The 53,823-nt window shown below is 50.2% G+C and carries 72 protein-coding genes (2 of these 72 only partly in view); 33 read left to right on the forward strand and 39 right to left on the reverse strand.

Features of this window, described 5'->3' with window-relative positions; genetic code table 11:
• Positions 1–168 carry the end of an NUDIX hydrolase gene (locus tag P397_RS0109730; RefSeq protein ID WP_028106382.1) on the forward strand. Its footprint begins 234 nt before the window's first position, so 168 of the gene's 402 nt are visible here — the last part of the coding sequence; the start codon falls outside the window, past its left edge; it ends in the stop codon at positions 166–168.
• 129 nt (positions 169–297) lie between these two features.
• Here P397_RS0109730 and P397_RS0109735 read toward each other — a convergent pair whose 3' ends face one another.
• Genes P397_RS0109735 through P397_RS0109745 form a run of 3 tightly spaced genes read right to left on the reverse strand, consistent with a single transcriptional unit; the run spans position 298 to position 2,008 of the window.
• Positions 298–747: an NUDIX hydrolase gene (locus tag P397_RS0109735; RefSeq protein WP_028106383.1), complete on the reverse strand. Its 450-nt coding sequence runs from the start codon at positions 745–747 to the stop codon at positions 298–300.
• Between the two features lie 12 nt (positions 748–759).
• Positions 760–1,332 (reverse strand): YdeI/OmpD-associated family protein, encoded by a 573-nt coding sequence (locus tag P397_RS0109740; RefSeq protein WP_028106384.1) that lies wholly within the window; start codon positions 1,330–1,332, stop codon positions 760–762.
• 13 nt (positions 1,333–1,345) lie between these two features.
• Entirely contained in the window at positions 1,346–2,008 is a 663-nt protein-coding gene (locus P397_RS0109745; RefSeq protein ID WP_028106385.1) for a Type 1 glutamine amidotransferase-like domain-containing protein, read from the reverse strand.
• A 276-nt stretch (positions 2,009–2,284) separates the two neighbouring features.
• Between P397_RS0109745 and P397_RS0109750 the strand changes: the two genes are divergently transcribed.
• The 3 genes from P397_RS0109750 to P397_RS0109760 are packed head-to-tail and all read left to right on the forward strand — an operon-like array spanning position 2,285 to position 4,882.
• On the forward strand, positions 2,285–3,301 hold the full coding sequence (locus P397_RS0109750) for an ROK family transcriptional regulator (RefSeq protein ID WP_028106386.1): 1,017 nt from the start codon (positions 2,285–2,287) through the stop codon (positions 3,299–3,301).
• Positions 3,298–4,476 (forward strand): MFS transporter, encoded by a 1,179-nt coding sequence (locus tag P397_RS0109755; RefSeq protein WP_028106387.1) that lies wholly within the window; start codon positions 3,298–3,300, stop codon positions 4,474–4,476. Before P397_RS0109750 ends, P397_RS0109755 begins: the two co-directional genes overlap by 4 nt.
• Positions 4,477–4,501: 25 nt before the next feature.
• The gene (locus P397_RS0109760; protein WP_028106388.1) at positions 4,502–4,882 is read left to right on the forward strand and encodes a VOC family protein; all 381 of its coding nucleotides are present in this window, start codon (positions 4,502–4,504) and stop codon (positions 4,880–4,882) included.
• A 126-nt stretch (positions 4,883–5,008) separates the two neighbouring features.
• On the opposite strand, the gene P397_RS0109765 is transcribed toward P397_RS0109760, so the two are convergent.
• From P397_RS0109765 to P397_RS0109775, 3 genes are read right to left on the reverse strand one after another with little or no spacing between them, the layout of a single operon-like run.
• Positions 5,009–5,992, reverse strand: coding sequence for a FecCD family ABC transporter permease (locus P397_RS0109765; protein WP_028106389.1), 984 nt, complete (start codon positions 5,990–5,992; stop codon positions 5,009–5,011).
• Positions 5,993–6,985, reverse strand: a complete 993-nt coding sequence (locus P397_RS0109770) for a FecCD family ABC transporter permease (protein ID WP_028106390.1) — start codon at positions 6,983–6,985, stop codon at positions 5,993–5,995.
• Between the two features lie 55 nt (positions 6,986–7,040).
• Positions 7,041–7,967 (reverse strand): ABC transporter substrate-binding protein, encoded by a 927-nt coding sequence (locus P397_RS0109775; RefSeq protein ID WP_028106391.1) that lies wholly within the window; start codon positions 7,965–7,967, stop codon positions 7,041–7,043.
• 170 nt (positions 7,968–8,137) lie between these two features.
• On the opposite strand from P397_RS0109775, the gene P397_RS0109780 reads away from it, so the two are divergent.
• Positions 8,138–8,899, forward strand: coding sequence for an arylamine N-acetyltransferase family protein (locus P397_RS0109780; RefSeq protein WP_028106392.1), 762 nt, complete (start codon positions 8,138–8,140; stop codon positions 8,897–8,899).
• Between the two features lie 13 nt (positions 8,900–8,912).
• Positions 8,913–9,392, forward strand: coding sequence for an NUDIX hydrolase (locus tag P397_RS0109785; RefSeq protein WP_028106393.1), 480 nt, complete (start codon positions 8,913–8,915; stop codon positions 9,390–9,392).
• Between the two features lie 59 nt (positions 9,393–9,451).
• Here the strand turns inward: P397_RS0109785 and P397_RS0109790 are convergent, their stop codons facing one another.
• The 4 genes from P397_RS0109790 to P397_RS0109805 form a co-directional block, all read right to left on the reverse strand.
• Complete coding sequence (locus P397_RS0109790; RefSeq protein ID WP_026828470.1) at positions 9,452–10,162, reverse strand: DUF554 domain-containing protein; 711 nt, start codon at positions 10,160–10,162, stop codon at positions 9,452–9,454.
• Between the two features lie 53 nt (positions 10,163–10,215).
• The gene (locus P397_RS0109795) at positions 10,216–11,133 is read right to left on the reverse strand and encodes a DMT family transporter (protein WP_028106394.1); all 918 of its coding nucleotides are present in this window, start codon (positions 11,131–11,133) and stop codon (positions 10,216–10,218) included.
• The gene (locus P397_RS0109800) at positions 11,118–11,792 is read right to left on the reverse strand and encodes a GntR family transcriptional regulator (RefSeq protein ID WP_028106395.1); all 675 of its coding nucleotides are present in this window, start codon (positions 11,790–11,792) and stop codon (positions 11,118–11,120) included. Before P397_RS0109800 ends, P397_RS0109795 begins: the two co-directional genes overlap by 16 nt.
• Before the next feature lie 99 nt (positions 11,793–11,891).
• Positions 11,892–12,659 (reverse strand): CPBP family intramembrane glutamic endopeptidase, encoded by a 768-nt coding sequence (locus P397_RS0109805; protein WP_026833113.1) that lies wholly within the window; start codon positions 12,657–12,659, stop codon positions 11,892–11,894.
• Between the two features lie 163 nt (positions 12,660–12,822).
• Here P397_RS0109805 and P397_RS0109810 point away from each other — a divergent pair, with 163 nt between their 5' ends.
• The 5 genes from P397_RS0109810 to P397_RS0109830 are packed head-to-tail and all read left to right on the forward strand — an operon-like array spanning position 12,823 to position 15,242.
• Positions 12,823–13,146 carry a PadR family transcriptional regulator gene (locus P397_RS0109810; protein ID WP_028106396.1) on the forward strand — a complete coding sequence of 108 codons (324 nt, stop codon included), beginning with the start codon at positions 12,823–12,825 and terminating at the stop codon, positions 13,144–13,146.
• Positions 13,147–13,902 (forward strand): HAAS domain-containing protein, encoded by a 756-nt coding sequence (locus P397_RS0109815; RefSeq protein WP_028106397.1) that lies wholly within the window; start codon positions 13,147–13,149, stop codon positions 13,900–13,902.
• A 31-nt stretch (positions 13,903–13,933) separates the two neighbouring features.
• Positions 13,934–14,743, forward strand: a complete 810-nt coding sequence (locus tag P397_RS0109820; protein WP_028106398.1) for an SMI1/KNR4 family protein — start codon at positions 13,934–13,936, stop codon at positions 14,741–14,743.
• A gap of 24 nt (positions 14,744–14,767) precedes the next feature.
• Positions 14,768–14,941 (forward strand): hypothetical protein, encoded by a 174-nt coding sequence (locus tag P397_RS17990; RefSeq protein ID WP_167331059.1) that lies wholly within the window; start codon positions 14,768–14,770, stop codon positions 14,939–14,941.
• Between the two features lie 58 nt (positions 14,942–14,999).
• Positions 15,000–15,242 carry a hypothetical protein gene (locus P397_RS0109830; RefSeq protein ID WP_028106399.1) on the forward strand — a complete coding sequence of 81 codons (243 nt, stop codon included), beginning with the start codon at positions 15,000–15,002 and terminating at the stop codon, positions 15,240–15,242.
• 77 nt (positions 15,243–15,319) lie between these two features.
• Here P397_RS0109830 and P397_RS0109835 read toward each other — a convergent pair whose 3' ends face one another.
• Positions 15,320–15,877, reverse strand: a complete 558-nt coding sequence (locus P397_RS0109835) for a GNAT family N-acetyltransferase (protein WP_028106400.1) — start codon at positions 15,875–15,877, stop codon at positions 15,320–15,322.
• Positions 15,878–15,897: 20 nt separating this feature from the next.
• Complete coding sequence (locus tag P397_RS0109840; RefSeq protein WP_028106401.1) at positions 15,898–17,133, reverse strand: MDR family MFS transporter; 1,236 nt, start codon at positions 17,131–17,133, stop codon at positions 15,898–15,900.
• Positions 17,134–17,235: 102 nt separating this feature from the next.
• Between P397_RS0109840 and P397_RS0109845 the strand changes: the two genes are divergently transcribed.
• Positions 17,236–18,861 (forward strand): ABC transporter substrate-binding protein, encoded by a 1,626-nt coding sequence (locus P397_RS0109845; RefSeq protein ID WP_028106402.1) that lies wholly within the window; start codon positions 17,236–17,238, stop codon positions 18,859–18,861.
• Positions 18,862–19,037: 176 nt separating this feature from the next.
• Complete coding sequence (locus P397_RS0109850; RefSeq protein WP_028106403.1) at positions 19,038–20,192, forward strand: globin domain-containing protein; 1,155 nt, start codon at positions 19,038–19,040, stop codon at positions 20,190–20,192.
• Between the two features lie 302 nt (positions 20,193–20,494).
• On the opposite strand, the gene P397_RS0109860 is transcribed toward P397_RS0109850, so the two are convergent.
• Positions 20,495–21,703, reverse strand: coding sequence for an MFS transporter (locus P397_RS0109860; protein ID WP_028106404.1), 1,209 nt, complete (start codon positions 21,701–21,703; stop codon positions 20,495–20,497).
• A gap of 234 nt (positions 21,704–21,937) precedes the next feature.
• On the opposite strand from P397_RS0109860, the gene P397_RS0109865 reads away from it, so the two are divergent.
• Positions 21,938–22,234, forward strand: a complete 297-nt coding sequence (locus P397_RS0109865; protein WP_235183973.1) for a hypothetical protein — start codon at positions 21,938–21,940, stop codon at positions 22,232–22,234.
• 86 nt (positions 22,235–22,320) lie between these two features.
• On the opposite strand, the gene P397_RS0109870 is transcribed toward P397_RS0109865, so the two are convergent.
• On the reverse strand, positions 22,321–23,076 hold the full coding sequence (locus P397_RS0109870; protein ID WP_028106406.1) for an SDR family NAD(P)-dependent oxidoreductase: 756 nt from the start codon (positions 23,074–23,076) through the stop codon (positions 22,321–22,323).
• An 83-nt stretch (positions 23,077–23,159) separates the two neighbouring features.
• On the opposite strand from P397_RS0109870, the gene P397_RS0109875 reads away from it, so the two are divergent.
• Positions 23,160–23,552 (forward strand): MerR family transcriptional regulator, encoded by a 393-nt coding sequence (locus P397_RS0109875; RefSeq protein WP_028106407.1) that lies wholly within the window; start codon positions 23,160–23,162, stop codon positions 23,550–23,552.
• Here P397_RS0109875 and P397_RS0109880 read toward each other — a convergent pair.
• The gene (locus P397_RS0109880; protein ID WP_028106408.1) at positions 23,549–24,619 is read right to left on the reverse strand and encodes a threonine aldolase family protein; all 1,071 of its coding nucleotides are present in this window, start codon (positions 24,617–24,619) and stop codon (positions 23,549–23,551) included. The genes P397_RS0109875 and P397_RS0109880 overlap by 4 nt on opposite strands.
• A gap of 133 nt (positions 24,620–24,752) precedes the next feature.
• Here P397_RS0109880 and P397_RS0109885 point away from each other — a divergent pair, with 133 nt between their 5' ends.
• The 3 genes from P397_RS0109885 to P397_RS0109895 all read left to right on the forward strand — a co-directional run bounded on the left by P397_RS0109885 (position 24,753) and on the right by P397_RS0109895 (position 26,263).
• Complete coding sequence (locus tag P397_RS0109885; protein ID WP_028106409.1) at positions 24,753–25,436, forward strand: hypothetical protein; 684 nt, start codon at positions 24,753–24,755, stop codon at positions 25,434–25,436.
• A gap of 198 nt (positions 25,437–25,634) precedes the next feature.
• The gene (locus P397_RS0109890) at positions 25,635–25,931 is read left to right on the forward strand and encodes a hypothetical protein (protein WP_028106410.1); all 297 of its coding nucleotides are present in this window, start codon (positions 25,635–25,637) and stop codon (positions 25,929–25,931) included.
• A 134-nt stretch (positions 25,932–26,065) separates the two neighbouring features.
• Entirely contained in the window at positions 26,066–26,263 is a 198-nt protein-coding gene (locus tag P397_RS0109895; protein ID WP_028106411.1) for a hypothetical protein, read from the forward strand.
• 75 nt (positions 26,264–26,338) lie between these two features.
• On the opposite strand, the gene P397_RS0109900 is transcribed toward P397_RS0109895, so the two are convergent.
• The 5 genes from P397_RS0109900 to P397_RS0109925 form a co-directional block, all read right to left on the reverse strand.
• On the reverse strand, positions 26,339–27,481 hold the full coding sequence (locus P397_RS0109900) for a GGDEF domain-containing protein (protein ID WP_028106412.1): 1,143 nt from the start codon (positions 27,479–27,481) through the stop codon (positions 26,339–26,341).
• 164 nt (positions 27,482–27,645) lie between these two features.
• Positions 27,646–27,912, reverse strand: coding sequence for a phage holin (locus P397_RS0109905; RefSeq protein WP_028106413.1), 267 nt, complete (start codon positions 27,910–27,912; stop codon positions 27,646–27,648).
• The gene (locus P397_RS0109910; protein ID WP_028106414.1) at positions 27,909–28,571 is read right to left on the reverse strand and encodes a M15 family metallopeptidase; all 663 of its coding nucleotides are present in this window, start codon (positions 28,569–28,571) and stop codon (positions 27,909–27,911) included. The genes P397_RS0109905 and P397_RS0109910 overlap by 4 nt, the downstream gene beginning before the upstream one ends.
• A 13-nt stretch (positions 28,572–28,584) precedes the next feature.
• Positions 28,585–29,400: a helix-turn-helix domain-containing protein gene (locus P397_RS17620; RefSeq protein WP_028106415.1), complete on the reverse strand. Its 816-nt coding sequence runs from the start codon at positions 29,398–29,400 to the stop codon at positions 28,585–28,587.
• Between the two features lie 136 nt (positions 29,401–29,536).
• A complete protein-coding gene (locus P397_RS0109925; RefSeq protein ID WP_028106416.1) occupies positions 29,537–29,737 on the reverse strand; it encodes a hypothetical protein in 201 nt (66 codons plus the stop codon).
• A 134-nt stretch (positions 29,738–29,871) separates the two neighbouring features.
• Between P397_RS0109925 and P397_RS0109930 the strand changes: the two genes are divergently transcribed.
• Positions 29,872–30,651: a hypothetical protein gene (locus P397_RS0109930; RefSeq protein ID WP_028106417.1), complete on the forward strand. Its 780-nt coding sequence runs from the start codon at positions 29,872–29,874 to the stop codon at positions 30,649–30,651.
• 87 nt (positions 30,652–30,738) lie between these two features.
• Here P397_RS0109930 and P397_RS0109935 read toward each other — a convergent pair whose 3' ends face one another.
• From P397_RS0109935 to arr, 5 genes are all read right to left on the reverse strand, one after another.
• Entirely contained in the window at positions 30,739–31,284 is a 546-nt protein-coding gene (locus P397_RS0109935) for a DUF402 domain-containing protein (RefSeq protein WP_028106418.1), read from the reverse strand.
• Between the two features lie 18 nt (positions 31,285–31,302).
• Complete coding sequence (locus P397_RS0109940) at positions 31,303–32,085, reverse strand: D-Ala-D-Ala carboxypeptidase VanY (protein WP_028106419.1); 783 nt, start codon at positions 32,083–32,085, stop codon at positions 31,303–31,305.
• A gap of 67 nt (positions 32,086–32,152) precedes the next feature.
• Positions 32,153–33,253, reverse strand: a complete 1,101-nt coding sequence (locus tag P397_RS0109945) for a sensor histidine kinase (protein ID WP_028106420.1) — start codon at positions 33,251–33,253, stop codon at positions 32,153–32,155.
• Entirely contained in the window at positions 33,246–33,944 is a 699-nt protein-coding gene (locus P397_RS0109950; RefSeq protein WP_028106421.1) for a response regulator transcription factor, read from the reverse strand. The genes P397_RS0109945 and P397_RS0109950 overlap by 8 nt, the downstream gene beginning before the upstream one ends.
• Positions 33,945–34,073: 129 nt before the next feature.
• Complete coding sequence (arr, locus tag P397_RS0109955) at positions 34,074–34,490, reverse strand: NAD(+)--rifampin ADP-ribosyltransferase (RefSeq protein WP_028106422.1); 417 nt, start codon at positions 34,488–34,490, stop codon at positions 34,074–34,076.
• Between the two features lie 324 nt (positions 34,491–34,814).
• Here arr and P397_RS0109960 point away from each other — a divergent pair, with 324 nt between their 5' ends.
• Both P397_RS0109960 and P397_RS0109965 read left to right on the forward strand, forming a co-directional pair.
• On the forward strand, positions 34,815–35,930 hold the full coding sequence (locus tag P397_RS0109960) for a GGDEF domain-containing protein (RefSeq protein WP_235183974.1): 1,116 nt from the start codon (positions 34,815–34,817) through the stop codon (positions 35,928–35,930).
• A 23-nt stretch (positions 35,931–35,953) separates the two neighbouring features.
• Positions 35,954–36,211, forward strand: a complete 258-nt coding sequence (locus P397_RS0109965; RefSeq protein ID WP_028106424.1) for a hypothetical protein — start codon at positions 35,954–35,956, stop codon at positions 36,209–36,211.
• 88 nt (positions 36,212–36,299) lie between these two features.
• Here P397_RS0109965 and P397_RS17280 read toward each other — a convergent pair whose 3' ends face one another.
• Positions 36,300–36,848 (reverse strand): GNAT family N-acetyltransferase, encoded by a 549-nt coding sequence (locus P397_RS17280; RefSeq protein WP_035414154.1) that lies wholly within the window; start codon positions 36,846–36,848, stop codon positions 36,300–36,302.
• Between the two features lie 106 nt (positions 36,849–36,954).
• On the opposite strand from P397_RS17280, the gene P397_RS0109975 reads away from it, so the two are divergent.
• From P397_RS0109975 to P397_RS0109990, 4 genes are all read left to right on the forward strand, one after another.
• Positions 36,955–37,149 carry a DUF4177 domain-containing protein gene (locus P397_RS0109975; RefSeq protein ID WP_026833144.1) on the forward strand — a complete coding sequence of 65 codons (195 nt, stop codon included), beginning with the start codon at positions 36,955–36,957 and terminating at the stop codon, positions 37,147–37,149.
• A gap of 149 nt (positions 37,150–37,298) precedes the next feature.
• Positions 37,299–37,586, forward strand: a complete 288-nt coding sequence (locus P397_RS0109980) for a hypothetical protein (RefSeq protein WP_026833145.1) — start codon at positions 37,299–37,301, stop codon at positions 37,584–37,586.
• Between the two features lie 146 nt (positions 37,587–37,732).
• Positions 37,733–38,971 carry an MFS transporter gene (locus P397_RS0109985; protein WP_028106425.1) on the forward strand — a complete coding sequence of 413 codons (1,239 nt, stop codon included), beginning with the start codon at positions 37,733–37,735 and terminating at the stop codon, positions 38,969–38,971.
• Between the two features lie 124 nt (positions 38,972–39,095).
• Entirely contained in the window at positions 39,096–39,593 is a 498-nt protein-coding gene (locus P397_RS0109990) for a DinB family protein (RefSeq protein ID WP_028106426.1), read from the forward strand.
• A gap of 15 nt (positions 39,594–39,608) precedes the next feature.
• On the opposite strand, the gene P397_RS17285 is transcribed toward P397_RS0109990, so the two are convergent.
• Positions 39,609–40,709 (reverse strand): peptidyl-alpha-hydroxyglycine alpha-amidating lyase family protein, encoded by a 1,101-nt coding sequence (locus tag P397_RS17285; RefSeq protein WP_035414156.1) that lies wholly within the window; start codon positions 40,707–40,709, stop codon positions 39,609–39,611.
• A gap of 219 nt (positions 40,710–40,928) precedes the next feature.
• On the opposite strand from P397_RS17285, the gene P397_RS0110000 reads away from it, so the two are divergent.
• The 3 genes from P397_RS0110000 to P397_RS0110010 all read left to right on the forward strand — a co-directional run bounded on the left by P397_RS0110000 (position 40,929) and on the right by P397_RS0110010 (position 42,320).
• On the forward strand, positions 40,929–41,471 hold the full coding sequence (locus tag P397_RS0110000; protein ID WP_028106427.1) for a hypothetical protein: 543 nt from the start codon (positions 40,929–40,931) through the stop codon (positions 41,469–41,471).
• Positions 41,472–41,494: 23 nt separating this feature from the next.
• Positions 41,495–41,716 carry a PLD nuclease N-terminal domain-containing protein gene (locus P397_RS17290; protein WP_035414158.1) on the forward strand — a complete coding sequence of 74 codons (222 nt, stop codon included), beginning with the start codon at positions 41,495–41,497 and terminating at the stop codon, positions 41,714–41,716.
• 178 nt (positions 41,717–41,894) lie between these two features.
• Positions 41,895–42,320: a MarR family winged helix-turn-helix transcriptional regulator gene (locus P397_RS0110010; RefSeq protein WP_026833149.1), complete on the forward strand. Its 426-nt coding sequence runs from the start codon at positions 41,895–41,897 to the stop codon at positions 42,318–42,320.
• A gap of 19 nt (positions 42,321–42,339) precedes the next feature.
• On the opposite strand, the gene P397_RS0110015 is transcribed toward P397_RS0110010, so the two are convergent.
• Positions 42,340–42,669, reverse strand: a complete 330-nt coding sequence (locus tag P397_RS0110015) for a hypothetical protein (RefSeq protein ID WP_028106428.1) — start codon at positions 42,667–42,669, stop codon at positions 42,340–42,342.
• A 52-nt stretch (positions 42,670–42,721) separates the two neighbouring features.
• Here P397_RS0110015 and P397_RS0110020 point away from each other — a divergent pair, with 52 nt between their 5' ends.
• A complete protein-coding gene (locus P397_RS0110020) occupies positions 42,722–43,093 on the forward strand; it encodes a hypothetical protein (RefSeq protein ID WP_028106429.1) in 372 nt (123 codons plus the stop codon).
• Between the two features lie 42 nt (positions 43,094–43,135).
• On the opposite strand, the gene P397_RS0110025 is transcribed toward P397_RS0110020, so the two are convergent.
• The 9 genes from P397_RS0110025 to P397_RS0110065 form a co-directional block, all read right to left on the reverse strand.
• Positions 43,136–43,495: a hypothetical protein gene (locus tag P397_RS0110025; RefSeq protein WP_235183975.1), complete on the reverse strand. Its 360-nt coding sequence runs from the start codon at positions 43,493–43,495 to the stop codon at positions 43,136–43,138.
• Positions 43,492–43,710, reverse strand: coding sequence for a helix-turn-helix transcriptional regulator (locus tag P397_RS0110030; RefSeq protein WP_028106431.1), 219 nt, complete (start codon positions 43,708–43,710; stop codon positions 43,492–43,494). Before P397_RS0110030 ends, P397_RS0110025 begins: the two co-directional genes overlap by 4 nt.
• Before the next feature lie 129 nt (positions 43,711–43,839).
• Positions 43,840–44,634: an ATP-binding cassette domain-containing protein gene (locus P397_RS0110035; protein ID WP_028106432.1), complete on the reverse strand. Its 795-nt coding sequence runs from the start codon at positions 44,632–44,634 to the stop codon at positions 43,840–43,842.
• A complete protein-coding gene (locus P397_RS0110040; RefSeq protein ID WP_407636693.1) occupies positions 44,631–45,428 on the reverse strand; it encodes an ABC transporter ATP-binding protein in 798 nt (265 codons plus the stop codon). Before P397_RS0110040 ends, P397_RS0110035 begins: the two co-directional genes overlap by 4 nt.
• Before the next feature lie 14 nt (positions 45,429–45,442).
• Complete coding sequence (gene nikC / locus P397_RS0110045; RefSeq protein WP_051523971.1) at positions 45,443–46,297, reverse strand: nickel ABC transporter permease subunit NikC; 855 nt, start codon at positions 46,295–46,297, stop codon at positions 45,443–45,445.
• Positions 46,294–47,238: an ABC transporter permease gene (locus P397_RS0110050; protein WP_028106434.1), complete on the reverse strand. Its 945-nt coding sequence runs from the start codon at positions 47,236–47,238 to the stop codon at positions 46,294–46,296. Before P397_RS0110050 ends, nikC begins: the two co-directional genes overlap by 4 nt.
• A 14-nt stretch (positions 47,239–47,252) precedes the next feature.
• Positions 47,253–48,866, reverse strand: coding sequence for a nickel ABC transporter substrate-binding protein (gene nikA / locus P397_RS0110055; RefSeq protein WP_028106435.1), 1,614 nt, complete (start codon positions 48,864–48,866; stop codon positions 47,253–47,255).
• Between the two features lie 178 nt (positions 48,867–49,044).
• Positions 49,045–49,608, reverse strand: a complete 564-nt coding sequence (locus P397_RS0110060; RefSeq protein ID WP_028106436.1) for a DUF1349 domain-containing protein — start codon at positions 49,606–49,608, stop codon at positions 49,045–49,047.
• Positions 49,609–49,640: 32 nt separating this feature from the next.
• Entirely contained in the window at positions 49,641–50,012 is a 372-nt protein-coding gene (locus tag P397_RS0110065) for a hypothetical protein (protein ID WP_028106437.1), read from the reverse strand.
• A gap of 87 nt (positions 50,013–50,099) precedes the next feature.
• Between P397_RS0110065 and P397_RS0110070 the strand changes: the two genes are divergently transcribed.
• On the forward strand, positions 50,100–50,582 hold the full coding sequence (locus P397_RS0110070; protein WP_028106438.1) for a hypothetical protein: 483 nt from the start codon (positions 50,100–50,102) through the stop codon (positions 50,580–50,582).
• A gap of 25 nt (positions 50,583–50,607) precedes the next feature.
• Here the strand turns inward: P397_RS0110070 and P397_RS0110075 are convergent, their stop codons facing one another.
• Entirely contained in the window at positions 50,608–51,288 is a 681-nt protein-coding gene (locus tag P397_RS0110075; protein ID WP_028106439.1) for a glyoxalase, read from the reverse strand.
• 112 nt (positions 51,289–51,400) lie between these two features.
• Here P397_RS0110075 and P397_RS0110080 point away from each other — a divergent pair, with 112 nt between their 5' ends.
• From P397_RS0110080 to P397_RS0110090, 3 genes are all read left to right on the forward strand, one after another.
• Positions 51,401–52,258: an alpha/beta hydrolase gene (locus P397_RS0110080; protein ID WP_028106440.1), complete on the forward strand. Its 858-nt coding sequence runs from the start codon at positions 51,401–51,403 to the stop codon at positions 52,256–52,258.
• A gap of 18 nt (positions 52,259–52,276) precedes the next feature.
• Positions 52,277–53,059, forward strand: a complete 783-nt coding sequence (locus P397_RS0110085) for an HAD-IIB family hydrolase (RefSeq protein WP_028106441.1) — start codon at positions 52,277–52,279, stop codon at positions 53,057–53,059.
• A 61-nt stretch (positions 53,060–53,120) separates the two neighbouring features.
• Positions 53,121–53,393, forward strand: coding sequence for a hypothetical protein (locus P397_RS0110090; RefSeq protein ID WP_028106442.1), 273 nt, complete (start codon positions 53,121–53,123; stop codon positions 53,391–53,393).
• 150 nt (positions 53,394–53,543) lie between these two features.
• On the opposite strand, the gene P397_RS0110095 is transcribed toward P397_RS0110090, so the two are convergent.
• Positions 53,544–53,823: the 3' portion of a DNA topology modulation protein gene (locus P397_RS0110095; protein ID WP_026833164.1), read on the reverse strand. It continues 227 nt past the right edge of the window; the window shows 280 of its 507 coding nt (coding positions 228–507); the start codon falls outside the window, past its right edge; the stop codon is at positions 53,544–53,546.

Here is a 53,823-nt window from a genome sequence, read left to right on the forward strand (position 1 = left end):
TGGCTAGCAAAAGCGGTTGGCGGGACACCACAAACTAGCAGCGAAAGTCTGGAAGTTGGATTTTTTAGCTTAGAAGAAGTTCTAGACATGGTGACCTGGTCAAATTTCAGTGAACGGATTCTCAAAATATTAAACGAAGAGGAGCAACCCTTTTATGTTGCTTTCTGAGAACCGCAATTACCACAAGGACAGCAGTCCTTCGAATAACGGATTCCGAAATAAGCGTCCATCGTTTCGGAAAACCTCCGTTCGATTGATGCTTATTATTTGGGAAACCGCCTTCTTTGATTCGTGTCATTAGCGGATGATGGCTTCCCTGACCGCCCAGGCTTGATGGGCATGAAACAGATCGTCGACTTCATGAATGCTACACCAGACCAAACGGTGGTTCTCTTCGACTGCTGTTTGTATCCGTTCATGTAACGTCATTTTAAAAAAGAACGCGTCGTTGAGTATCGTTTCCCCGTCCGGTGTCACCACGTACTGCTCGGCACGGCCGATTGACGCATCGATTTGAATCGTAAACCCGGTCTCTTCGAGCAACTCCCTGTGAAGTGCTTGCTCCGGTGTTTCTCCCCGCTCGATTCCCCCACCCGGCAACAGAAGATTATTCCATTTGGTCTCGACGGTTAAGAATGTCTGCTGTCGTTGATCGTATGCGACGCCATAAACACTCTGTTTGTACTGGTAGTGCCGCCCTTTCAATTTCACACCAAAAGTCGGTCTCTTCTTTTCATCAGATATCATCGGTCGTCTCTCCTAATAGTTCCCCGTTAATTTCCCGCCGTCGTCCCACCGTCCGAGCATTTTTCCTTGTGCCGTGTATTTCAAAAAGTTGGCCAAGCGTTTTTCATATTCCGGACTACCGGGTTTGTATTCCTGAATGTAACTGATTCGGACCCGAACATACAGATCGGGCAACGTCTTAAAAAACTGATAGGTTGCTGCGTCTTTTTTTAGTTCCTCGAGAATCGCTTCATTGATTTCGAACGGTGTCTCTAAATTCGGCAACACCTTTATTCCCTGTTCGTGCATCTTTCCGAGTGCCGTCAAACGACGGACGCGTTCCTTGTTCAGTTCCGTCCAGTGACTGTTTTTACGGCGTGGCGTAAAGCGTTGGGCTTTTGTTGAGTCATCCATCTTTTTGCTGATTCCGTCAATCCAGCCAAAACAGAGCGCTTCCTCAACCGTCTCGATGTAATCCAACTGGTAGTCACCCGCATCCCTTTTATGGAAGACGAGCCAAATCTCGTTCTCTGTTAAATGGTTACTTTCCAACCAATTGCGCCATTCTTCGATTCGTTCGACATGTAATCGTGTTGTGATGTCCATGAATTCCTCCGTTTTAATCAAATCGTTTCCAGTGACCTTCTGAAATCACTTCCACTACGCCATCAACAACCTGAATCGCCGTTTGATCATCAATCGCATAGGATGGCCCCGTGAGATCAGCCGCCCATTTGACGGCTTCGTCCAATGTATTTTCCGGTAACAGTTCGTGATCCAGATGCGGGAAAATCGAAAAATCAACCAATCCAAGGGTTTCATCCGACGTTGTATGAGGGGGTGTCCACTCCACGAACGCCTGACCAATCCGAGGCGTAAGAACCATACTGCCGGCACTTAACCCGACGTAGACTGCTTTTAGTGAAGGCAATCGCTCTGCAAGTCCAGACTTTTTCATCCAGTAGTTTAAAAATAGGGGATCTCCGCCATTCACCAACAGCACATCGGCCTGTTCGACAAGCGGTACCCAGAGTGATTCATCCAGACTCGGTAGTGCCGTCAATTCGAGAACACCCACCGACTGAAATCCTAATTCACACATCGGTGTTGAACCGGTTCCTGTGATGAATGAGTACGCATGGTACGGTCCCTCCTTCATTCCGTAAACGGCTGTCGGAATACACAAGGCATGTGCCTCCGCAATCGGCTTTCCGAGTAAATCGACGAGCGCACGACGTTGACTGTCATTTTGAATGCCGCCGGAAGTCAGCAATACTTTCATAAGAACCCTTCTTTCTGCATGGAATATCAAACCATCCTGCGATTGTATCTATTTCTTCATTTTTATTGGTTTTCCTGCCGGTCAACAAGCTGCTTTCAGCCGTGCGGGTCATATGTACAGAAACAGGAACAGCTGTTTACCGCATCACGCTGTTCCTGTTTCGTATACAGTAAAACAACCTGATTTTTTAAAACCATTTGCCATTTGCGTCTTTGCTTGCTACACTCAATTCGACTACTTATTAAAATATTTTAAAAAGTAAAAAGGAGACTACCTATGGCTGGAACCAATACCGATTTAGTAATACAACTCCGGCAAGCGATCCTGTTTCAAAGGATCCGGACGATTCCTGAACTGAGTCGTGTGTTGTCGGCCAGTTTCCCGACAGTCAAAAAGCATTTGGATCTCTTGATTGCACATGGTGAAATCGATGAACAGGTATCGGAGCTCTCGAATGGCGGACGTCCGGCGAAACAATACCAGTACCGGGCGGAATACGCCCAGGGACTTGCGCTCTACCTTGAACTCGATGCGATCGGTTTTCAGATCTTCGATGCCGTCGGGACAAACCTATCGTTTGGCACGGAGCCGGTCGAAAAAAATCAACCGCACGTTCCGGCTTTAATCCGCTTGATTCACCGATTGCTTGAACAGAATCCACACATCAGCTTTTTGAGTGTCGGCGTCGCGGCATCCGTCGAAAACGGACAGGTCTTTTTTGCACCGGATTATCCGTCCCTGCAACAGGTCGATTTGAAAGGTGTGCTCGCATCACAATTTGATGTACCGGTCGTCGTCGAAAATGACATGAATGCGGCTGTGATTGGATTTCACGAAGGACATCAGCGCAGTCAACAGTCGTTGATTTATTTGTACCTAGGAAAAAATGGTCCCGGTTCCGGGATTTTGATCAACGGACAGCTCGTCCGTGGCAGCAGTCATTTTGCCGGTGAAATTTCCGTTGTTCCGCAATACGACAAGAAAACGTTCGGACAGGCGATCGCCAGGCGGCAAACCGCTCTAGACCCCCAGACGATTGATGCCATCAGCCGCTTGACGACGACGTTCGCCGCGACGCTGAATCCGCATCTGTTGATCTTTAACGGGTCGGAAGTGACGGAACACGATCTGGAACAGATCCGAAGCAAAACAGCCGAATACATTCCGGAAGCGCATATCCCGCTTTTGATCCGCAGTCACTGGGAAACTGATTACCTGAACGGCTTGACCCGACTCGGCTTGCAGCTTCTGACCGAACAACCTTTATCAGCGAACAGGAGGACATCTTCATGAGTGGTATCTTGTTACTCAGCATCATCTATCTTGCCTTCATCAGTTTAGGGTTACCGGACTCTTTGCTCGGTGTCGCCTGGCCCGTCATGCGGACGGAATTCGGTGCCGATCTCGAAGTCGCCGGTTGGTTGTTCATGACGATTGCCGGCGGAACGATCATCTCGAGCCTGTTCAGCGGCAAGATTCTCAACCGGTTCGAGACGAGTCATGTCACAGCGTTTTGTGCCGCGATCACGGCGAGTAGCCTGCTCGGTTTTTATTTCGCTCCGTCGTTGATCTGGCTGTTCCTGCTCTCGATTCCGCTTGGACTCGGAGCCGGCGTCGTCGATGCTGCCCTCAATCATTTTGTCGCAACCCGCTACAAAGCCCATCATATGAACTGGTTGCATTGTTTTTGGGGCGTTGGCGCAACGACCGGCCCGTTGATCATGGCGGCGATGATGAGCGAATCCGGCAACTGGCGCAGCGGATATTTGACCGTCGCCCTGACCCAGTTCGGACTTGCCCTCGTGCTCCTTCTCAGTCTACCGCTCTGGAAACAGGCACCGGTCGCCGTCTCGGACGTACCGGACGATTTGTCGTTAACTGATACTGCGTCCAAACGATTGGTTGGTCTGCCGTTTGCACTCGCTTCATTTGTCCTTTATTGCGGCGCGGAAGCCTTGATCGGTTTATGGGGCAGCAGTTATCTCGTCCAAGTGAAGTCGTTTTCGGTTCAGACGGCTGCGACCTGGATTTCCGTCTATTACGGCAGCATTACGGTCGGCCGGTTTTTGAGTGGTTTCTTATCACTCCGTTTAACGAACCGTCAGTTGATCCGGGCCGGACAAGGAACCGCCTTAGTCGGCAGTCTGTTGTTTTTCCTGCCGCTGGATGGTTTGATGTTGACCGGTTTCATCTTGATTGGACTTGGACTTGCTCCGATTTACCCGGCGATGTTACATGAGACACCGGTCCGGTTCGGACGAGATGCGGCGAAACGCTTGATGGGGATTCAGATGGCGTTTGCTTACAGCGGCAGTACGTTTTTACCGCCCTTGTTCGGTGTCCTTGCCTCGCTCTTGACGTTGCAGCTGTTCCCGGTCACAGGATTCCTGATGATTTTGTTCCTGTTGCTCTGTTCCGAACGTCTCAATCGTGTGCTTGCCAAACGGGCGTTGTCCCGCGCTTCCTAATTCTTCAGAAAAGGAGTTTACTCTCATGAAAATTGAACATATCGCCATCTGGGTAAAGGATCTCGAACAAATGAGAACCTTTTACGAAACCTATTTTGAGGCTCAAGCCAATGACTTGTACCATAATCCGATAAAAGGGTTTTCGTCTTATTTCCTGCACTTTAACTCAGGAGCCCGCCTTGAATTGATGCACCGGACGGATATCGACCATGAGGCGCCGCGCGACCGATTTGGTTATGCGCATATTGCCTTTTCACTCGGCAGTCGGTTCGCCGTCGATCAGTTGACGAACCGACTCGAACAAGACGGCTACACCCGCCTCGACGGTCCCCGTCTGACGGGAGACAGCTATTATGAAAGTGTCTTTCTCGATCCGGAAGGGCTGACGATTGAGCTGACCGTCTGATTTTCGATGCGTTTGCAAACGAAAAGCAGTTCCATACTCAAAAAACAGTGAGGCGGAAAATCCGCCTCACTGTTTTTTGAGTTCTTTTCAACTACTGTGTTTACACAATCAGACATGCCGTGCACATTAAGCCCGCTCTTTCCGCAACAGATACAGGAAGTACGGCACACCGATGATTGCCGTGATTAATCCGGCCGGAATCTCAAGCGGCGGATGGATGCCGCGTCCGAGCGCATCCGCGACGACGAGCAGTCCACCACCAACGAGCACAGCCATCGGAATCAACAGATGATGCCGGTGTCCGATCAAGCGTCGTGCCATATGCGGGGCGACAAGACCAAGAAAGCCGATCGATCCGACCATCGCGACCGCGACACCCGCTAAGGCGACGGCAAAGGCGAGGAACACATACCGTGTTCCCTTCATCCGTAATCCGAGTCCAATCGCCGCGTCTTCACTGAGCGATAAGATGTCGAGTTGCCGGTGACCGGACCAGATGACGAGTCCAAGCAACAGGAAGACCGGTGCCAGGACGTATACTTCCGTCCACCCTTTGCCGAACAAGCTGCCGGCGAGCCAGACGAGCGAATCATTGGTCTGGAGCGGAAACTTGATCAACAGGTATTCCGTTCCCGATGCACAGATCGCGCTGACGGCGATGCCGAGCAAGGCAAAGGAACTGTTTTGCAGTTTCCCGTGATCCGCAAGCAGCATCAACGCGACCATCACAAGCGTTGCTCCCGTTAAGGCGGCAAGTGGCGTCAAGACAAGCGGACCATCAGGGATCAAGGCAATCGTCAAGACGGCGAACAACGCGGCCCCATTCGTCACCCCGATGACATCGGGCGAGACGAGCGGATTGCGGATGATCGCCTGTAACAAGACACCGGACAAGGCAAAACATCCGCCGGCGAGTAACGCGAGGAGCGTCCGCGGCAACCGGTAGTTCCAGACGATGAAGGAACCGGCACCGTCTCCTTGAAGAGCCGCGACGATTTCACCCGGCTTCAAAAACACGGAACCGATACCAAGCAACAGGAAACTGAGCACGGTGACAAGAAGTGACATGAGGACTAGACCGAGCCATGGTTTTTGACGGAGTCTGTTCATTTAGGCAATCCCCCTTGTCTGCCGTTTCGCTAGATACAAAAAGAACGGCGCTCCGAGTAATGCGGTCACGATCCCGACCGGTGATTCATACGGATAGGCGATGAACCGGGCGAGGACATCAGCGTATGTCAGCAACAGACCGCCGCACAACGCCGAAATGGGTAAGACATAACGGTAATCCTCACCGACCAACCGCCGGACGATATGCGGGACCATCAGACCGATGAAGCCGATTGCTCCGGCGACCGCGACCGTCACCCCGGCCAGCAGCACAACAGCGACGGCTGCCAGCATCCGGATCCGGGTGATGTTCTGCCCCAGTCCGACGGCGACATCTTGACCGAGTTGGAAAATCGCCAACGACTTGGCCAAGCTGAAGGCTAAGAGCAAGCCGATGATCGACCAGGGTAGAATCAATCGGACTTCGATCCATCCACTGTCACTGATTGAACCGGATAACCAGTACAGGACATTGGTGATCCGGTCGTTGAATAGAATCAACCCTTTCGTCAAGGATGTCAGCAACAAGTGGATCGCCATTCCGACGAGGGCCAGCTTCAGACTCGTCATGCCGCGGACAGACGCAAACGAGAAAACCAGTAATCCGCCAATCATTGCACCGAAAAAGGCGAAATAGACCAGATTCGCTGTCCCGAGTGCTGGGAACAGCAACAAAGCGAGGACGACAAACAGCGACGCCCCGGCGTTGACGCCGAACACTTGCGGCGAAGCCAGCGGATTACGTGTGACCGCCTGCATCAAGGCACCGGCGACGGCTAAGTTTGCCCCGAGTAATAAACCGAGTAACAACCGCGGCAAGCGGAGTGTCGTCAAGACCAATGTTTCTTTCGACAAGTTGCCGGATGACCATTCCCGAATGGCTTCGAGCGGTTGAATCGTCGTGACACCGAGAAACAGACTGAAGTAAGATCCGAGTCCGATCAGGATCAGAAGTATGACGAGCAAGCGGATCAATCGTGTGTGTCGGATCATCCACTGATCCTCCTTTCATCAACAAAAGCCAGATTGCTCTGGCTTTGGCTGTCGTTTACTTGTTTTTTTGATTCAGCAGTTGAATCGCTTCATCGACGATTTGTTCCGCGGCGTCGAGTCCACGGTAACGGGTCCATAAGTCCCGATTGACTTCGTAGACTTCCCCTGTTTTAACGGCTGTGATCTGATTCCACAGCGGATTCTTTTTCCACTCATCGAGCAGCTTCGGATCGGCTTCTGCCATGAAGATGACATCCGGATCCCATTTGACGATCTGTTCCAGTGTGATCGTCACGGTTGGTTCCGCTGTTTTCGTGATGGCATTGTCGATCCCCATTTTTTCGAGCAATTCGCCGTCAAACGATGTTTCACCGTGTGCCGTCAACGAATCCGACCGGAAGACACCAACCATGATCTGGCGTTGATCGTTCGGATCGACTTTTTGTTTGGCTGTTGCGAGACGCTCCTCGTGTAACTGGAGACGTTGGTCCATCTTGTCCGTCTGACCGACCGCTTCCGCGATGCTCTTAAACGACGCGATGTTTTCCTGATAGGTCGCGTTCCGGCTCTTTAAAATGATCGTCGGTGCGATTTGCTGCAACTGTTTGTAGATTCCTTTATGCCGGTTGAAGTCACCGATGATCAAGTCCGGTTTCAGAGAACTGATGACTTCGAGATTCGGTTGCTGGCGTGTTCCGACTTCCGTAAAGGAAATCTTCTTGCCGAGCAGCCCTGACACATCGTCTTTGTTTTCTTGCGCAATGCCAACTGGTTCGATGCCCAGTTCGTCAAGCGCGTCGACGAATGAGAATTCCAGGGCGACGACGCGTTTCAGATTGTCCGGAACGTTTGTTGTCCCCGCTTCGTGCGTGACTTTATGCGTCTGTTTCGTCTCTTCTTTCGCTTGTCCGGCGCATGCCGCAAGCATCAGACAACTGACCATCAAGACGGCTAATGCCCATGATGTGCGTGTACGTGACATGGTAATGCCTCCCTTTGAGTTCGGAATGAGAATCATTCTTAATTAATCCTGTTTCAGCATAACAAAGATTTATTCGAAACAAAAGACCAAATCTTATTTCCGGATAACATATGTCATTTTTTGGACGGACTGTGCGATAATGAAAAGACGAAACAAAGGAGGAATTTCCGTTGTCATCACTCATAAAAGAGATTGCCGCCCGGATCAAGTATCCGCTCGGACATATCATCTCGTTTGACGATTTACCCGCGTTACTTGAAGCATTTGCTTATCATCTTCCGTTTGATAACCAAGCAGTGTTGACGAAACGGACTGCTCCGTTTAATCCGGATCGTCTCGAGCAGACATTCGTGACGGATCGGACTGGAGGCGTCTGTTACGATTTAAATCATCTGCTTTATGAAATCTTGCGGATTAAAGGATTTGATGTCGCGCTCGTCAAAGCAACCGTCTTCGATCAGGAAAATGACAGCTGGTCTGCGACCGGTCCGACACACGTCGCTGTCCTGCTCCGACATCAAGGGGACACGTACGTTGTCGACACCGGCTTTGGCGTTAATCTCGCATTACGTCCGATTCCGTTGACTGGCGAAACGGTCACCTCACCAAGCGGCAGCTTCCGGATTGCGCCGAATGGTGCCGGCTATCAACTCGAGATGTTGCGGACCGGTCAGGACGACGAATTTGTCATCGGCTACCACTTCTACACGCAACAGACCGTTTTGCCGGAACAACTGTCGTCTATCGAACAAGTCATCCAGGACCATCCGGCGTCCCCGTTCAACAAACGCAGTCTGCTCGCAATCCGGACACCCTCCGGACACCGCATCCTGACGCAACAAGCATTGACGATCTGGACCGATGGCCAAAAGACCATCCAACCGGTCACCTCGGACGACCAGTACGTTGCCTGGAAACACGAATTTTTTTGAAGGAGTGATGACCTTGTACCGATATACGCTTTGTTTGATTCGCAAGGCTGATCACGTCTTGTTGCTGAACCGTCAAAAACAGCCGGCGATGGGCATGTGGAACGGAGTCGGCGGAAAAATCGAATCCGGTGAATCGCCGGCGGAGTCGGTCATCCGGGAAACCTTTGAAGAGACCGGTATCCGCTTGACTGATGTCCGGTTCGCCGGAACGATCCTCTTACAGGCGGATGAGACGGTCGGGATCTACCTGTTTCTGGCTGACATGCCGGATGAACAGATGCTCACAACGCCGCTTGCGACCCGTGAAGGCATTCTTGACTGGAAACAGCTCGACTGGATTCTTGCTCCGGAAAATACCGGCGTCATCAGCAATCTCAAAGCGTATTTGCCGTACGTTTTGACAGAACCGTCACCGATGCTGCATACGTTTGATTACGCCGGTCATCAGCTGCTGGATCATCAGATTTCGCCACTCGAACAGGTTATCAATTAAAAAAAACGTCCAATTGTTTACTGACAACAGCTGTCAATAAAGCAATTGGACGTCTTTTTTTAGTTCAAACCAAACCATTCCAAGCCAGTTACGATCAAAGCGACCATCACGATACCAGGCAGGAGATTTGCGACCCGGATTTTCGTGATGCCGGCGAGATTTAAGCCGATTGCTAAAATCATCACCCCACCCGTCGCTGTCATCTCGACGATGAACTGTTGCAGGATGGCATCCGGAACGAATTGGGTGATGGCGACGGCGCCGAGGGCAATCGCCCCTTGATACACAAGTACCGGAATGGCGGAGAATATGACGCCGATCCCGAGCGTCGAACTGAGGACCAGTGCCGTGAAGCCGTCAATCAGTCCTTTGGTATAGAGAACATCATGATCTTGGCGCAAACCGCCGTCCAGTGCTCCGAGCACGCCCATCGCCCCGATGACGAAGATCAGTGTCGCCGTGACAAATCCTTCGGCGATGTTCGACGGTCGCCCCCGTCCGATTTTGAGTTCAAGCCATTCACCGACCCGATTGAGTTTTTCGTCAATCCGCAACCATTCGCCGATTGCTCCGCCTAAGACGAGACTGCCGATGACGATTAAAAAGTTTTCGCTTTTCAGCCCCATTTGGACACCCAGCACGACGACGGCGAGACCAATCGCTTGAACGACGGTTTCTTTCATCCGTTCGGGAATTTTATGGAACAACAAGCCAAGTAATGTTCCGACAATGATTAATCCTGTATTGACGAGTGTTCCGGTTAAGACCATACTGTGCCCTCTCTTTCTGATAAAATTCTAAAATAATATGGTAATTGAAATAATTAATGGTTTGGAACTGGCTTTTGCTCTGCCTGCTTCAGACTATGGATGGTCATCCCGAGCATGACGAGGAGCATCCCGATCAATGCCAGTCCGGTCGGAAAGACGGCATGTAAAAAGACCATCTCACCGAGAATCGTGAATAAGATCTCAAACGACTGCGTCGCTTCGACTGCCGCCAACCGGATCGGTTCGGTCCGGACAAGCGTCGTCGCATAAAAAAACAGTGATGTCGCAATCACGCCGGAAAACAGCGCGACCAGTCCCGACTGTCCGACTTGTGACGCCGATGGCAGACCCACCTGCAGGTAAGCCAAACCCGACAGGACCAACCAGAACGGCAGACTGGCAAGTGTCATCCCGAGAATCCGGTCAAATACACCAAGTTCATCGCCGTACCGTTCCATCATCTTCCGGTTGCCGAGCGGATAGGCAACCGCAGCCAGAATCACCGGCACGATCCCAAGAACCAGCGTCGTCACCGACACCTCACCCGCAACCGACAGTTGCATCAGCAGGACACCGGCAACGATCAACAGCGAATAGCGGAGCGACGCCCAAGGAATCGTTTGCTTGAACAGTGGCGCAAGCAACGGTCCGGCCAGAATCGTCACTTGCCAGGTGCCGGCAATCAACCAGCCCGGTGCGTAGTCCGCCGCGAGACAAATCCCGCTGTAAAAAATGCCAAAGCCGATCGTACTGTACGTCAGCCAAAACCGGGGTGCTGCCCGGAGCGCCGACCAGACACGACCAAGGCGGTGCCGGTAGCCGACAATTACAAATAATAATGGCACCATCAAGTAAAACCGTAAGGCGGCGCTGTAAATCCAGTGCCCCCCGCTCCCTTGCATCGATTGATTCAAGATGAAGGTGACGGCGAAAAACAGGGCTGACAGGATGCCAATCACGATTGGTCGCATGACGTCTCCTCCTCCTCTAAGGCCGCGACCAGATGTCGTCCGAGACCGTTCCAATTTTGTTCCGTCGTCCGGACGAGTGCTTCTGCGTCCCGCTTCTCGCAAGCCGCCAGAATCGCCTCGTGATCGGCCATCGAGTCGTGCCCGTGCCTAGAAAACTGGGCATACTCCAACCGGCGGATCAGCGGTGTCAGCCGGTTCAACGTCTCGCTCAGTTGACCGTTTTGACTCCGCGTCAGAAACAGCCCATGAAAGGCATCGTCCAGCCGCAGTGCGGCTTCGGCATCGTCTTGCATGATCGCTTCCTGAAACGCCTGATGGATGTCTCTTAACTGTTCGATATCTGCTGCTTTTAGTAACGGCAATGCAAGACGTGCCGCTAATGCATGCAGTGTCGCGACGATCGGAAACGTCTGCCGGGCTTGCGTTGCGTCCAACCGGGTGACGTTTGTCCGTGACCCGCGTTTCGCGACGACGAGTCCCTCCTCCTCTAATTTCTTTAACGCTTCGCGGACCGGTGTCCGGCTGACCCCGAATGCTTCGGCCAGCTCCTGATCGTTCAGCTTTTGCCCCGGTGCGAGTGTTAAGGTGATGATTTGCTGTTGCAGTCGTTGGTACACTTCTTCACTTAACGAAAGTCGTGGAATCGGTTGATTTTTCATATAACTAATATATTACATATCAATTCTAACTGTACAGTCTTTTTTCCAAAAAAATGAAGCAACCAAAATCGGTTGCTTTCTAAAGGCGTGCTCTGTTTCTTATGTCGCAAGCGGTCGTTTCAAATGACTGAGATCATGTCGCTTGAGCAGCAACAGCTGAATCAGAATCGCCAAGGCAACAAACACTTGCGTCACGAGATTCGGGATTGCGAGATTCACGTTCAGAACATCCGCGGCGATACTTGAAAAATCCCATAAGGCGTGGAAAAAGATCAACGGCCACAGATTGTTGAGTTTCAGTGCAATCAAGGCAAAAAATAATCCGAACAAAAACGTATTGCCGAGTTGAAAAATCATCGCACTTACCGGAATGAAAGCAATCAAATTCAAGAGATGAAACGACGAGAACAAGGCGGCACTGATGACAATCGCCCGGTACGGGTGTTGCTCCGGATGGAGATGGCGTAAGATGATGCCGCGGAATAACACTTCTTCGTTAAAGCCGACGAACAAGGTCGTCACGAAGATGATGGCGACGAGCTGAATCGTTGCTGCGGACAGGTCATCATAGGAAGCAACCAACGCATTGACGACGAGCACGACTTGATACAGCACGATTAACAAAATCGGAATGTACCAGACGAGTCCCCGGATTTTTAACGGGGAGAAACCAACGGCTGCAAACGAACTGTTGCGACGGATGAACCAGACTAAAAAGACGGCGGTCAAGATTTCACCAAAAATCGCAATCCGCAACAATTCCGGATCCCCGTAGTAGATGCCGAACCCAAATGCCGAGACGGCCATGACAAGCGCCATGATCAAAAAGACGACGGCTGCCGAGATGATGATCGTCCGTTTTTCCACCTTTGTCTCCTCCTTACATGAGTGACTGGTTTTCCGCTCCTTTTATTCTTAATTTACCTCGTTCCCGTCAAACATAATCCTGACTTTCCCCATTACCTTGCAATGCATGATAGCATGACGTACAATTACCTTGTATTACATGATAGTGAAACGGGGAATCGCGATGTCATCCACCCAAATGTTAAAAGGCATTCTTGACGGTTGTCTCCTCGCCTTGATTGCCGAGGAAGAAGTATACGGTTATGAACTGGCAACAAAACTCGCCGCCCACGGTTTTGCCGACGTCAGTGAAGGGACGATCTATCCGTTGTTGATGCGGATGCAAAAACTGGGTTGGATCGAAGCGACGCAACGGGTCTCACCGAGCGGACCAAAACGAAAGTATTATACCGTCACTCCGGACGGTCGCGAGGAACTGGCAGCGTTCACGACGCGCTGGCAACAACTGGCGGCGAGCGTCCAGCATATTTTAAAGGAGGACTCCTGAATGCAGACGTTATCCGACGAATCAAGACGGTTTCTAGAAGATTTAACACTCTACTTGCTCGCCTCCGGAAAAAACGAACAGGCGACGCAAGACATCGTTACCGAACTCGAGGATCATTTACAGGAAGCCGAGGCGGACGGTAAGTCGGTTGCGGCCATCACCGGTGACAGTCCGGCCGCCTATATTCAATCGATCGCCTCAGAGATGACGACCGATTACCGCGAATCGGTTTGGCTGCTGCTTCAAATTCTCGCAGGCGTCTTCAGTTTTCTGTTGTTTCAAGACTTGCTCGACGGTCCGCTGTCCTACAGTCTGTACTTTTTAGTCGGCTTCACCGTCTTGATCAGTTCTTTGCTGATCGTTTTGAGTAGATGTTTACGCTACAGCGCGACGCACACCTCTTCGAAACGCCCAATCCTGTTGTTTGGTCTGTCCACGGGCGTGATTTTCTTGTTGCTGATGGGACTGTTTTTAACTGATCCGCAGATCACGTCACCGACGATCCACTTTTCCTGGTTGACCAGTTCGATCGTTGGTCTCAGCGCCTTCCTCCTCATCGGATACAGTGCATACCGGGCGAAGACCTGGGTCTTGCCGCTTGGGCTGTTGGCTTATCTGTTGCCGCAATTTTTCCTACGTTATCAGCTTAATTGGTCCGCTTTATCCGCTGTCGGCGTCGGCTATGTTTGTGCTACTGTTTTAATGACCGCGCTGTTTTTTTACGAAACAACATCCAAAAAAACGAATCAAACTTGAATCGTTTACTACACAGATCGGAGATGGCACATTGAATATTTGGGATCAAGAAGACGATTATGGCATTCTCGCGCCTTTGTCAGAACGGGACATCCAACAAATCGAACACGAACTGCAGATCACATTTCCTGAAAGTTTTCTCAGCGTATTAAGAAAGCAAAACGGGGGTTGTCTCTTGTATAACGCTGTTTCGGTAGATTTTGAAAATACATGGTCGGAACCTAGAGAACCCAGTTACTTACCCATTCGGTACCTCGAAGGTCTCAGCTACGACTCGTTCACCGAGTCAACTAAACTTGTTTTGCCGGAATGGGGCATCACAGGTAAACATGTCACGATCGGTGATGGTGAAGGAACCTATATTTACTACTTAAACTTTGATCAACAGGATAACAATCCGTCCGTGTGGTACCTTGACACTTCCGATGAATCCACCCGCGAAGTGGCTCCAACCTTTCAAGATTTTCTGTCCCGATGGATGATTCAAGAACCAGACTTAGAACCACTTGATTTAGAGGCGTTTTATGCCAGTTATCCGTCGATGGAAGAAATTAATCTTTCTATTCAAAGTGAGGATATTGATACTGTCTTGTATGCATTCAACAATTGGATGACGATTGGTTTGGAACAAGAACGGTTAGTCCACGAAATGATGAAATGGATTAACACGACGACGGATCCAGACCTCCTTGACTTCTTCGCCCAAAATATGACGAATTTAGTGTTAAACACAGGGGCGGGCGTTTACGTTTCCAATGAACAGTTGGCAAGACTCCTGGAATCAAAAGGAGTTGATTCCGATTTAAATGTTTACATCAACTGGTTACGCGCTGAAGATTAATATTCATTCCGGGAGGTCTACATCATGTCTGAAACCTTTTTGTTTTTAATCATTATCGCTTCTCTGACCATTTGGATCAGCCTGTCAAAAGAAGTATCTAAATCATCTCAAGATTTTAACCGTCCCAAAATGCTGACCTTATTGACCGCCGGATCAATCTCTACGATTCTTTTAATCATTGCGCTTGTCCAGTCATGACAGCCGTCTGTTGTGAAGAACTGTCTTCACAACACGACAGGAATTGAGGTGCTTCAGTATGAAGATTAAAACGTTTCTCCTCGGCTTCATCAGCGTCTATCTTTTGCTGAGCGTTCCTGCATTCTTAGGCATCGGGTCTGTCATCGACTGGGTTCCGGAAGCAACTTTCGCTCAAAAATTTAATGGAATCGTGATGGACGGTCTGACGCGTCACGCTCTGATTAAAAGTGTCCTTGCTACAATCATCAGTCTGTCCGTAAGCCTGTTGTTCTTTAGAGACAGGGTCCGTAAAAGACGGTGACGGGACGCCTGCTTCCTTTCCAACGATTTTTCCAAAAACAAGACGTCCCTCTTTCGAGAAGGACGTCTTGTACTGTTTTACCGGATGCCGTTCGACTGCGCTTCATGCCGTTCCCGTGTCCAGCGGTACAGCCGGCTCGTCACGGTCCGCCCGTCAATCCGTTCCATGACGAACGGTCGGTCCAACACATGTTCAAATCCCAGTTTTTCGATGACCCGGCGTGACGGGGCATTAAAGTCAAAATGCGCACACCAGACAAGATCGACCTCCATCGTCTCAAATGCCACTGCGAGGGCGGTCCGGACGATTTCCGGCATCCGTCCCTGCCCCCAGTAGTCCGGGTGAAGAACAAATCCGAACTCGACCTGCTTCAAGTCGGCCAGCGCCTCGACCGGACGACGGTCATGAAAACCGAAGCTGCCGATGATTTGTCCCGTCGCCTTGTCGACGATCGCATAGCCGTCGTTCGCCTCTTGAAAAATCGTAATGACGTCCTGACTTTCAGCAAGCGACGCATGCTGTGCCCAGCCGGCGTTTGGTCCGACACGCGGATCTTTCGCATAAGCATACAGACTGGCAGCGTCACTTTCCTGCCAGCGCCGTAACCGGTGCCGCTCCGTTTCAATGATGTCCATGTTTCTATCCCCTTCCCTTTTTATGAAGCCTGCTGTTTTTCAGCGATTTTTTCGTTCCGGAACAAGCCGAGGTAGACCAGACCGAGTCCGAGACACACGATCAGTCCGATGTAGACACTCATCATGAACGGAGCGAGCACCGCTCCGAGGATGAGCGTCGAGCGGGACAATAAATCGGCACCGGCGTGTGACGTGCCGGCAAAGGCCGAATAGGCGCCGCGTTGATCGGCCGGCATCATGTTGGCTTTTTCCGCGTTCAGTGTCGGTGAATAAAGCAACTCCCCGATCGTCGCAATGAAGATGAATGTCAAGAGCAGCGTCAGGGAATTGGCACTCGTCACCGTGGCGTAACCGATGATGTACAAGACAAGTCCGCCGACAAGCGCCTGTTTGTTCGAGAAACGGTTCGAAAACCGCTGGATGAAAAACGTCAGACAAACGACGAGAATCGTATTTTCGATATTGATCAAACTGAGCATCCGGACACCATTGACGGTCAAATCGCCGATCGTGACGGTATCAAATTCGTCCGCTAAACGGACGGCGACGTAACTGCCCATCGAAAACTCAGCGGCGAGAATACACATCGAACCAAAGACGACTTTAACGAACGGTCGGTCACGCCAGGCAATCTGATAACTTTTCCCGAGATCGCGGAATACGTGTCGAAGCGGTTGTTTCTGCCAGACGTGTTTCGATTCGTCGAGCAAAAAATGATAGGCAACCGGTAACAGCAGGGAGGTACACGTCAACAGGCTGAATAAAAACAGCCGGTTGCTGACATAGAGCCAACCGCCTAGCGCCGTCCCGAGGGCAATCGACAGGTTGATCAACCAGTAATCGATCGCATAGACGGCCCGCCGGTTTTCCGGTGTCGTCGCGTCAATGATGATCGCACTCATCGCCGGTCGACCGATGTTGCTCGTCACGGTGAAAATGGCGTAGGCGATCGTAAAGAGCAGCATCTGATCGCTGGCGAGACTGATCGTCATCACCAAAAACATCAATCCGGTCGCCGTCGTCGACAAGACGAGCAGGCGTTTGCGGGGAAACCGATCGGCGAGGTAGCCGCCAATCAAACCGATCAGGAAGCTGATAATCACTGTCCCGATCAAAAAGACGCCGGCAAATACTTTGTTGTACGCTTGAACAAATAACAGGGCCATGAACGGCATGATGGCGAACGAAATCGTCCGGTTAAAAAACGACGTTACAAGTCTTACTTTAATTGGTTGAGGCATTTCTTTCCATTTCATATTGTCACCTTCCATTCTCTACCTGTATGATAAACAAGACACAGCGACTAAAAAATGGACATCGTCAAGAAAAGATGTCCCCTTTTAGAATGGAGGAATGAGATGGACGCTTATCTGTTCACCTTATGGAAATCCTGCCGGGAAGGATCGTACTCGATTGCCGAATTGGCCGACACGGTCCATTTAAGTCCCAAACAAACGAAACGGTATTTGAACCGTTGGCAGGAAGAAGGATGGTTGCACTATACGAGCGGTCGGGGCCGCGGACATCTGACGGCACTCGTCTGGCTGCGTCACGTCGAACGGGAATACGCGAAACAGATGCTGGAGCGAATCGAACGGGAGTCGGTCGACGCCGTGACGGACGAACTCAGCTGGGACTGGTCACCCGCTCAAACCGGTCGCTTCATGCGGCAACTTGAGCGCAAGTTCGGCTATACGCAGGAATCGTCGGATGCCCTGCTGATTCCGCGGAATCGACCGTTTTTGACGACGGATCCGCTCGAAGCCGCCGACATTCACAGTGCCCACCTCGTCCAAAATGTCTTCAGCCGGTTGTTTGCCATCGACGCGGACGGTAAACTCCAGGGCGAACTGGCACATCATTATGCCTGGAACGGGTCTACGTTATCACTCTACTTACGCAAAGATGTCCGGTTTCACGACGGTTCGCTGTTGACGAGCAAAGACGTCACGAAAAGCCTGCGCAAGCTCATCGCCTATCCGGCGTACGCCCGGTCGTACCGGCATGTGTTGCGGATTCAATCGAATGGACCGTACCAGGTCGATGTGACGCTCGATCAGCGCCGGCATTCCCTGTTGCCGAAACTGGCGACGATTCATACGAGCATCAGTAAAGACAACATTGGGACGGGTGCCTTTCAATTGACGCAAAATAACAATAAAAAAACGATTTTGTCGGCGTTTCCGAACTATTTCGGTATCCGGGCCCTGCTCGACCGGATCGAGTTCATTCAGATGCCGGACGCCTACGATCCGGTTTACCGGACATCGCGGTCGGACTCCGGTGAGACGGATACGATTGCGACCCAGTCCGGCTTCGGTCTCGTTTTTTTGAACCCGCGTCCCGGCGGACCGTTCGAACAACCGGACGCCCGCCACTACATACACCGCTTGATCGCTTCGATCCGACCGGGGATTCAGTCTGTTAGCGAGCGGGGTTTTCCGAATGACCGGGGATTTCTTGAACAGTACAGTTCCGTTTATCCGCCACCGACCGGTCCGGCCGTTTCGTTTGACCAGCCGCTCCGGATCAAACTGACCGACTTCACGGACAAAGTAACCCGTTGGTTATGCGAAACCCTCGAAGTTCACGGCATACCGTATGAGCTGGTCCCGGTCGGGTTTAAGGAGAGCATCACCGACTTTCACGCTTTTGACACGATTGATCTCGCGATCCACGCCGAGGTGTTCGAACGGAACTTGCCGGTCGCCTTCCATCAATTTCTGACAAATGATTTTTCACCGCCCATGAAGATGTTTGGTCGGATGCCGGAACTCGAGGCATGGATAACACAATACGACGAAACACCGTTTGAGGACTGGCTGACTCTCCATCAGACGGTGGAACGATACTTGATTGACTCGTCTTATTTCATTCCGCTCTACGATGATACACGGATCATCCCGTTCCCGATCGAATTGCAAAATATCACGATCGACTCGTTTGGCTACTTTGACTTTTCCAAACTGTGGATCTCATCTTGACCTTCGACTGCCGTCGGAGGTTTTTTGTCGGCTTTTTGACGAATTGATGGCACGTTTGTGACAATCGTCACGAACACTTTTAATCTAGTATTTTATTTATTGCTTTTAAAGCATGTCAGGATGATACTGAACACGAACCGCTTGAACTTACACCCTGCTGAAAAGGAAGTGTCGATATGTTAACGTCATCCACAATCACGATCATCCAATCCACCGTCCCTGTTCTTGCTGAACACGGTCAGACAATCACCCGTGTCTTCTATCAACGATTGTTTGAAAATCATCCGGAAATGAAACAGATCTTCAATCAGTCCAATCAAAAAAACGACCGGCAGTCACAAGCTTTGGCGACGGCTGTCTATGCGGCCGCTGCCCATATCGATCGGCTCGACGAATTGAAACCGGTCTTATTACCGGTCCTGCATAAACACCGCAGCCTGCAGATCAAGCCGTTTATGTATGACATCGTCGGTGCGGAATTGATCGGGGCGATTCAAGACGTCCTCGGTGACGCCGCAACGCCCGATATCATCGAGGCCTGGACAATTGGATACGGTGAAATCGCCAATCTGTTCATTTCACTCGAAGCCGAATTGTACGCCCGGGATGAACAGGCAATCGCCTTTGAAGGCTATCAACCGTTTGTCCTGGAAACGGTCACGATCGAGTCCAGCGACATCAAGTCGTTTATGTTACGACCGGCAGATGGACGGACTTTACCTCCCTACCGTGCCGGTCAATACGTCACGCTCCGCCTCCAGGCACCGGACGGTCTCTGGCAAAACCGTCAGTACAGCCTGACTAAACGTGCTGACGGAAAATCGTATGCGATTGCCGTCAAACAGGACGGATCGGTCTCGAAGCAACTGCATGAACTGTCCGTCGGCGACCGTGTTTTGCTCAGTGCCCCGGCCGGTTCATTCACCTTACCGGACGACACAACGCCGTTCGTCGGACTTGCCGGCGGAATTGGTGTAACGCCACTGCTGGCGATGGCAGAAGCCGCTCTCGCGACAGGACGCCAAACGACTCTCTACGTCGCGGTCCAAGATGATCGTGACCGACCGTTTGCGGAACGGTTGGCACGGCTCGAAAAACAAGGGGCGACGATCGTCCGTTATGCCGAACACAACACACTCCCCGGGACCCGGACCGGACGGTTAACCCGCGACGATCTGACAGCGATTGACCACACGGCCGAAACATTTGTCTGCGGTCCGCAAGCGATGATCCAGTTCGTCCGTCAACACTTTAGCGGTCATCCGGATAACCTGCACTTCGAAGTGTTTGGACCAAGCCTTGCGCTCAAAGCGCCGACCGTTGTTTCTTGACGGGTATCTGACTCCACAAAAAAACGAACGAGCCTGCACGTTTCTTGAGTGCAGGCTCATTCGTTTTTTGTTTACCATAGATTGCTCCTCTTCGAAGCCGTCCTACGTAAATGATTATTTTTCTAATTCCGGTGTAATCCGTCTCCATAACACGTTTAACAGGATTGTCATTCCGCCGATCGGAATTAAAAACATCAAAGCAAGCATCGTCAATCCGTCCATCTCGCACCGTCTCCTCTGTAAGCGTTTTTATTAGTATAGCCTTCCTGTTCCAACCTGCCCTCCGCCTGAAGGCGGATTTCTCATCCAACTTCGTCCCGTCGCGCCTCCACGTCCGGTGCGGTACGCTGTAAACGAATCAACCAGAACGCAACCAGTAAGCCGGTCCCGGAAAACAATACGAAGACCGTATCGATCGCAAACACCGTCGTCAAATACGCGGATAATCCGAAGCAGATCGCCGAGCAAAGCGTTGACGCGGCAACCATCGCCGAACGGATCCGGCCGAGCAAGCCGTCCGGTGTCGTCTGTTGTAATAACGTCGAGAACGGAATCCCGAACAGACTCAGAGCCATGCCGAGCAACAGCATCCCGCTGAAGGCCAGCGGCAACGTCGTCGTCAGTCCAATTGCCAACATAAAAACGCCTTGCAGGACGGTCGACAGCTGGAACATCTGCGTCAAGTCGAGTCGGTCCGCGAAACGGGCGTACAGAAGTGACATGGCGATGCCGCCGATGACAAGGGCCAGTTCGAGCAGCGAAAACGTATTCGCTCCCCCCTTCAAAATGTCTTTCGCAAAAGGGGCGAGCAAGGCATTCAACGGCGTGATCATCCAATTGGCGACGAAGCCGAACAGGAGTAACCGCATCAACCGGGCATCTTGGCGTAAATAAGAAAATCCTTGTTGCAAGTCGCTCCAGTACGTCGTCTTCGCTGTGGTCTTGTTTTCATCCGTCGCTGTCGACGGTAAGGGAAATAACAATAACCAGGCAATAACGTGCAGGATCGCTTCCATTCCTAATATCATCTCAATGGAAAACTCGGCAATCAACAGACCACCCGCGAGCAGTCCGGCGAGCGTTCCCATCCGGTCCAGTGTGCTTAAGTACGCGTTGGCGACCGGTAACTGTTCCGCTTCGACGATCCGCGTCACGACCTTAAATGCCGTATTGCCGCCGATGACTTGTAAAAACGTCTGAACGGCAAGTAATCCGAGCAATGGCAAGAGCGTCGCCTCGGTTTGTGTCAAGATGAACCAGACGGCTCCGAGCAATAAAAAGCGAACCAGGACGGTTCCTTTCAGCAAGCGGACCGGCTCCACCCGGTCGATCCACGGTCCGACCAAACTGGAACTGACGAACCGAATCAAAAAGACCGCACCGATCAACAAGGACAAGGCGGAAGGCGACAACAACTGGGCACAGGTCCAGTAAATCGCAATATACGAAATGCTCGCGCCGACGACGGCAATTAAATCGGATGCATAAAAATAACGAAACAGGCGTGGCATGTGGTCTCCTCCTTCATATCCATCAGCTGTTCAGTCATTTTTTACCTGCTCCCATTTTACACTTTTTTACATAACACAACCAGATGGATTTCCGTTCTTTACAAAATTGGATTTCAACGACATCTCTTCGTCATATTCCAGACGCAACTGTTATCGACTTCTCATCGGACTGTAACGAAGAATGACATCGAACTCCTCTATACTGAAAACAGAAGGAAGTGAAGAGCCATGAGAATGCATACACGAACAGTTTCCCATCACGAATCGACGGACCATCCATCGGAAGCCCGGCTCGGCTATTACTTTTTATTGATCGTCTTGCCGCTTGGACTCGCTCATTTGGCGCAGTCGTTGGTGCCGTCCACTGATTCCCATCAATCGCTATTATTATCCGTTCTTACGGTCTGCGCGATCAGTCTTTTTTCCATTCTTGGAAACCGGACCGATGGTAGCGCCAAAACTACATTTTTCAGCTACGCGCTGTTTTTAGTCGTCAGTCTGTTGTCGACGTTTGCTATGCCACTCATCTGACAAACCCTCCACCCGTCGGATTGAATCGGACAGACGACAAACCCCCAGCCCCACATCATGTGGAGGCTGGGGGTTTTTTGGTTGGATCAGTTCGCACCCACATAGGTAAAGAGTGGTCCGCGCAATTCAAACGAATAATCTTCCGCGTTGACGATGCCGACAATCGCGTCACTGTCGAGCAACTGGTCAAGGAATCCGGCCATCTCCGCCGCTGTATGATACTTCGCGACATGTTTGCTGTAATCGAATCCGGCTTCGCCCCGCGACCGGTCGGCGAATTCGGTTTCCGTTGCGGCAGGTGCCAACACTTTTGCCCGCAATTTTGCCCCGGAATTTTTAAGTTCCTGCGCCAGTCCTTCCGTGTAGGCACTGACATAGAATTTCGTCGCGCAATACGTGACGGCGTTCGGGACGATCCGGTAGCCGCCGCCGGACGAGACGTTTAAAACGGTCGTTCCATCGACATTGTGGTAATCGTGCACGTACCGGCTCGTTAAGACCGTCAACGCTTCGATGTTCAGGCGGAGCATCTTCTCGATTTTTGAGACCGACACGTCCTTGACGTTGTCAAAATCACCGAATCCGGCGTTGTTGATCCACGTCTCGATATCGAGGTCTTTTAATGACTCATACAAGTCATGGACATTGGCTGATTCCGTTAAATCGACGGACCGCAAGATGACATCACTGTCCGGTGCAAGTGCTTTGACTTCATCGCGTAATTTTTCGAGTTCATCCGTCCGGCGGGCGACGAGCACAAGCGATTTTCCTTTTTGCGCGAGCACTTTCGCTGTTTCGTACCCGATTCCTGAGCTGGCACCTGTAATGACTGTGTATTTCATCTGTAATTCCCCATTTCTGTTTGGTATAGTAAAACCTTACACGTTAAAGTGAACTCTAAGTCAAGCAAGAAAGGTGATACGACATGTATACGATCTCTGAAATCAGCCGGTTGACACAGACGACGGCCCATACGATCCGGTATTACGAAAAAGAGGGGTTGCTGTTCCCGAGCCGGACGGCAAACGGCGTCCGACGCTATGACGAGACTCAACTTACTTGGCTCCGGTTTGTCTTACGCCTGCGGGCGACCCATATGCCGATCGAGCAGATCCGTCAGTATGTCGACTTGTTTCTCAGCTCGTCCGATGAACACGATACGACCAACGACCGGCTTCGGCTTCTCGAAGCCCATCAACAGACCGTCCGGGCGCAACTCCAAGAACTGAAACAGACGGAACAGATGATCACCGACAAAATCGCCGCCTATCGACGACTCCATCCATCCGTTTCGACGGACCCGGTCCGGTCTCCTTAAGTAAACGCGTGCTCCAATTGCTGAAATACCGTATTGAGTCTGTCAGGATCCAGTGCGCGGTATGCGTCGCCCAGACTGATTTCTGTTGAACAATACCCGTCTTTTGCGACGATGTAACCGGTCAGACCGATTCCGGTCGCCTCCTGGATCTTCGTCAGCTTTTCTGTCACCTCATCCACCCCTCCCGCAAAATGCAGATGGAACATGTTCGAGACGGGCACTTCCGGCGTCGTATGAATACCGGACACGGCATTCAACCGCTCGGCCAGTTGTGTCGCATCGGCATAATAATCCGCCATTCGGTCTTTACGTAACTCATAATAGTAATCGGCGGAGACGATATACGGATACAGACTGATCAAGTCGCCGCCGTAGCGCCGTTTCCAAATCCGTGCCGTCTGACAAAAGGCTGCTGGTCCCGCGAGAATCGCTCCGGCGATTCCACCGAGTCCCTTATAAAACGAGATATAGACGCTGTCGAATAAGGCAGCAATTTCGGCTGCCGTCTTTTCATAATACGGTAACATCTCGAACAACCGTGCTCCGTCGAGATGCAACCGGATGTTCTGTTCCCGGCAATGCCGGCTGATCGCTTCGAGCTCGGCAAATGCCGGCGCGACGCCGCCGATTTCCCGTTGCGGCAGTTCAAGCAACAAACAGGCGATTTCCGGCAGGGCTTTGATTTCATCCAGTGTCATCAAACGATTGACCGCTCCGACAAGAAGCGTGTCCATCGGATGGAGTTCCTTTAACCCGTTTTGTTCATGAATCTCAAGATGACAGAGCGGATGATAGGCGACGGTCCGGTTGCTCGTCTCGTCCGACCAGATCCGTAAGGCGATTTGCTGTGCCATCGTCCCGCTCGGGAAAAAGACTGCGTCTTCCTTGCCGAGGGTTGCCGCCAATTTTTGCTCAAACGGCTGAATGACCGATCCTGTTCCATATTGATCACTCGGTAAATCGTCCGAGACATCTAAAAATGCTGTTTTTAAGACGCCGGCATTCCGTTTACCGTGTCCGCTGATTTGTCCTGTTGTCTGTTGAAACGTCTCGCGTAGGTTATTCATCTCATACCCTCCAGTTTTTTAGGAAATAATGACTAATTTTTGAAAAAACAAGAACGATGATGTGTGGGATTTGCTATACTCAGGGCAGACTCGATTTACGGCTTGCATTTCATGTTATTAAAGAGGTGACCCCATGCTGACTTCCGTCCGACTGAAACTCGGATTGTTCCTTTCCTTGACGCTACTCGTCCTGTTAGTGATCAAATCGTTTGTTCCACGATTGATGAACACCTTTATCTCCCTGTTCGACAGTAAGACCGACAGTTCCTGTACGTCGCGATGCGGTGATACGATGGCCGATTTACCGCTCCCGTCTGATCCGCTCACCATCCGTCTCGACCCGATTGTCGAGGTCGTCTCAACTGAGCCTGAACCTGCCCTTCTCCGAACCGGCTTTGACTCGTTGATCGTTGCACCGCCTTATCCATTCATCTTCATCCTATTGGCGCTTTTGTCCTGTGTCCTTCTTGTCTACTACATAAAAGTTGTTCGCCCAAACCATTTCGCGTCGCTTGCTTTTTCCACCAGCCGGGTTCAGGTCATTCATTATCCGGATCATGATTTACCGGCGGAAGACATCCGACAACACGTCTTGTTATTTAACCGCCGCCTGCCTGTCGCGTTGCAACGACGGGAACAGGAGACGATGACAGAATGGTTCGACCGGATTGAATTTCCGTCTCCCGTCAGCCCCCACTACCTTGAAGTCCGCTACAGCGAACGAGGATCAATCCCCCTGCATCAACTGACATTTTTTAAACAGACGACCGAAGATTTTTTGCGTCGTCTCGCTTCTCAGACCGTCTGTTCGAAATAAGCTTGTTTGATTAAGCTTCTTTTAGAACAAGGCGGTTTTGTGTCGTTCCAGATAAGGATTTCCTAAAAATCCAGAATTCGGACTGTTTTTCAGAAATAACTGATATTTTTCAAAAAAACTGGGTAATATAGACTATATGGTTAAGTAACATCTTATAATTTTTTGAACTGTTTTTGTGAGAGAGCGAGGCGAAACGAGATGATTACAGCGCAAGAAGCATATTTCATCAAGAATGGTTTGAACGAAAAATTCCAAGACCCTCGAATCGACTGTGACTTTTCTATTTTCTCACTCGAACCGTTTCAACTCCTATTACATGTACATGATGAAGAAATGGATGAGCTGAGTACGGAAACCCGTTATGTCCTAAGTCGAAAGATTCGTTCCCAATTGAATCAACTGGATGCCAAAGTCGGCGGTACGCCCGTCACAACCGTATTCGTCATTTCCGCACCATTGATTTCCGATCATTCATACTGTGTGATTTTGCAATGATTCCTTAAAAAAGCGCTTGTCCCTTCAACACAAGAGCTTCTCCCTTCAAAAGCAGAGATGTTGAGAAACACGACGATCTGCTTTTAAAGGGAGTTTTTTAGTATTTGAAATGACTACATAAATGAGGTGACTCAATGAATAAACTGATTGCATTTTTGATCCTTGGGATGGGGATAACCGGCGCCGTCATGATTGTCTCCGTCGCGTTTTTATTTGACCCTCCAATCTCCACCACACTGAAGCTGATCATTCTTGGTTCACTTCTAACTTTTATCTGCTTCGCTGTTTCCGTCACCATCCTCCGCAAGCGAATGGAACAGCAAGAACGTTGATTCTGTCTCGTCCACTCGACAAAAGGCCGTCCCTTATTCAGGAACGGCCTTTTCGAATGCTTTTTTTGTAGTATTTCAACTGGCTTCGTGACTCGAAATTTGATTCCGCCCGCTTGACTTCGCCCGGTATAATGCTTGATCGGCGAGGACAATCAAATCCCCTTCCTGCATCCGCTCGGTCGGCTGGACAACTGCGAGACCAATGCTGACACTGACACGGCACAACGGTTGGTAGGTGGCATGCTCAATGTTCAATTGGAGGATCTCACTGCGAATTCGTTCCGCGACATGTGACGCTTGGTCGGCTTGTTCCGTTAGGATGACGGCAAATTCTTCACCACCATAGCGTGAGACTAATCCAAAATCACCGGCATGTTTTTTTAATGTCCCGGCCACTTTTTGCAGACACCAGTCCCCTTTTAAATGACCGTACGTATCGTTGTACCGTTTAAATTCGTCGACATCAATTAAAATCAATGCGACATCCGTCTGCGTCTCTTTCGCGGAAGTAAACGATGTTTCGAGATGTTCATCAAACGCCCGGCGATTTGGAATACCGGTCAGCGCATCATGCAACGAACGGTGAATCAACGCCTGTTTGCTCCGCTCCAATCGAAACGTCTGCAAGAAGGCAAACAGCAGTAGGACGGCGACGCTGACGACAATGACGATGACCCATTTCGCCGATGCGGACGCCGCTTTCGAACGATCCGTCGCCTCTTTGATGATGTTGTCGATGTCTTGCCGGATTTTTGCATTGATCGGCCGGAATTGATTGACATAATCCATGCCGCTGTACCGTTTCAATGTCGCCCGCTCGACTTGATTATCGCGAATCCAACGAATTTGTTGTTCGTAAAAGCCGTCCGTCCGTTGAATCAACGGGATGGCTTCTTCTGCTAAAAGCTGTTTCATGATCGGATGGCGTTGGTCGAGCATTTTTAACCTAGCAATCGTTTCTTTGAGTTCTGCATTTGTATCTTTGAATTGTTGGAAGGTTTGGTCATTTTGATCGAGCAGGTAACTCCGGACCGTCAATTCCTGGTCCAGCAACAATGGAAACAAACGAGCTGCTGCGTTTGAGATCGGAATCGCTTCCGTCAGGATACGTTCATTTTCTTGTTCGATTTTCAGGAAGGAATTGTAACTCCAAACACTCGTAAACATTAAGGAAAACAGTGCCAGAAGCAGGTATAGTTGCAACGTCGATAATTTCAAGTTCAGTCTGACCTCTTTCTTTTCCGTCGCCTCGTTTTTTTCTGATGGACGATACGGGACGCTACCTTATTATCGGTATCTTGGGATCAAACCATTAGCGCTCTACTCGAAATATTGCCCGTTGTCTGCACATTTGAAACAATTTCCCAGTTGACGTTGCACATTCAATTTGTTCTCGTCTGATTTTCCACGTCCTTTTGATCTTTTAATTGAACTAAATAGTGCTGCGCCCGTGCCGCCGCCTGAGTCAGATTATTGTTTTTCCACCAGGCATAGATAAGTGTCATTGCTCCGACCAAAGCCGTCAGTGCCGTCTCGACTTCCGTCGTTTCGAACGGTAATGGATCGTAACCAAACGCAAGCAGCGTCAAGTTGAGAAGACTGTAGAGCGGAACGACCAGACGAAGCAGAGCGGTGCGGCGGCTCTTCATCGTTGTCCCCCAAACAGTTGCCGCCAAGTCACCGGACCGATGACACCGTCGACCTGCAACTGATGTCGGCGTTGAAATTGTTTGACGATCCGGGTCAACGTCGCGTCAAACAGACCGGTCAAAGGAAGTGACAGTCGCTTCTGAATCAATCGGACGATCGTCCGGTCCATTCCTGTCGCCCCCGCGTGGACAGGCCGTCCGGGATAACGGGGGCCGAGGATCGGCTTTGCCTGCCCATTGACGGCGTCATACAGCTGAAAGTGCGGATAGTCCGGAAAATTGCCCCAGTCGCCGCCCCACTGCATCTTATGTCGCTTCATCGCCTGCACGAGACGGTTCAACCGCGGATCAGGCGGCGCGAGAAAGTCCGCCCGTTTGCCGCCCGCTGCATAGAAAAATAGATCCACCGCGACGCCAAAATTGTGGTTCGATGCACCGCCCCGGGCATAGGTGACGATCTTGCCGGGTCGCGTCCGGCCGATCGCAAATAAAGCATCTTGTTCCTGCTTCGTCCGAAAGGCATGAGCGACACCAATCGGCAATCCCTCTTCCGCAAGTTCCGTAATGACGGACCGGGTGATGGCGCTGACGTCCGGATCCATCTCTTTCGTCAATTTCCGGTCAGCCCGTTCGAGTAACCAGTTCAGTGATGGGTTCATAGGTTCCTCCTCGTTAAATAAGTGCTGCCAACAGTTGATTGAGTTCTGTCTGATCGGGAACGGCTTGCTCGAATCGGCGTTTTTGTTCCCGTTCCGCTTGCTGTTGTTGCCACCGCTCCCGCTCGACCCAATCGGGTAATTTTCCTGAAGCCGAACGGTTCGTTTGACGCCGGACAGGTTTGTTGCGGCGCTCTGCTTCATGTCTGTTGATTTGCTCCGGCGTCAACAGGTTCTGTTGCTTCAGTTTGGTGATGATTGCTTTGACATAGTTCCAATTTCGGACGTTTGCCGCTGCCGCCTGTTCAATCGCATGATGAATGACGGGAGGACTTGTCTCGTCGAACAGCTGTCCGAGCTGATTCCGAATGGACGGGGTGATCCGTCCGATTTCCGTTTCGAAGGAACGGATGATGCCATCGATTCCTTGATCCGTTGGTGAAGGTGATTCTTTTTTTAAAATCTGTTTCTTCACCCCTTTTTCTTCGGGGGCACGATCCGCCACCCCGGCAGGCGTCGTTTGACCGCCCTGCTGCCTGGAGCCGACCGGGTTGTCCGCGCAGATGCGGTACCCGTTTGACGTCTGCCCTCCATGCCGGTCAAATCGTTCGGCTTTCTCGATCCAGCCTTTTTCGACAAGCGTCTGGAGACAAGTCTTAACGGTTGTCTTGCCGCACGGAACAGCGTCCGCAAGCGTTTGATGCGACGGAAACGCCAGTCCATCCTGTCCGGCATAACTGCACAGAATCAGGTAAATCATTTTTTCGTGGACGGATGAAAAATCTGTTCCGTCGCGTAACAGGTGGTGCTCGACACGTAAGTAAGGTTGCATGAACCGGTCCTCCTTTTGATTCAGGAGGAAATTCCTCCTTTCTATCAAGCAATAACAGGACGCTCCGCCCATTTGTTCGAAAAAAAAACAGGCATGGTCTTCGGAATCAACTGTTCCGAAAAGCCGTACCTGTTTTTCACATGAATTGGAGATACACATAAGGGAGAACACCTGCGAGAACAATGCTGAACGCCGCCATGCCAAGCGTGAGGGTGATGGCCTTTGACATCGAAATCGTTTGTTTTTGATAGGCCGAAAAAACGGCCTTGATGATCGTCAAGAGCATCAGACCACTCAAGACAAAAGAACCAATCACGAGGACAATCAGTAAATCCATGACATATCTCCTTCCATCATTTGGGATATCGCATGTATGACTTGATGATAACTTGCCTTGACGGAAATCTCAAGCTGGTTAGACTGGAAAGGAGAACGCTTTCACACTACTCATTACTTTAAAGGAGCTTTTCGATGCCACAACGACAACATACTCTACTCACACGTCTCAACCAGATCGGTCACCAGCTCGCACACACACAACAGACCTGGTTATTGCTTGGACTCGGCTCGGTCGGTCAAGAATTGGAGCGGCTTGATGACTATTCCGATCTTGATTTTTTCGTCATTACGAAGCCGGGACAGAAACAACGGTTCCTCGATCAACTGGATTGGCTCGAATCCGTCCATCCGCTCAGCTTCATTTTCCAAAACACGGTCGACGGCTTCAAGCTGTTATTTGCCGATGGAATTTACGGCGAGTGCGCGATTTTTGAACTCGACGAGATGCCGGAGATTGCCTTTTCTCCCGGTCGGATCGTCTGGCAAGACCCGACGTTTCCCGGAACAGACCTAACTGTCTCTAAACAAACACCACCCTCGATTCGACGGGACACCCTTGATTTTGCGCTGAACGAGGCCTTGACGAATCTCTACGTCGGACTGTGCCGCTACGCCCGCGGTGAACGACTGTCCGGTCTGCAACTCGTCGAACAGCATGCCTTTTCCCAACTCCTGTCCGTCCTTCATCTGCTCGAGCCGGAAGTCGTCTATTATCCGGATCAGTACGGCAATGAACGCCGGGCCGAGCAACGATTTCCGCAAGCGCAGGAACGGTTTGCTGATGTGCTGCAAGGGTACGACCGGGTACCGCAATCCGCGCTCGCGTTGCTCGAGTGGCTCGAGCAACTGCATCCTGTCAATCAAGCGATGGCCGCTGAAATCCGACGGTTGGCTGCTGTTTGTCAAAAATAAAACGAATTCAAGTAACATGACTCGTTTCACGCGACTGACATCTTAAAGCGTGTGGGACGAGTCTTGTTTTACACTCATTACTGTGTTTCAGAATTGACGGTCCAAGTACCCCTCTACTTGTAGCTGCTCCAACTGTCTCGTCAAAAATCCGTCAAACGGAAAGTCCTGTTGTTCAATTTTGTTCTGCAGACGGCGCAGCATCTGCTTTGCCCCCTCGATGACCTCATCCGGATAATGATACGTCCGCTGATTTTCCAAAAATTCATCCTCGTCGACAACCGTCCATTGACCTGTCGTGTCCCGTACGAGATCCAGATCCAGATCGACGAACCGAAGACCGGAAGCCGTCCGCTCTGTTGGCAGACAAATGTTGCAGTAGTAGCGGACTTGTCCATCCTGCTCAAGATCAAGATTGACGGTATAGCCATCCTGCAAATCGTAGTATTCGAGTGACGGCGTGTCGCAGATGAAGGTCTGGTTCCGTGTATGATGGCGCAAAACGCGGCCCGGCCGTCCGTAAACGACCAGATACCGCTCAGTTTCGGTCAACAAAGTCGTTTCCCACTCACAATGCAGAGACCCGTCATATTTGACGGCTTGAATCTGAAGGTCTGTTTCGTTCGACGAATTCATTAGACGCTTCCTCCTCACTCATTTGTGTAACCGTGACGTGACGATAAAACCTTTTGTATTCGTCCCGGACACGTCAAAGACGGGTGTAACCGGAATTTTGAGTGTGCGGTGTTGGGTGTACTGCACAAAATAGGTATGACCGGCAGTTTGAATCTGATAGGTATGTTCTTGTTTGAGATAGTTCAAATATTCTTCAAGCACCCAGTTCTCCTCATACATCTTCGTACTGTGCGGCAGACCGACATAGCGGATGTGCCATGGTTCAAACGAGATCCCCGTCACGCTTTCTTTTCCCTTTGGGTAGCGGATGATAAATCCAAACTGATGCGCATGTTTGGCAAGCCATCTGCCCTCTTTCGATTGTTTCATTTTCCCGCGTGTCGAGCCGATGTCTACCGACAGACCGGTCTGGTGTTCGCTGTGTCCAGCAGGCAACGCAAAGTCCGCACCGTATTCTTCATACAATGCCTGTTGCAGTTTCCCACTTCGGTAGGCACTATTGATTCGAAAGTGATCGACGCCGACCTTTTTCGCCCGTTGCATCATCCGGTGCAAGGCGGTTGCGACATGATCCTCAAGCAGTACATCAGGCTCGACGATTGTTTCCGAGACCTGTTTGGCAACAGCAGATAAATTACGGGGATCTTGTTGAATCTTCGTCTGCTTGTTGATTAACACCAGATCTCCCTGATGCACGGAAACCTCTTTTAAGGAGATCGATTGTGTCAAAGCCGGTGTCCGGCTTACATACCATTGATAGGCGATGAGGCACGTTAATAGGACGACGATTGTTTTCTTCATGTTAGACCCTCTCCTTCACTTACACTCAGCGTAAAGAAAAGGGTTTAAAGGAAAGTCGGGGAAAACCTTAAAGATTTCTTAAATCGGACGGCAACGTGACTTCGAACCGAATCTGTCCATCCGGTTGTTTGACTTCAATCGTCCCTGCGTGTTTCTCGACGATCGTCTTCGCAATGAACAATCCGAGACCGGTCTGTTTCGTCGGCATGTTCCGGACTTGATCCACCGTATAAAACATATCAAACAGATGCGGGACGTCCTCTTTGCGAATCGGCGGACCGTAGTTGGCAATCTGAATCGTGATGACCTCACCTTGGCGGGCTGCCCGGACCTCGATCGGTCGACTCACATCCCCGTACCGCAGGGCATTACTGAGTAGATTCTCGAAGACCCGCGCCAGTTCTTTTCCGTTTCCGTAAACGGTGAGATTCGGAGCGATTTTTTGGTCAATCCGACCGTCGACTCGGCTGATCATTGGATACATCTCGTCCAGAAGTTGCAGCAACAACTCATGCAGATCAACCATTGACTGTTCAGTCGCCTTGAGTGACAGATCCAGTTTCGAGATATCGAACAGGGTTTCCATCAACTCCTCGAGATCCCGGGATTTTTTATAGGCAATCTTTGTATAAGCGATGCGTTGCTCGGCAGTAATGGACGGCTGGTTCAATAAGTCCAAATAGCCGGTCACCGATGTCAAAGGTGTCCGTAGATCGTGGGCTAAATTGGCAATCAGTGTTTCTTTACTGCGCTGCGCTAACGTCTCGGCTTGAATCGCGGTCCGCAATCCACTGCTCGCCTCGTTGAGATCGTTTGCGATTTGACGGAATTCATCTTTTGAGGAAATCTCGATCTGATGCGAAAAATCACCGGCTGCCAATTGGCGGATCCCGGTCGAGATTTCATTGAAGTATTTCGTATAAGTCCGCGTCAATAAGTAGAAAACGAGGATGGCGAAGGGAATATACAGCGCTAAAAACACATAAATATCGCCGACTTCGCGCATCCAAAATCGGTACTTCATGTAGGTATCGCCGTAAAAGACATGGTGATGGTAATAGTATTGCAGGGATTTATAGATCGCGAACGTGACGACTGCTGCAATCAGCAGACTTTGGATGAACAGATAGATGATCCGGGTCCGGAAACTGTTGATGAATTTACGCATTCACCTTGTACCCGACTCCCCAGACCGTTTCAATCAACCTGTTCGCTTTGTTCGTGTCCTCAATCTTTTTCCGTAAAGTCCGGATGTGAACCATGACAGTGTTGGCCCCTTCAAAATAATCCTCCTTCCACACACGCTGGAAGATTTTTTCTGAACTGAACACTTGATTGGGTGAGCTGGCGAGTAACCAGAAGATCTCAAACTCTTTTGGTGTCAGATTGACCTTTTGTTCATTGACCAGCACCGTCCGTTGATCCGCATCCAGACATACGTTTTGAATGTTGATGACGTCTGCCTTGGATGAAGCTGTCTGTCCGGTCCATTGAAAGGCGCGCCGTAACTGGGCATTGACCCGGGCGACCAACTCCAACGGATTAAACGGTTTCGTCATATAGTCATCCGCTCCGATCACCAACCCGCTGATTTTATCAAAATCGGACTGCTTGGCGCTCAAGAAGATGACCGGTGTCTGATTGATCTGCCGGATTTGCGTCAACACTTCATGACCGTTCATTTCCGGCATCATGATATCTAGAATCACAAGATCGATCGACCGCTGTTGAAACAATGACAGACCCGATTTTCCGTCATGAGCAAGTAGCGTAGCGAATCCTTCGTTGCGTAAATGAATCGAGACGAGTTCGGCGATTTCGACTTCGTCTTCGATGATGAGAATCGTTCGTGTCTGCATAAGCTGTCTCCTTTTCTACGTCTGAACAGCTTATATGATGGCATAACGAATCCTTTATTCCCCTTTTTTCAAAACAGATTCCGCAGGCTTTTTACAATCGTTTCCAGACGTCGTGATTCTTCTTTTGGCTTAGTCTAAAATCACATTTTTCCCTTCCGCGCGCAACTTGGCGAGGGACGTTTTCATCTGTTGGATCACTTCTTCCGTATGCCGTTCCCATGTCGCAAGCTCCGCGACGATGACAAGCGGTTGCTGCGACCGGTACGACCGCGTCGGATTTCCCGGAAAACGTTTGTCGGTCAAATTTGGATCATCTTCGAACGTCCCGAGCGGCTCGATGAGATAGATGTGTTGGGCACCATCTCCTTTTGCGAGTTCGGCGCCCCATTTGGCGGCCTCAAGCGTTGCAGTGAAATAGATGTAATTGGCACGTTTGTCCTGATAATTGGACGGAAAATGCGCCTCCAACTGATCGCCGACGTTCAGCGCCACTTTTGTCCCGTGAAAAAACGGTCCCCGGTCCAGCACTTCGATCTGGTCTGTCATCAAAATCCCCTTCCTCTCTTCAGTGTTCTTGCTTGTAGTATAAGGCGCGATTTGACAGAAAAGTAGTCTGTTTCCTTTAGGGCAATCGCGGTATACTTCTAGTAGAGGGATTCATCACGCGTTACCCGGCAGACGAATGTTCCAGCAGGAGTTATTCAGTCAGTCGGGTTCTTTCCATGCATTTCATTTCGCAGCACGATCGAATCGTCAACTGCAATTATTCTAGATTTCCCGTCCCAAAACTGTCCCTATTCGTTCTTCTCGTTTGACAACTTTTGTCAGCATGGTATCGTGAAAGTATCAAGGTCAAGGATGTGGAAAATCATGTTCATCGTCGAGTTACTGATCAACGCTTGTATCGCGTTCACCGGATTTTATATCATCTCGAAAATCATCCATTCCACCCAGTTTTCATCCTATACGATGAAGTCGATCATCATCGGACTGGCGACCGGATTACTTGGTGTCTTGTTAATGTTCAAAGGCATTCAAGTCAACGAGTCCCTCCGGATGGATCTGCGGCATTTACCACTCGTCTTACTGGCATTTTACGGCATTCGTTTTCCACTCGTCATCGCGACAGCCATCATCGCCAGTTCGCGGTTTTTATTCGGGGTCACACCACAGGCCTTCGTTGCCTTCATCGCGATTCTCGGTATCAGCAGCGGTATGCTTTACATCCACCGGAAGTTGCTGAACCGGCCGTTCCTGCAAAACGTTTCGTTGAACGTCTGGGCCCTGTTGATGATTACATGCGCCGTTCTGATCAACTTAGGATTCAGTGACACGGCACTCCGGCTGTTACTGTCGACCTGGACAATCGGTCTTGCGGTCGGTGTCCTCTCGAGCATGTTGACGCTTGATTTCCAGACGTTGAATCAGCAGGTCCAACTGTACAAAAAGTCAGCCGAACTCGATCACTTGACCGGTCTGTACAATCGGCGGGTCTGGGATGCCCGGACGGCAGGACTCGAACAAGAAGGACGGATCTACAATGTCCTTGCGCTCGACATCGATCACTTTAAGCATGTCAACGATACGTACGGGCACGGTAACGGTGATCTCGTCTTGCAACAGTTTGCCAACATCCTGAAGGAAGAAACCCGCCCGCACGATATCACGGCCCGGATCGGCGGTGAGGAGTTCATGATTCTCGTCTATGACCTGTCCCCGCAAAAAGTCGTCAAGGTCGCCAATCGGATTCGCGAACGGATTGCGACGGAACGGTTTCAATTCGACGGGTTCCCGGCGATTGAAGTCACGACCTCGATCGGCATCGCCCACGGGAAACATGTGCACATTCAGCGGATGAGCACACTCGCCGATGATGCCTTGTATACGGCGAAACAACAAGGACGAAACCGGACGATTCTGTTTGATCAGCTCGACCAGCAAGATGTCGCCGTCACCCAGTCGTCGACCGAAACGATTCATTCTTAAACACATACGTTGGAGGTTAGCTGATGTTTGAACCAAAAAGAGAATTCATCACGACAGCAGAAACGATTTTATTTGTCAGCACATTATTCATGTGGATTTACATTGCACAAACGTTCGTTTTCATCGATTCCTTTCAATCGCTCTTCTTCACACCGTCTTGGTGGTTAATGCTACCTGTCATGACATTCGTATTGTTTTTACGTTCATTTATTGGCAGACGGATTAATTTGGACTGGACGGATGACGAAGAAGAACAAGAGTTGGATCAAAAACAACGTTAAACAAAACAGCCCGGTCCTATCCGCTTTTTTCGGATAACGACCGGGTTATTTTTTGGAGGATACATGTAGTTTCAGTGATTGGACTTCGTTATGATTTTAGCGCCTTTTCCCGTGTCAGGACCATCTGGATCGAATCGATCCATTCCCCTGCGATTTCTACATCGTGGGCATCCACACCGGTCACTTCGAAACCGATTTTTTCATAGACGTGCCTCGCCCTCGGGTTGATGGCCAAGACACTTAAGGTCAATTGATTTAAAGACGTGTGCCGGAACAGATAATCCATCAACAACTGTGTCGCTTCTGTTCCGAGACCTCGATTTCTGCCGTCCGGTCCGATCAGAATCCGGAAATTCATGCTTTGCTGTTGTTGCTCATAGTCGTTGACGACAACTTCCCCCACGAGTACGCCTGACTCCTGATCGATGATGGCCAAATCCAACCGATCCGGTTGGGCGTTTCTTGTGGCATACCACGTTTGCAGGGTCTTTCGGTCGATGCCGGAGGAACTTCCGGTTAATGTCCGGACTTCGGGATCGAGCAAACATCGTTCAATCCATGGAATGTCCTCCGTTGCAAAGGGACGGAGAATGACCTTTTCTCCGATTAAGGTGGGTTTAACCGTTAAATTCATCATTTGATCGTTGCTCCTTCGTTTAGAATTCATACTTCCAGGTTTTCTTTCTGGGAACCATTTCCCATTTCCGCTCGTACGATACAAGACGATTAAAGGAGGGGCTATTATGTTCGAATACCAATTCATCCGGATTGATTTTAAACGGTTATCCGGCAACCCGAAAGAAGATTACCGGGACGTCATCACCCAACAAGCGGAAGACGGATGGCGGTTCATCCAACTCGTTGCACCTGATTTCGTAACGTCCGGCGTAGGGGTCGGATCTTATTATGAACTGATTTTTGAACGTCCTCGCTCGTAAGACTGAGTATCCTGAAACGATTTCGTTCTTTTAGTATACCGAATCGTTATCCTCAAATGACACTTCCTTACATTTTTATTCGTTTTCTGTTTCCTTTTTATCCTATACAATCAAGGAAGTTTGATCATCTAAAAAGGAGGCGTCGCTTCATGAAGTTTCCAAAATGGCTGCTGTACCTCGGTGCGCTTCCGACGTTCGGATTTGCTTTTTACGCCATCACGAGTCCGGATTTCCGAACGGAATTCACGGCACTGTCGTCACTCAACGCGCCTGTCACATCCGTTGTGCTGACCGTGTTCGTCGCTTATTGGACGTTGTTCTTTATCTTGACGAACGGACTTCGTCGACACCTCGACTTGATCGTGTTGTCCGCTTTGTTGCTGATCTGTTTTATCTTGACGAGCCTGTTTGCTACGCTCGATTACTTTCTCCCTTGAATGCCTCCCGCAAGCCATCTTTTTGATGGATTTTTCCATTTTCTTCTTGCAATGCCGCCCTCCGTCCCGTAATATCATTTGTAATAAATTTCTATATATTCAAAAAACAATTGTCGAAAACAGATGGACTTTGGGGGCGATGCTGGATGGATTTCAAAACATGGAAACACCCTGCTTTATTATTGACGAGTGTCGGGATTTCGAATCTCGGCGCCTGGGTCTACTTCATCGCACTGAACTTGATCGTGCTCGACCGGACGAATTCGGTATTTGCCGTCTCCGTCCTCTACATGCTTGTCCCGATTGCTGCCCTGTTGACGAGCTTTTGGTCGGGAAGCCTGATTGACCGGGTCGACAAACGGAACATGATGGTGCTTCTTGACGTGGCTCGAGCTGTCCTGATTGCGATTCTTCCGTTTATTGATTCGTTGTTTGTCCTCTATGCCCTCGTCTTTTTGATCAATATGGGCATTTCCTTGTTCGAATCCGCTTCCTTGATCTACATGACGAAACTCGTCTCGCACAACAACCGGCAACGGTTTAACGCCTTAAAAAACTTTATTCAATCCTGCGGCTTCATTCTCGGACCGACGATTGCCGGTCTCCTGTTCCTTATCGGCTCACCGGCATTTGCCATCTATATGAATGCCGGTGCACTGGCCTTGTCTGCGCTGATCCTGTTTTTCCTGCCGGATTTGGAGAAACGAACGACGTTTGCCGAGGCGGAACGCCTCAGCTTGCGGATGATTGCCGACGACTGGAAAGAGACGTTGCGGTTTACGCACAAGCACCGGTACATCACACTCGTCTACGGTCTGTTTTGTGTGATGACGATTTTTATGTCCGGTCTCGATTCTCTCGAAGCCTCATTCGCGACACGGGTGCTGGCGTTTTCTGAGAGCACATACGGCTTCCTCGTCAGTATCGCCGGCGTCGGTATCATCGCCGGCTCCGTCATCAACGCGACGTGTACGAAGTGGCTCAGCCTGCGTTTCTTGATCGGGTTCGGTGCTGTCACGACACCGATCGGTTACCTGCTGTTTGCGACGGCGGACAGTTTCTTCGTGGCAGCAGTCGGCTTTTTCCTGCTGACGTTTGCTTTATCGTTTGCCAACACCGGTTTCTTGTCGTTTTATCAAAACAATGTCCCGGTTTCAATCATGGGCCGCTTCTCCGGCGTCCTCAACGTCGCCGAGTCGGTCTTTGTCATCGGACTGACGTTATCGATCGGGATGCTCGCCGAAGTCTTCTCGATCCGTTCGACCTACATCGTCTTTTCGCTTGGCTTTCTGTTGATCGGACTGATCACGTTACCCATCGTCTTGAATCGCACGAAACGAACGTTGTACACGCTGACGGTCGAAGAAGAACCCAAAGTCTCTTAACTCTAAAACAACAGGAGCCACGAGGATTTCTCCTTGTGGCTCCTGTTGTTTGGTTCGTTTAGACCGTTGCCGGTCAGGATATAGTCAAGAAACCTGCTGAGTTTCAGCCGAAGGAGGACTCCCCATGACAGGAATCGACTGTCTGCTTCACCTGCACCAAGAACTCGATCGGTATTCGGAAGACGAATTGCACTACATTTCACGTCCGGGTGTCTGGTCGCTTGGTCAAATGTATGACCACATCTTGCTGGTCGCTCACGAATATCTGGATGAGGTCGAAGCCTGTGCTTCACGCACCACTCGCTCAACTGCCGGAAAAACGCCCTATGGCGAAGAGTTGTTTCGACAAGCTGCCTTTCCGCCCGTCAAAATCAGGCTTCCGGAAGAGATGAATGCACCACCGAACAATACCAACAGTGCCGATCAGTTAAGACACCGTCTCGTTCAACTGGTCGAACGAATGGAAAGCTGGTCGGCACGACTTGATCAGATTGATCCAACCTCGAAAACGGAACACGGTGGGTTCGGTTGGCTGAATGCCTGTGAATGGTATCAGTTGATCGAAATGCATACCCGGCATCACTTCCGTCAAAAACAGGAACTGGAACAGCAGTTACCTTAAGGTGTACCACTTAATTCAGTTGCTTTGGCTTATTTCGGATGAAGATGAGGGTGTAAACTGCTGCAGCCGCTTATTCATTAATTCCGCGACAAAAATCGTTCCGTCGTCTGCGACAGCCAGATCATGGGCAATCCTCAGCTGACCGGGCTCTGTGCCAAAGCTGCCGAATCGCTCCAGAATCGTACCTTGTTGATTCAGCACGAGCACTTGGCTTCGGGCGTCCGCTGTCCGTCCATTCAAATAGTCACCGCCGTCGGCGACATACACCTTTCCGTCCGGACCAACTTCGACCCCATACGGTCGACCGAGTTCCGGTTGATCCCATGTCTGCTGATGACGACCGAATCGGTCAAATACTTGAATCCGGGCGTTGTTACGGTCGGCAACATACAAATTCGACGCGTCGTCACTACTGATGCCATGCGGCAAATTGAGTTGACCGTCTGCCGAACCCAATTGATTGACTTCCCACTCGAACTTGCCAGTCCGGTCGAATTTCGCAATCCGGTGATTGCGGTACCCGTCCGCGACTGCAAACGAACCGTCCGGCAACACCGTCACATCGGTCGGACGGGCAAACAGATACGCGTTCAACCGGACCGGAAAGTTCGGCAACTTGTTGCGAATCCGAAGACCCGCTTCCGTTCCAAACGGATACGCTTGTCCATAAACCGCTTGAACGTCGCCTTCCGGATTCAGCTTAAACACTTGGTTCAAGCTGATGTCGGTCACCCAGATGTTGTTGGCGTCATCAACTTCCAAGCCGTGCGGAGACTGAAACAAATTCTGACCGATCGTCCGCTTGACGGCACGCGTCTCACCGTCGAGCACGACGATCGTTGCCTCTTTGATCACCGCCTTACTGCCGTACGTCCCGTTTGCCCGGTGCAGGTAATAGATGTCTCCGTTTGGTCCAACGGCGACACCGCTCGCTTCACCTGCCTGTTGTTGTTGATTGTTTGTTTTCGGCCAGACTACTGTTCCTTCATAGTGTTCACTGGTCGCTTGGACCGGATACGATTTCTTAAAGACCGGTTCTGCTCCTCCGCGTGACCACCACGCCACTGTCAGTCCAAGTACCAACACACTCCCGAAGAAGATGGTTTTCTTTTTCATTATGTACGACTCCTTTTCTTTACTCCTTTCACTATACGTCTTTTGTTTCGTTTCCCTCCTCCGCCCAGGGATGTAATTTTCCTCCGGCTTCCGTCTCTTCCCTTATTCGTCCCCTTTTTGCACGATTGTCACAAAACGGTAACGTTTCTGACCTTCCCTCCAATTACCAAAAAGTGTATATTTAAAGCATCGATTACGTCAAAGGAGGCTTTTCCCCACGTGAAATTCTTCAAATCCCCTCGGGTGCTTGAATTGGAATGGATTCCGAAACAGGACTGGCAGACGGTCTGTACCAAGCGCATGATTGACATACCGCATCATCCAAACGAACAAATCGTCGGACTTGCCTACAACAATCAACAGCAAGTCGTTCAAGTGACACGAAACATTCAGGCACCGCTGTTCGGCTATTACGTCACCTTACTCGAAAACCGTCAGGCGACAAAAACCGTCTTGTCGAAACGTTCGCACATGACGATTCAACACCTGTCGACACGCCTGTTCGGATCCGTCGAGCTAGCCGAGTTTTCCCTGCTCGACATCCATGTCCGGGAAGAAGGACTCGGTGAACGGGGTCTGTTGCTGGAAGCGTTGATTTATGACATCGAGCAGAAGTACACCCATTACCGGGTCAGCGGCGATTTCACCGCCATCTCCTACGGCGGACGCGTTGCGGCCGAGTGTTTTACACGGTACGGGTTTACGATTGACCAAAATCAATTGATTTTAAAAAACTATCAGGATCGTTCGTTCGTCAGTTAACCCGCTCCTAGGAGGTATATGCATTGCGTCTGAAAGAGAAGCCATACGTCAAAGCCGTCGTCTACACACTGGAATTCCTGTTACTGGTCGCATCCTATATCGACTTATGGAAACGCCCGCGCACCCGCGGACCCAAATGGTTATGGGGCATCCTGATTTTTCTCGTCAACTACCTCGGACCGGTCGTTTACCTCGTCTGGGGACGTCATCCTGCGGCACCATCCGAGTCGTCGATGCGAGACTAAAAAAGCTTCACTCTGTTGCCTGAACATCAGGGCAAACGAGTGAAGCTTTTTTGTACGTATCAAGTGGTAGGAGAACGCGTGATTATGTGGTAATTTGATTATTATAGATTACTTTATTTTCGAAAAGCTTCACCTATCATCGTACCGTTCACGAACGGTGACAGAAAAGAGGGATTTGATGACGTCACACTTGTCCACTCCATCCTACCGTCATTGGCAGGGGATTCAAAAACTTCATCACCGCTACATGAAAGAAGTCAACGCCGTCTTAAAGGACTGGGGCTTGTCAAAATCACAGTTCGACATGCTGGATACGCTCTACCGCGAACAGAGTGCCACTCAAAAATCACTGGAGGCGACGCTCGAACTGTCAAGCGGTGCCATCTCGCAAACCTTAAAAAAATTATTTGAGCAACACCTCATCACCCGAAAGCGGATCGACCGGGAAAAACGACTCGTCTTGACACCGTCCGGGGAGACGATCGTTCAAGAGTCGGCCCCTGTCGTCGAAGTCATCCACGAGCAGTACTTCAAAGCCTTTACGATGGACGACCATGAGTCGTTTGACCGTCTGCTTCATAAGATGCAAAGCAGTCATTTTTAATGCCTGGATGCAATCGTCGTTACCGTTCCGTCTTCGGCAGACCCTCTTCGTCGATTACACCCATCTCAATAACTTGACCGTCTTGTAAACGATACGTCATGTATTCGTTTGGTTTCAGCGGCAGGACATCCGCGCGGACTGCCACGGCATACCGTTTATCCTTGTCCCGATGCTTGTCGTTATAATAGGATTTGACGACGATCGGTTCACTTGTTCCATAAGTCTGTTCGACATGCTCCACGACCTGACGCATGACGTCCTGTTCATACGCACGGTCGTATCGCGTGATGTACACGTAGGACGCAGCTGCGACCAGGACCAGACAGACGATCCACATCAGTTTTTTCATGCTACAATCTCACCTTTCTCATACTCTACTTTTTCATAAAGGAGCGCTGCCGATGATTTTGCGTCACTTCACCCACCGCCGGCATCTAAAAGCCATTGTCGCCCGCGGCGGACTATCCGTAAAGGATACAGCCGAACCTTACTTACAGTTCGAATTTAATCCACCAAGCGACCACTTGAAAGAGACGTTCCATTTGCTTCATCAATCCACCAGTGAACCATGGGACGAGACGGATACCGTCACCCTCGACTTTGATTTTGTCAAGATCCAGGCCGCGGATATTGATGTCCTCGAACAGGTTGAACCGTTCCCGGGAAAAATTGACTTTGATTCTGCCAATGGTCCAGTCCGCTTCGTCAAAAACTTTTTGTCGCTTGGCTATTTAACGGAAGAATCACGGGAACAGCTGTCTGAATACTACTGATTACACGTCAAGAACAGGCCAATCGTGCCTGTTTTTTTGTCGTCAGCTGCGTCGATTGTAGATAAACATCATGACCGGGAAAGTCATGACCTGAATGAACAGTAAATACATAAAAGCTTTCATGATATCTTCGATGACGTTCCACTGGAAGAGCATCAGCATCGCAAAAACATAGACAATACTCAAAGCGTATGACATGTGACCACTTTTCCGCTTGATCTCTTCTTGCCGTTCGTCATGGGGTTCAGCAGCCGGAAAAACTAAATCGGCGGCCAATTGACTCAAACCCGCTAATATCATTATTATACTGAGTGGACTCGGTCCATCAAATATTGCCAAATAGTTGCCGTATAGTATTAGAACTGCGGCGAGTAAACGATTGATCATCGGCATATGTTTCATCCTACATCGTCTCCTTTTTTCTTCGATTCGGGAATAAAAATCGCTTCAATCGGACAATCAAACAAAGCCGCAATCGAAAAAGCGAGTTCGAGCGACGGATTGTACCGCTCCTTTTCAATCGAAATGACGGTCTGTCTCGAGACACCTAACGTCTTCGCCAAGTCCCCTTGCGACCAGTGTCGCACCTCACGTAACACCTTTACCTTATTTTTCATTGCAGTCACCTCTTGCTTCCAATAATATGTAAAAACGTTTCGTTGTGTCAAGTTTCCTTTACACATCAACCTAAAAAAAACCACTCAATCCGTTTTGATTGAATGGTGAACGATCAAACATACGCGATCTTATTTTCGAATCGTCCGGTACCTTGGATGGGTTGCAAGCATGGCGTTTTTAATCGCCAGGACATGCGGATCCGTCGCGTCAACAAATGCCTTGCGGGTCGGGTACTCTCCGACGATTTGCCCTTGATCTAAAATCACGAATCGGTCGCTGAGTGCCTGAGCCGCTTGGAGGTCATGGGTAATGAACAGATAGGACAGGTCATATTTGTCCTTTAATTCCCCTAGCAGCGCGAGGATCAGTGCCTTATTGACCATATCGAGACTGCTGACGGCCTCATCGAGAATGATCAGTTTCGGATTTGTCGCAATCGCCCGGGCGATACAGATCCGTTGCAACTGCCCGCCGCTGAACTGATTCGGATATTTCGCCAAATCCGCGCGGGTCAATCCGACCTGTTCGATCAAGGTGACCAACCGGTGCTGCAGGGCATCCGGCGCAAGACGCGTAAAATTCGTCAACGGTTCGGCAATGATTTGTCCCGCCGTCATCTTCGGATTGACTGCAGCAAACGAATCCTGAAAGACAACTTGGATGTCTTGCCGGTAATCGTTTGCCGTCGTCCGGTAAATGTCCTGTCCTTCGAACAGGACACGCCCTGCTGTTGGTCGTTCGAGACCAAGCAGAATCCGTCCAAGCGTACTCTTTCCGGCACCACTTCGACCGAGCAATCCAAGACACGTCCCGGCTTCAAGCGTCAACGTGACGTCCTGTAAGACGGTCCGTTCCGTCTGCCGCGACAGGAACCGTTGACTGCCGTACCGGTGTGACACCTGTTCCATTTGCAGAAGGCTCATGCGTTCATCCCTCCTGCCTGAATCCCCTGTTGGGCCAGCAATTGTTGTGTGTACGGATGTTGCGGACGGTCAAACAGATCAAAGACGTCCGCCCGTTCGACGATTTCCCCGTGCCGCATGACAAGAACCTGATCCGCCATCTCGGCGATGACGCTTAAGTCGTGGGAAATCAACAGGATCGCTGTGCCATAGGTCGCCCGGACCTTTTCGAGATAATACAACACGAGCTTTTGATTGTAGACGTCAAGCGCCGTCGTCGGCTCATCGGCAATCAGAACATCCGGTCGCAGGCAGACGGCAAGGGCAATCATGACCCGTTGCAGCATTCCGCCGCTCAGTTCAAACGGATAGGCTTTTAAAATCCGGTCCGGCTCCTCGAGATTCACTTCCCGTAACGCTTCGAGCGCCCGGTCCTTCGCTTCGCGTTTGCTGCCCCGGTCATGGGTCCGGATCGTCTCGATCAATTGATGACCAATCGTGTAGACCGGTGTGAAAGCACTCATCGGATTTTGCATGATGAAGGCAATTTGTCCGCCGCGGACACGTCGAAGCGTTCGGTCGGACAGCGTCATCAAATCCGTTTCGTCTAGCTGAATCCGACCCGACTGACGGATCACTTTTTCGTCCAGCAGACGCAAAAGGGCCAGACTCGTCACCGTCTTGCCGCAACCACTTTCGCCGACGAGTCCGACGATCTGACCGGCAAGAAGTGTAAACGAGACATCCCGGACAAGCGGGGTGTCGTCAGCGATGGTTTCGACGGTCAATCGTTCGACGGATAAAACAGGTTTCATCATGGCGCCTCCTTTCATTTAGGTGGTTTCGTCACGCCGAATCGTTCCGATAACGATTCACCGAGTAAGTTAAAGCTCGCAATGACGAGCATGATCATCACGCCGGGATAAATCATCAGTTCCGGATTCGTCCGGATGTACGATTTGCCTTCATGAATCATGGCGCCCCATTCCGCTGCCGGAGACTGCACGCCAAGACCAAGGAACGACATGGCGGAAATATCCATGATCGCCCAGCCCATCTCGAGTGTCCCGATGACAAGCAACGGCGGCAGGATGTTCGGCAACAGATGGGTCCGAAAGATTTTCCAGTGTGACGACCCATTGACGCGCGCCGCCGCAATAAAATTCTTTTCCTTCAGTGTCATGACGAGTCCGCGGAACATCCGGGCATAGTAAACCCACTGGACGAGCATCAAGGCGATGATGACCTGTTTGAGTCCCGGTCCGAAAATCCCGACGAGACCGAGCACAAGAATCAGACTCGGAAATGCCATTACCCCGTCACAAAACCGCATCAACAGTTGATCGACCCAGCCGCCGATGTAGCCGGCGAGCGTGCCGATCAATAAGCCGATCAGCAACGACGATGCAAAAATCAGGACGGCGAAGCCGAGTGACACCCGGGCGCCATATAACAGACGTGATAATGTACAGCGGCCGAGATGATCGGTCCCGAGCGGATACGTCCAGGACGGTTCCTGCAGTTTCACCGCCAAATTGACGAGAAACGGATCATGCGGCGCAAGCCACGGTGCGGCCAGTGCTGCGAGAAATAACAACCCTAAAAAAGCGGAACAGCCGATTAAAATCAGCCGTTGGTTTGACAAGCGGTGCAACAGGCTTGGTCGTCGAAGCGGAATATTCATCGTCTGTCCCCTCCTTTCCGGGCAATCCGGGGATCAATCGCCAGTTGCAATAAATCGACGAGCAGACTGCTGCCGATGAATAATAGTGCTGCCAGAAACACATATCCTTGAATGATCGGCATATCGCGGTCAAAAATCGCTTCGATGAAGTAGCGGCCAAAGCCCGGCCACGAAAAAACCGTTTCGACGATGATCGTTCCCGTCAACAGTTTTCCGAGATTCATGCCGAGCCCAGTGATCATCGGTGGAATGGCGACTCGGAGAACATGTTTTCCTAAAATAACCGTTTCGCGGATGCCGCGTGTCCGGGCAAACAAGACGTACGGTTCGCGTATCGTCTCGATGACACTCGTCCGCAGCAGCCGGGTATAAAGCGCAATCAGCGGTAACGCAAGCGTGATTGCCGGCAAAATGACGTGACTCGGACTGCCGATACCGCCGACCGGTAACAAATCCAACTGGACGGCAAAAAAGAAAATCAACAGATAGCCGAGCCAAAACGACGGAATCGATGCGCCGATAAAGGCAATCACCCGACTCAACTGGTCAAAAAATCCATTTTTCCGAATCCCCGCGAGAAAGCCGAGCGGGATGCTGACGATCACGGCCAGCAACAGACTCGACAGTGCCAGTTGTAACGTAGCCGGCAGACGAAGCAACACTTCACCGAGAACCGGTTTGCCGGAGACAAAGGACGTCCCGAAATCAAATTGGGCCAACCGGACGACGGTCGTCGCGTATTGTGTCATGAACGATTGATCGAGACCAAACTCGGCCCGCTTTTGCGTCAGCACCTCTTCCGTCGGTTGGATGTGAGCGGCAGCGAGATACGCTTCCGCCGGATCGACCGGTGACAGGTGAATCATCGCCGTCAGCAATAAAATCGCCAGGAGCAGGATCGGAATGACCGACCCGACCCGTTTGAGAATATAGACGCCCATTCCGTACACCTCCCTTATTTAATGCCGATTTGTGCGAACGGACTTTCATCCCGATTCGCCGCAAAGTTAAAGTTCGTCACATCCGACTGGTAAATCGCCATCTTCTTCAAATATGAGATCGGGACGAGCGCACCTTGATCTTGGAGTGACGGTAAAATCTCGGCATACATCGCTTGACGTTTCGTCTCGTCGGTCGTCTTCAAGACGTCCTTCATGTCCTGTAACAATTCCGTCTTGTTCGGATAAGCGGAAATCGCTTCTTTGAAGCCGAACCCGTCCGTACCGATGATGTTGACGAACGTGTGTGGATCATACGGTGCACCGAAGTTACTGTACATGTTGATATCGAACTTGTTGTCCTTGAAGCGCTGGACTTGATCCGGCAACTCGACACCGACGATCTTCAAATCGACCCCGATGTTGGCCCACTCCGACTGTAACGTCTCGGCCATCGCCTTTTGGAAAAGTTCCGCCGCATCATACATCATCTCGACCTGTAACGGTTGACCGTCTTTTTCACGGATCGTTTTCCCGTTCGGCAGTTTCCATCCGGCTTCGTCGAGCAACGTCTTCGCTTTTTCAACATCAAAGTCCCGTTTCTCGACCTTCAGTTTCGACGTGTACGGCAAGTTCGGCGGCAGGATGAAGTCCGCCGGTGCTTCCAGACCGGACGTGATGCCTTCGACTAACGTTTTTTTGTCAAAACCGTATTGCAACGCCTGACGGACCCGTTCGTCCGCCAGCTGTTTTTTCTTGGTGTTCATGATCAACAGACGGGTCGCAACCGGCTCGGACATCGTCGTCTTATAAGACTTCGTTTCTTTCAGCTGATTAAACGCATCAACACTGATTGCGCCTTCCCCGTAAATCAAGTCGATGTCCCCTTTTTCAAAGGCGAGCACGCGGGTCTCGGCATCGGGAATGATGTCGACCTTGATTTTCTTGACTTTTGGCATCGGACCCCAGTAGTTTTTATTGACCTTAAACGTCGCGTATTGATCCGCTTTGTACTCGTCAAGCACCCATGGACCGGTCCCGACTTCTTCTTCGACACCTTTTGACGTGTCGCCGTTTTTCGGGAAACCGGCTTCACCGAGGAAACGGACCGGACGGACGACCGCCAGTTCCTGAATCGTCGGGTAGTAGGCTTCCGATAATGTCATGCGGAATGTCTGCTTGTCGACGGCTTCCGTCTTGTCGATTTTGGAGATAAAGCCGAGCCAGCTATGTAAGGCTTTGTTTTTGATGACGGCATCAAAGTTCTTTTTGACGATCGTTGCGTCAAACGCCGAACCGTCGGAGAACTTGACATCGTCACGCAAAGTGAACGTGTAGGTCTTTCCGTCTTTTGAGATGTCCCACGACTTGGCGAGGAACGGCTCCAGCTTTCCACCTTCTGCGTAATGCACGAGCGGCTCATAGACCATCGACTGGGCGAACAGTTGTGACGGGTTATAGACATGCGGATTCATCTCGCCGATATCGCGCGGCCAGGCGAGGGTCAACGTATCTTTATCTGTTGTATTGTCAGCACCTTCGTTCGGATTCGAACAGCCGAACAGCAGTGTCGTGATTGAGAGGATGGAAACAGCTTGGATGATGGATTTCTTACGGCGTGAAACGTTCATAGTGGACAGGACTCCCATTCTTATTGATAATCATTTTCAATTGTAAGAGTGGGTGTTAAGAATTGTCAATGGATAATCCGTCCAACTGTTGATTTTCCTGTATTTGAAGTTATTTGTTATTGTTGTTCCACAAAATAAAGCACTCCCCCAAATAGCAGGAGTGCTTTTGTGATATTTTTTATACTTCGTGACAATCAAACGCCACCACTTCGACGTCACATCCTTGTTCCTCCAGATTCGGGCTGCACGCGTACGGACCGACTTTCCAGTCCCCTTCCCCGTGCAAATGCGCAATCCGTAGCTGTTCCTTCGTTTCACCGTCGACAAAATACAGTTCCACGTCCTGGTTTTTGAAGACAAGCTCAAACGTCAATGCATGATCAAAAACAGTATTTTCAATGTCACGCGACGACCAGTCAGAGTATCCGAAGGACGTGACGACTGCACCGAGATGCGATTTCCCGTCCGGAATGAATTCCGCTGAAACTTTTAGCCAGTGATCTTCGTTTAGATAAAGAAGGATCCCTGCTTGATCGTACGTCTGACGTGGATTCAATTTCACTTCAATCCGGCATGAGAACGATGCTGATGGAATCGATTTTAGTAAGGCGTGACCGGTCATCCGATTAAACTGATAGTACGTATTGCGCCAAAAGTCGGTATCGCCTTCCGTCGTAAATTTTAATTGCTCGTGCATGTCGATTTTGTTCGGCTGGTTGATCCATTCGTAATCTTGCCACATGTTGCTACCTCCTGTTTTTATAGAATAATACGCTAGTCATATCTCATTCGTTCGAACTCTAGATGCTTAGGCGATCCATCATTGGATGAATCCAAAAATCCGTGCCCCCAATATGCTGCTGTGTATTTCCCGTCTTTTTTCTTTACATTAAACAAATAAGACGTTTTTGGTTCATCTTCTAAAATTATGTCATATGCGTAACTAAATTTCCAAAACTGACCTTTTATTTGATAATCTTCTTTTTCCAACTTAAATTCTTGTTTTAGCTGGTCTTCTAAATACAGTTGGTGCAATACCGTTTGATGATAGATGTACAAAAAGCAAGATAGAAAAACAAGAAAAATGCTGAGTAAGATGAACCGCCCAATCCGCCATTTGCCGTTTTCTTTCCAAAAGTTCGTCATCGGCTCTCCTTTCCTGTTGTCCCACCGCATGATACGGTACGGACAAGGAAGATCTAGTTAACAAACTAACCTATCATGTAGAAAGAAGTGATCAACTTGAAAAAACACCTCTTGATGCTCTGCTTCCCGTTCCTCTTCTTAATTGTTCCGTTATGGGCGGATCGGCTGTCGCCACTCTTACAGGCTATCTTTTTTCTAATGCTGTTCATCTCTGTCTGTTTATCGCTACATACCGCGTGGTCTCTGTTCAACCGACGTTTCCCAAAGTGGACGGCGCGCGTCAACGGACTTCATCCGGCTCTCGGCATCTTGCTCGGTCTCGGTCTTTTGGCGGCGTTCGGTTATCTGTTCTTCAGTGTTTTTTCAATCGTATCGTTTGGTCTGCTCCAAGGCGTCTCGACGCTTGTCTTGATGTATATCGGATTGGCGATTTTTGTCTTTCTCCTCAGCTGTTTCGTCGAAGGGATTACACGCCAATCAAAAGACACGTTGTTTCAACCCGTCTTAATCTTCGTCTCTGTCTCTTATGTCGTCTTGACGACATTTGGGATTTTACAACTCATGGCGTAATCTCCAAACCCGTCTGCGCACGGGTTTATTTTTCGTGATGCAACGTACCGTCGGCATCGATCCGGACATGCAGCTTGCCGTCGAGTTCGAGAACAAGTGGACTCGTGACTGCCGGTTTTGGTGAGAATAACCACGTCCGTCCCGCTCGCCCGAGCAACAGATGGGTCCCGTCTTCCGGCGCCCCGAGGAAGTTTAAAAAGTCGACGTTAATCGGCTGATGGTACCGGTGAAAGACACCGAGTTCAGCAAATCTAGCCCCGACACCGGCGACGTCCGGCGTCGTCACGTTCATTTCGCCGATATCCAGAATGTCACTCACCGCAAACGTCTCAAGCGACTTATTCGGATTGACGTCATGCCGGGCAATCAATTCGACGACGTTCTCGTCGGGATCGTAAAAGTAGATGGAATGGGCATTGATGTTTTCAAAAAAGATTTCGTCTGCTCCATCCTCAATCAATAACGGCACTTGCTGTTGCAACCAGTCCTTGGCCAGCTGAAACGCATTCCCCGGAACGTTGAACGCAAAGTGGTATTGTTTCGGTTGCTGTGTCGTATCCTGTTCAAACCGAAGCTGACTTGTCCCGATTTGTACCGTAAAAGATGTTGCCGTTTCTTTGACGAGTCCGAAGCCAAGCGTCGTCGTATAAAAGTGTTGCATCGGTTTTACGTGATCTGTCCAAAGTGTTGCTGCCGTAATTTTCATTCCACATTCCCTCCATCTGTCTTTTAAATTCACTCGCTTCATTATACAACAATTGATGTATAATACTGGTTAAAAAGTAAGTACATACCTATTCAGAAATGGAGGAAAACAGATGAAACGTTACAGTATCGCATGCGCCGGAATTTCAACACAAGTCACAGAATGGGGCAACCCGAATCACCCGGTGATTTTTTGTCTGCATGGTCTCGGAGGAACGAGCCTCAGCTTTATTGAACTGGCCGATGCGTTGAAGCATGACTACCGCATTGTCTCGATTGATGCCCCGGGTCATGGGAAGACCGAACCGTTTCCGGATGAACGGGATTATCAGTTTGCCCGGTTTTTCGATTGGCTGAATCAGCTGTTCGAACAGTTGCACATCGAAGACTTTTATTTCCTTTCGCACTCCTGGGGCAGTTTCATCGCGCTTTTCTATCAAAAAGAACAGCCGGAGCGGGTCCGCGGATCGATTTTAATTGACGGCGGTTATCAGAGTAAACGGTTGCGGGGCACACCACTCGAGGAGGAATCTGCATTTTACGATACGGATTTTGAGGAGTCCGTCGCGACGTGGGAGGAATTTCGGGACGTTGCCGTGTATGGACCAAAGATGCGCCGGTCGCCGTTGCTTGATCTGGCCGGAAAAGATTTTGTCCGGATGCAGGACGGGCGTTACTACTGGCATGCCCGGGCGAAGACGGCACGCGCCATCTTGACGGCAATGTATCAAGACGAGATTCTCGACTTCCTCGACGATGTCCCCGGTGACAACCTCGTGTTGCTGCGTGCGACGTTACCCGTTTCAGAAGAACCGTTCCGCCAACAAGCAATTGCCCTGTGGCAGGAAAAAACCGGTGGGACTGTGATCTCCGCTCCGTCGACTTCCCACATCGTACACTGGGATAATCCGCAGTTTGTTCTGCAGGTAATTCAGGAAAACTGGTCGATTTCAAAATCGCTTCATTCATAACAGATAAGGAGAATCATCATGAATTTTGTTTTTGATTTGGACGGGACCCTCTGTTTTCAAGGTTTACCGTTGTCTCACCCCATTACAGAGGCGCTTCATTCGCTCGAAGAAGCAGGGCACCGTGTCATCTTCGCTTCAGCCCGACCAATTCGCGATCTGTTACCGGTCCTTTCGGAAACGTTTCATCACCATCTGTTGATTGGCGGAAACGGATCGTTAGTTTCTCGGCGTGGAGAAATCGTTTATTCAACGCCCTTTTCTCCGTCCGATGTCATCTATATGCAAAAACTGATTCAACAGATGGGTGCCACCTATTTAGTTGACGGTTTGTGGAACTACAGCTATACGGGGACCGCGTCGCATCCGATTCTCAAGAATCTGGATCCGTTACAATCCGCACAAAACGTAAGTCTGGCAGAACACGATGCCATTATAAAAGTCTTGATTTTAAGCGCATCGAGTATGGCGGACTTTTCGGAAGCATTACGCGAGATCGATGTCGTTTCGCATTCGCATGGTGAAGAGCAGGTGCTCGACATCAGCCCGAAAGGCATCCATAAGCGACATGCCCTTCACATCATGGGCATTACAACAGAAGGATATGTCGCGTTCGGGAACGATGCCAACGACATCGAGATGTTTAAAGGTGCCATTCATTCGGTCATGATCGGTAGTCATGCCGGTCTGGCTGCCTATGCGGATGAGCAGATTCCGTTAAACGGTTTGTACGAAGAACAACTTGTCGCTAAACTGCGTGAATTGAGTCTCCGTTTCAGTGCCAAAAATGGTTTGCCGACTTAATTATAAGCAATTGATTTGATGGAGTTTCGCTACCCGTCCATTCAGAAAGGAGGAAGACAACATGCCTGGCTTTGATCCGTTTTTGATGCAGTTGTTCATTGTTCCGGCGGTCGTCATCGGAGTTGGCGTATTTGTGGCGTCGCTTACTAAAAAAGTAGTGTTGGCCCCAGTCGTCACTTTACTGCTTAATTTGTTGTATGAGATCTGGTACGCAAAGTTTTATTACCAGTATGATGCGATCCATTTCAGTTCTTGGAATATCATCTTACCTGTCCTCTCACTCGGAATCGCTTGGATCGTCGTCACTGTAATTAAGCAAAACAAAACGATCTAAAAAATGCGTTTCATTTCATCCTGACGGAGAATGTTTACTTTTTACCTGAGTGTCAGGTTCAATGTACAAAAAATTTCAGCCAGACAAAATGGACATCAACTCTCTGAGCGATTCTTCAGAGGATGGATGTCCATTTTTTAAGGATTTCGATTAAGTAGCTGTCTCCAAAAACTGCCGAACGTCGTTCCGGGACTTCAATACGATGATGGTTTTGGTCGATGCCACTTGGTTGAGTTTCGATTGGATGTCCGGTCGTTGTACGTTCGGATAATTCCAGATCCATTTTAAAAAAGCAAAATCGATTTTTTCCGGACACCCTGCTGCCATATCTGTTCTTGGTTGATGGCGATGGCGGACTGTCCGTTTCAAGACGCGGTACACACATGTCGTTCGCGGCAAATCAAGAAAGATGATTGTATCCGCCGCTTGC

This window comes from Exiguobacterium undae DSM 14481, assembly GCF_000620805.1.
GTDB lineage: Bacteria > Bacillota > Bacilli > Exiguobacteriales > Exiguobacteriaceae > Exiguobacterium_A > Exiguobacterium_A undae.

Excerpts from the sequence above, each read along its gene's own strand:
- P397_RS0109735 (WP_028106383.1), bottom strand. The coding sequence starts at position 747 with ATGATATCTGATGAAAAGAAGAGACCGACTTTTGGTGTGAAATTGAAA.
- P397_RS0109740 (WP_028106384.1), bottom strand. The coding sequence starts at position 1,332 with ATGGACATCACAACACGATTACATGTCGAACGAATCGAAGAATGGCGC.
- P397_RS0109745 (WP_028106385.1), bottom strand. The coding sequence starts at position 2,008 with ATGAAAGTATTGCTGACTTCCGGCGGCATTCAAAATGACAGTCAACGT.
- P397_RS0109750 (WP_028106386.1), top strand. The coding sequence starts at position 2,285 with ATGGCTGGAACCAATACCGATTTAGTAATACAACTCCGGCAAGCGATC.
- P397_RS0109755 (WP_028106387.1), top strand. The coding sequence starts at position 3,298 with ATGAGTGGTATCTTGTTACTCAGCATCATCTATCTTGCCTTCATCAGT.
- P397_RS0109760 (WP_028106388.1), top strand. The coding sequence starts at position 4,502 with ATGAAAATTGAACATATCGCCATCTGGGTAAAGGATCTCGAACAAATG.
- P397_RS0109765 (WP_028106389.1), bottom strand. The coding sequence starts at position 5,992 with ATGAACAGACTCCGTCAAAAACCATGGCTCGGTCTAGTCCTCATGTCA.
- P397_RS0109770 (WP_028106390.1), bottom strand. The coding sequence starts at position 6,985 with ATGATCCGACACACACGATTGATCCGCTTGCTCGTCATACTTCTGATC.
- P397_RS0109775 (WP_028106391.1), bottom strand. The coding sequence starts at position 7,967 with ATGTCACGTACACGCACATCATGGGCATTAGCCGTCTTGATGGTCAGT.
- P397_RS0109790 (WP_026828470.1), bottom strand. The coding sequence starts at position 10,162 with ATGGTCTTAACCGGAACACTCGTCAATACAGGATTAATCATTGTCGGA.
- P397_RS0109795 (WP_028106394.1), bottom strand. The coding sequence starts at position 11,133 with ATGCGACCAATCGTGATTGGCATCCTGTCAGCCCTGTTTTTCGCCGTC.
- P397_RS0109800 (WP_028106395.1), bottom strand. The coding sequence starts at position 11,792 with ATGAAAAATCAACCGATTCCACGACTTTCGTTAAGTGAAGAAGTGTAC.
- P397_RS0109810 (WP_028106396.1), top strand. The coding sequence starts at position 12,823 with ATGTCATCCACCCAAATGTTAAAAGGCATTCTTGACGGTTGTCTCCTC.
- P397_RS0109815 (WP_028106397.1), top strand. The coding sequence starts at position 13,147 with ATGCAGACGTTATCCGACGAATCAAGACGGTTTCTAGAAGATTTAACA.
- P397_RS17990 (WP_167331059.1), top strand. The coding sequence starts at position 14,768 with ATGTCTGAAACCTTTTTGTTTTTAATCATTATCGCTTCTCTGACCATT.
- P397_RS0109830 (WP_028106399.1), top strand. The coding sequence starts at position 15,000 with ATGAAGATTAAAACGTTTCTCCTCGGCTTCATCAGCGTCTATCTTTTG.
- P397_RS0109835 (WP_028106400.1), bottom strand. The coding sequence starts at position 15,877 with ATGGACATCATTGAAACGGAGCGGCACCGGTTACGGCGCTGGCAGGAA.
- P397_RS0109840 (WP_028106401.1), bottom strand. The coding sequence starts at position 17,133 with ATGAAATGGAAAGAAATGCCTCAACCAATTAAAGTAAGACTTGTAACG.
- P397_RS0109845 (WP_028106402.1), top strand. The coding sequence starts at position 17,236 with ATGGACGCTTATCTGTTCACCTTATGGAAATCCTGCCGGGAAGGATCG.
- P397_RS0109850 (WP_028106403.1), top strand. The coding sequence starts at position 19,038 with ATGTTAACGTCATCCACAATCACGATCATCCAATCCACCGTCCCTGTT.
- P397_RS0109860 (WP_028106404.1), bottom strand. The coding sequence starts at position 21,703 with ATGCCACGCCTGTTTCGTTATTTTTATGCATCCGATTTAATTGCCGTC.
- P397_RS0109865 (WP_235183973.1), top strand. The coding sequence starts at position 21,938 with ATGCATACACGAACAGTTTCCCATCACGAATCGACGGACCATCCATCG.
- P397_RS0109870 (WP_028106406.1), bottom strand. The coding sequence starts at position 23,076 with ATGAAATACACAGTCATTACAGGTGCCAGCTCAGGAATCGGGTACGAA.
- P397_RS0109875 (WP_028106407.1), top strand. The coding sequence starts at position 23,160 with ATGTATACGATCTCTGAAATCAGCCGGTTGACACAGACGACGGCCCAT.
- P397_RS0109880 (WP_028106408.1), bottom strand. The coding sequence starts at position 24,619 with ATGAATAACCTACGCGAGACGTTTCAACAGACAACAGGACAAATCAGC.
- P397_RS0109885 (WP_028106409.1), top strand. The coding sequence starts at position 24,753 with ATGCTGACTTCCGTCCGACTGAAACTCGGATTGTTCCTTTCCTTGACG.
- P397_RS0109890 (WP_028106410.1), top strand. The coding sequence starts at position 25,635 with ATGATTACAGCGCAAGAAGCATATTTCATCAAGAATGGTTTGAACGAA.
- P397_RS0109895 (WP_028106411.1), top strand. The coding sequence starts at position 26,066 with ATGAATAAACTGATTGCATTTTTGATCCTTGGGATGGGGATAACCGGC.
- P397_RS0109905 (WP_028106413.1), bottom strand. The coding sequence starts at position 27,912 with ATGAAGAGCCGCCGCACCGCTCTGCTTCGTCTGGTCGTTCCGCTCTAC.
- P397_RS0109910 (WP_028106414.1), bottom strand. The coding sequence starts at position 28,571 with ATGAACCCATCACTGAACTGGTTACTCGAACGGGCTGACCGGAAATTG.
- P397_RS17620 (WP_028106415.1), bottom strand. The coding sequence starts at position 29,400 with ATGCAACCTTACTTACGTGTCGAGCACCACCTGTTACGCGACGGAACA.
- P397_RS0109925 (WP_028106416.1), bottom strand. The coding sequence starts at position 29,737 with ATGGATTTACTGATTGTCCTCGTGATTGGTTCTTTTGTCTTGAGTGGT.
- P397_RS0109930 (WP_028106417.1), top strand. The coding sequence starts at position 29,872 with ATGCCACAACGACAACATACTCTACTCACACGTCTCAACCAGATCGGT.
- P397_RS0109935 (WP_028106418.1), bottom strand. The coding sequence starts at position 31,284 with ATGAATTCGTCGAACGAAACAGACCTTCAGATTCAAGCCGTCAAATAT.
- P397_RS0109940 (WP_028106419.1), bottom strand. The coding sequence starts at position 32,085 with ATGAAGAAAACAATCGTCGTCCTATTAACGTGCCTCATCGCCTATCAA.
- P397_RS0109945 (WP_028106420.1), bottom strand. The coding sequence starts at position 33,253 with ATGCGTAAATTCATCAACAGTTTCCGGACCCGGATCATCTATCTGTTC.
- P397_RS0109950 (WP_028106421.1), bottom strand. The coding sequence starts at position 33,944 with ATGCAGACACGAACGATTCTCATCATCGAAGACGAAGTCGAAATCGCC.
- arr (WP_028106422.1), bottom strand. The coding sequence starts at position 34,490 with ATGACAGACCAGATCGAAGTGCTGGACCGGGGACCGTTTTTTCACGGG.
- P397_RS0109960 (WP_235183974.1), top strand. The coding sequence starts at position 34,815 with ATGTTCATCGTCGAGTTACTGATCAACGCTTGTATCGCGTTCACCGGA.
- P397_RS0109965 (WP_028106424.1), top strand. The coding sequence starts at position 35,954 with ATGTTTGAACCAAAAAGAGAATTCATCACGACAGCAGAAACGATTTTA.
- P397_RS17280 (WP_035414154.1), bottom strand. The coding sequence starts at position 36,848 with ATGATGAATTTAACGGTTAAACCCACCTTAATCGGAGAAAAGGTCATT.
- P397_RS0109975 (WP_026833144.1), top strand. The coding sequence starts at position 36,955 with ATGTTCGAATACCAATTCATCCGGATTGATTTTAAACGGTTATCCGGC.
- P397_RS0109980 (WP_026833145.1), top strand. The coding sequence starts at position 37,299 with ATGAAGTTTCCAAAATGGCTGCTGTACCTCGGTGCGCTTCCGACGTTC.
- P397_RS0109985 (WP_028106425.1), top strand. The coding sequence starts at position 37,733 with ATGGATTTCAAAACATGGAAACACCCTGCTTTATTATTGACGAGTGTC.
- P397_RS0109990 (WP_028106426.1), top strand. The coding sequence starts at position 39,096 with ATGACAGGAATCGACTGTCTGCTTCACCTGCACCAAGAACTCGATCGG.
- P397_RS17285 (WP_035414156.1), bottom strand. The coding sequence starts at position 40,709 with ATGAAAAAGAAAACCATCTTCTTCGGGAGTGTGTTGGTACTTGGACTG.
- P397_RS0110010 (WP_026833149.1), top strand. The coding sequence starts at position 41,895 with ATGACGTCACACTTGTCCACTCCATCCTACCGTCATTGGCAGGGGATT.
- P397_RS0110015 (WP_028106428.1), bottom strand. The coding sequence starts at position 42,669 with ATGAAAAAACTGATGTGGATCGTCTGTCTGGTCCTGGTCGCAGCTGCG.
- P397_RS0110020 (WP_028106429.1), top strand. The coding sequence starts at position 42,722 with ATGATTTTGCGTCACTTCACCCACCGCCGGCATCTAAAAGCCATTGTC.
- P397_RS0110025 (WP_235183975.1), bottom strand. The coding sequence starts at position 43,495 with ATGAAACATATGCCGATGATCAATCGTTTACTCGCCGCAGTTCTAATA.
- P397_RS0110030 (WP_028106431.1), bottom strand. The coding sequence starts at position 43,710 with ATGAAAAATAAGGTAAAGGTGTTACGTGAGGTGCGACACTGGTCGCAA.
- P397_RS0110035 (WP_028106432.1), bottom strand. The coding sequence starts at position 44,634 with ATGAGCCTTCTGCAAATGGAACAGGTGTCACACCGGTACGGCAGTCAA.
- P397_RS0110040 (WP_407636693.1), bottom strand. The coding sequence starts at position 45,428 with ATGAAACCTGTTTTATCCGTCGAACGATTGACCGTCGAAACCATCGCT.
- nikC (WP_051523971.1), bottom strand. The coding sequence starts at position 46,297 with ATGAATATTCCGCTTCGACGACCAAGCCTGTTGCACCGCTTGTCAAAC.
- P397_RS0110050 (WP_028106434.1), bottom strand. The coding sequence starts at position 47,238 with ATGGGCGTCTATATTCTCAAACGGGTCGGGTCGGTCATTCCGATCCTG.
- nikA (WP_028106435.1), bottom strand. The coding sequence starts at position 48,866 with ATGAACGTTTCACGCCGTAAGAAATCCATCATCCAAGCTGTTTCCATC.
- P397_RS0110060 (WP_028106436.1), bottom strand. The coding sequence starts at position 49,608 with ATGTGGCAAGATTACGAATGGATCAACCAGCCGAACAAAATCGACATG.
- P397_RS0110065 (WP_028106437.1), bottom strand. The coding sequence starts at position 50,012 with ATGACGAACTTTTGGAAAGAAAACGGCAAATGGCGGATTGGGCGGTTC.
- P397_RS0110075 (WP_028106439.1), bottom strand. The coding sequence starts at position 51,288 with ATGAAAATTACGGCAGCAACACTTTGGACAGATCACGTAAAACCGATG.
- P397_RS0110080 (WP_028106440.1), top strand. The coding sequence starts at position 51,401 with ATGAAACGTTACAGTATCGCATGCGCCGGAATTTCAACACAAGTCACA.
- P397_RS0110085 (WP_028106441.1), top strand. The coding sequence starts at position 52,277 with ATGAATTTTGTTTTTGATTTGGACGGGACCCTCTGTTTTCAAGGTTTA.
- P397_RS0110090 (WP_028106442.1), top strand. The coding sequence starts at position 53,121 with ATGCCTGGCTTTGATCCGTTTTTGATGCAGTTGTTCATTGTTCCGGCG.